We start from the raw sequence: 48,798 nt of genomic DNA, 5'->3' as shown, positions 1-48,798 counted from the left end.
ACCGATCTCCCCCCTGGAGGGGGGAGATGTCCGGCAGGCCAGAGGGGGCGCTGTCCAGGGCGCTGTCCCGCCGGCGTTTCCTACCGGTCCTTCACCGTCTCCATCGCGACAAACGTCGAGGTCTGGGCTACGTGCGGCAGGGCGGAGATGCGCTCGCCAAGCACGCGGCGGTAGGCGGCGATGTCCGTGGTGCGGACCTTCAGCAGATAGTCGAAGCTCGATGCCATCATGTGGCACTGCTCGATCTCCGGCACCGCCTGCACGGCGCGGTTGAAGGCGTCGAGCGCGGCCGAGCGGGTGTCGGACAGTTTCACCTGGACGAAGGCGACATGGCCTTCGCCCATGCGCTCACGGTCGATGATCGCCTGGTAGCCCCTGATGAAGCCGTCCTTCTCCAGCCGTTTGACTCGTGCCTGCACCGGCGTCTTCGACAGGCCGACTTTCGCCGCCAGTTCCGACATGGAAAGCCGGCCATTGCTGCCCAGAGCCGACAGGATGTTCCTGTCGATCCGGTCCAATTGGTCTTCTGTCACTGGATTCCTGGTCGAATTGGAGGTGATCAGTCCTAATGATAGATCGATCGATCTGTTCTGTCGACTTCTTTGGACCGACTGCAATCCCTACTTATGTTAGCTTGCGCCGTTCGGTCCGGTGACCGCTGGCCCGCTCCCTTATGCTCGCTCTACAGGACCGCCATGCCAGCGCTCGACACCATCCGCCAGCAAATCCGTGCCAATTATTTGCCCGACGAAGACCAGGCGGTGAAGCGGCTGGCCGAGGCGGCCGGGCTGTCCGTGCAAGACCGCAAGGCGATTTCGGCGCGTGCCGCCGATCTGGTGCGGGCGGTGCGCGGCTCGTCCGATCCGCGGTTGATGGAAGTGTTCCTGTCCGCCTATGGCCTCTCGACCAAGGAGGGCGTGGCGCTGATGTGCCTGGCCGAGGCGCTGCTGCGCGTGCCCGACACCGAGACGATGGACGACCTCATCGCCGATAAGATCGCGCCGCACGACTGGTCGGCACATTCGGGCGGCTCGAGCTCGATCTTCATCAATGCGTCGACCTGGGCGCTGATGCTGACCGGCCGCGTGCTCGACGAAGGCGAGGGCGGCATCGAAGGCACGCTGCGCGCCATGGTGCGCCGGCTCGGCGAGCCGGTCATCCGCAAGGCGGTTGCGGCGGCGATGCGCGAGATGGGCGAGCAGTTCGTGCTCGGCCGCGCCATTGCCGAGGCGGTCAGGCGCGGCCGGCCGATGACGCAGAAGGGCTATCTCTATTCTTTCGACATGCTGGGCGAGGCGGCCCGCACCGAGGCCGACGCGCTGCGCTACCTCAAGGCCTATGCCGATGCCATCTCTTCGCTCGATGCCGGCGCCAACGGCCCCGACATCCGCCAGAACCACGGCATCTCGGTCAAGCTTTCGGCGCTGCATCCGCGCTATGAAGTCACGCAGAAGGAAAAGATGCTGCCCGTCATGGCCGAGCGGCTGCTGTCGCTGGCGCTGGCGGCGCGCCATTCGCGCATGGGCCTCAACATCGACGCCGAGGAGGCCGACCGGCTCGACCTGTCGCTCGACGTCATCGAACGGGTACTGGCCGAGCCGGAGCTTGCCGGCTGGAACGGCTTTGGCGTCGTCGTCCAGGCCTACGGTCCGCGCGCGGCCTTCACCATCGACTGGCTCTATGCGCTGGCGAAGAAATACGATCGCACCATCATGGTGCGGCTGGTCAAGGGCGCTTATTGGGACACCGAGATCAAGCGGGCTCAGACGCTCGGGCTCGACGGCTATCCGGTTTTTACCCGCAAAGCCAACACCGACGTCTCCTACCTGGCCTGCGCCAAGAAGCTGTTGGCGATGACCGATCGCATCTATCCACAATTTGCCACCCACAACGCCCACACCGTCGCCGCCATCCTGTCGATGACGACGGACCGCGATACGTTCGAGTTCCAGCGGCTGCACGGCATGGGCGAGGCGCTGCATGAGACGGTGCGGCGGGCCGAAGGCACGCGCTGCCGCATCTATGCGCCGGTCGGTGCTCATTCCGACCTGCTCGCCTATCTGGTCCGCCGGCTGCTCGAAAACGGCGCCAATTCCTCCTTTGTCCACCAGCTCACCGACGAGGAAGTCGAGCCCGAGGTCATTGCCCGCGATCCGCTCGAAACGGTGGAGAAACAAGGTCCCGCCGCCAATCCGGCGATCGTGCCGCCGTCGGCGATCTTCGGTCCAGGCCGGCGCAATTCCAAGGGCTTCGATATCACCGACACGCTGACGCTGGCTGCGATCGACAAGGCGAGGGCCGAGTTCGCCGGGCCGGAACGCTGGCACGCCAAGCCGGTCAGCCGCGCCGCCGGCTACGGCAAGCAGCGTCCGGTCGTCAATCCGGCAAAACCTTCCGAAGTGGTCGGCACGGTCAGCGAGGCCGGTGCCAAGCAGGTCGAGACCGCGGTACGCATAGCGGTGGAGGCACAACCGGCATGGGCAAGACGCCCGGTCGCCGTGCGCGCTGCCATCCTCAACCGGGCGGCCGATCTCTACGAGGCGAACGCCGTCGAGTTCTTTGCGCTCGCCGCCCGCGAGGCCGGCAAGTCGCTCGCCGACGGCGTTGCCGAGGTGCGCGAGGCCGTCGATTTCCTGCGCTACTATGCTGCCGAGGCGGCCAATGCCGAAGCGGACACCGAGGCGCGCGGCACCATCGCCTGCATCTCGCCGTGGAATTTTCCGCTCGCCATCTTCACCGGGCAGATCGCGGCGGCACTCGTCACCGGTAATTCGGTGATCGCCAAGCCGGCCGAACAGACGCCGCTGATCGCCTTCCGCGCTGTCCAGCTGCTGCGCGAGGCCGGCGTGCCGGAAGACATCATCCAGCTTCTGCCCGGCGACGGCCCCACGGTCGGCGGCCCGCTGACCGCCGATCCGCGCATTGCCGGCGTCTGCTTCACCGGCTCGACCGAGGTCGCCAAGCTGATCGAAAAGCAGCTCGCCGACACCGCCGCGCCTGACGCCATGCTGATTGCCGAGACCGGCGGCCTCAACGCCATGATCGTCGATTCCACCGCACTTCCCGAACAGGCGGTGCGCGATATCCTCGCCTCCGCCTTCCAGAGCGCCGGCCAGCGCTGCTCGGCATTGCGCATTCTCTACGTGCAGAAGGACGTCGAGAAGAAGATGCTTGAGATGCTGAAAGGCGCGATGGAAGCGCTCAGCCTCGGCGACCCGTGGCGGATATCGACCGATGTCGGCCCGGTCATCGATGACGAGGCGCAAGCGTCGATCCGTGACTATTGCACCAAAATGGGCCTGCAGGGCCGGCTGATCGCCAAGCTCGAAGCGCCGAAGGACGGCCGCTTCGTTGCGCCGCACGTCTTTCGGGTCAAGGGCATCGAGGAGTTGGAGCGCGAGGTGTTCGGCCCCGTGCTGCATGTCGCCACCTTCGATGCCGACGAGATCGATGCGGTGATCGCTGCGATCAACCGCAAAGGCTATGGCCTGACCTTTGGCCTGCACACCCGCATCGAAGGCCGCGCCCAGCATTTCGTCGATGGCATCCATGCCGGCAACATCTACGTCAACCGCAACCAGATCGGCGCCGTCGTCGGCGCGCAGCCGTTCGGCGGCGGGGGCCTTTCCGGCACCGGGCCGAAGGCCGGCGGCCCACATTATCTCCGGCGCTTCCGCAAGGGGCCGGAAGCCGGCACCCATCTTGCCGAAGGCCGCAAGGTGACGGCGACCGAGCTCGCCGACAATCTGCCGGACCCGGCCTTTGGCGGCTGGTCGACGCGGCCGGATCGCGTCGCCATCCTGAGGAAACATCTGCGCGGCAAGGGTGCCGCGGCTATCGGCACTGCCGCCGGCATCGATTTCGGCCAGGTCGACCTGCCCGGGCCGACCGGCGAGGCCAACACGCTGTCGCTGTCGCCGCGCGGGCGCGTGCTGTGTCTGGGTCCCGACGCGGATACGCTGCTTGCGCAGGCGATCCAGGCGCTGGCCGCCGGCAATGCCGTGCTCGCCGTCGCACCCGGCGCGCCGGCAGCGCTGTCGGCGCTGACCGGCAAGGGCCTGCCGCTGGCGGCCATCGACGGCCGGCCGGACCCGGTCGAAGCGCGCTCGCTGCGGGTCGATGTCGTTGCCTTTTCCGGCACGCCCGAGGCCGCGCGCATCGTGCGCAAGGTCATCGCCGAGCGCGCCGGCCCGATCGTGCCGCTGATCAGCGAAGTCTATTATCCGGCCGCCTACGCCCACGAGCGCGCCGTCTGCGTCGACACCACGGCGGCGGGCGGCAATGCCAGCCTGCTGGCCGCTGCGTAGGTTCGCCAGGGCTCGCGTATCGCGGGCAGGGGCGGCGCCGACTTTGGTATCCGCATGAGGACGATCGTTACCTGATACCGAGCGGCACTTCGAACTGCCAAGCCGAGCGACCGGCTCCTTCCGGAATGGGAGGAAACGGAGAAGCCCGGCGGACTGCGTCGAGCGCGGCCTTATCCAACGCGGCGATACCTGAACTGCCCGTCAGCCTGGCCGACCGGACGCTGCCGTTCGAACCGACAGTAAAGGCAACCGTGGCTGTGCCCGTGGCGCGCGTCCGCGTCGAATTGAAGGCCCGCACCAGTTTTGATCGGATCTTGCCGGGATAGTTCGTGACGGCTGCATTGCCGATGCCTGATTTGCCGCCCCTGCTGGCGGTCAGGATCTTGCCGTCCTTCTTGCCGTCGGCCATGCCGCGCGCGACATCCGTTTCGTCACGGCCGCCGGAGCCGGTCTTTTTCTTCTTGGAATCGGCTTTCGCAAGTGCCTTGCTCGCCTTCCTGCGCAGGGCCGGCTTTTCAGGCTCGTTTGGTTCGGCCTTCCTGGCCGGCTTGTTCTTTGCGGTTGCCTTCTTCGGCTGCTTGGGCTCCGGCCTGTCCGGCTTCGGTTCTTCCGCCGCGCCGACTGTCTCGGTCGTCTGAACTGTTTCGGCTGGCTTCGGATCGGCTGGTGCCGGTGCGCTTGTCTCGGCAGGCTCGGCCGTTTCGGCCGCGCTGACTGGCGGCGGCACGGCATTGTCGTCGGCAGGCACCAGCCTGTCGGTCGCAAGAACGTCGGGCGATGGGTCCTGGCGCGCCGGCTGGACAGGTTGCGCAGGCTCGGTCCGGTCGGCAACGGCAGCGGTTTCCGTGGCGGCCTCGTTGACCGGCTCAACCACTTCTTTGTCCGATGTCTCCGCCGCATCGGTGACCGGCTGGAGCGTCTCTTCCGCCGCGGCCGCCTGCGCCTCGACCGTTTCGACCGGCTTGGCGTCGAGCATGGTCACCATCGTCACGTTGGCGACGTCCGGATCGTCTCCGACATCGCCGGCCGCCTGCTGCGGGTCGGCGCCGAGCAGCATTTCGCCTTGCTGGTCGGCACCTTCGATGCTTGGCCGGTCGTCCGGCAGCGTGAGAAAGGCCAGCGCCACGGCTACGTGGAATGCGCAAGAGCAGGCGATCGCCACCGTCCAGTTGCGGCGCCGCTGCATCTGTCGCGTCTGCCGCAATGGCTCCGCAGGCACCGTCGGCAAGTCGCCGTCGGCATCGGCGATGTAACTGTCTTCCGGCCTGTCGCGCAGCGAAACACGCAGCGCCCCGCGCGGGATGGCGAAATCCGGATCGTCCGGTTCCGGCGGCAGGAAACCGGCCAATGGCCACGCCACGGGGTTTCGCGCGAATGCGGGTTCCGGTCCCAAAATTCAGACCCCGAAGGCGATGCCGGTCCTGGTCTGCGTCTTCAGCCCGCGCATGCAGGCATTCGGCTCGGCGCCGGCGCATTCCGTGGCGCTGTTGATCAATACGCGGCTGACCTTGCCGCAATCCGTGCCGGCAAGATCGAAACGCGTCACCTTGGTCTTGCCTGCCGGCAGCTCCTTGAAGTCGAGCACGGTCAGCCGGTCGACGACGCCGGCCTCGTTGAACAGCGCGATCTCGAACGCCGCCTTGGAGAGGTCGGCGCCGAGATTGTTGGTGACCACGAAGGTCAGGCGGCAGCCCTTGTCGGAAGGCTGCGCGCTGTTGAGCTCGAGGAGAAGCGCCGGCGCTTGCTGCTGTGTCCATGCTGGAGCCGCAACAAGCGACATTGCCAGCACCGCGGCGAACAGACGAAGGGATGCCGTCATGCCTGTCATTGTCGTCAGCCTCCAAACCTCATCGTCGCCGCCAGCTTCAGGGTGACGCCGGGCTCGTAGACGACGCTCGTCGTCGATGCGTTCAGCGGGTTGGCGTATTTGACGTCGAACAGATTGTCGGCGCGGAAATCGACCTTGAAATTGTCGGTCGCCTGGTAGCTGGCGAAGGCATTGACCAGCGTATAGTCCTTGGCCACCGGGTTGCCCTGCGGCTTGCCGTTGTACTGCACCTCGCCGCCGATGGTCAGCCTGTCCTCGAGGAAGCGAAAGCCGAGTTGCCCGGTGATCTGGGAGGAGGGGACGGTGACAAGGTCTGCCCGTTCGCCTTCATAGGAAATCGTGTGGCCATCGGTGAACGACGCCGAAAGCCCGGCAAAGCCCCAGGCGGCATCATAGACGCCCTCCATCTCGAAGCCGTGGATCTTGGCCTTGGCGAAATTCTGATACTGGAAGCAGATCGGTATGCCCGGACCGAACGGGCAGCCGCTGGTCGGGTCGAACGCCGATAGCGTTACGCCATCGATGTAGTCGTCGACATTGTTGTTGAAATAGGCCGCCTTCAGCCGCAGCGCGTCGTCGGCCTGGATGACGCCGTTGGTGCTGTAATTGACGCCGAATTCCACGGTCTTGCCGGTTTCGGGCTTGAGATCGGGATTGGGGAGGAACGGTAAGCTGACGCCGGCCGGATGATTGCCGCTGATCAGGGTCTCCGACAGCGACGGAGAACGGTAGCCTTCCGCATAGGTGCCGTAGAATTGCAGGCCGGAAAGGCTGGCGGTTTCGAAGGGCGAAATGCCCACTGTGATGCGTGGCGACAGCCGGTCGCCAGAGGTTTCGCCGACATCACTGTCGAGCTTGTAGCTGTCGTAACGCAGCCCGGCGATGACCTCGAGCCAGTCCCAGGTGAGCTTGTCCTGAACGTAAGCGCCGGAGACGTTCCTGTTGCCCGAGGGCGTATAGAAGCTGTCGCCGCCCGCCGTGCCGCCTGTCTCGACATCGTCGCCAACCCAGTCGCCGCCATAGGTCAGCTCATGCGCGATTCCAACGGTCTCGAATCTCGACGTGTTCCAAATGTCGATGCCGGAGGTGCCGATGTCGAACGTCGATTTCGAACCCGCCGGCAAAACCACGGGCAGACCGGTGACCGGATCAAACCGGTTTTGCGCCACAAGGGTCGTCAGATCGAGCTTGGTCTTGTTGTAGGACGCGTTGATGTGGAGGTCGAGCCAGCTCTTGTCTTCGTCGGTGATGTTGTAGCGGGCCGTGAAGGTATTCGCCTTCAGGTCGGCGTCGTTCACCGGCGCGCTGCCGCTGGTCTCGGTCCATCCGTCGTTCGAGCCGATCCAGCCCAGCTTCAGCTCGCTGTTTTCGCTGGGGCGGATGGTCGTCTTGAGGAGGCCGCTCAAGACGTCGAAGCCGGTGCCCGCTACAGTGTCGCCGCCGCCATGCTTGTAGTCGTCATAGTCGCGGTAGACGATATTGCCGAGCACGTCCCAGTTCTCGTTGATCCGATAGGCGCCGGTGGCGCTGGTGGTCCAGCCTTTGCCGTTGGTTTCGTAGCGCCCAGTTGCGGATACCGCCCAGGTCTCGTCCGGCTTGAGGAAATCCTGCGCATCCTTGGTGTCGAAAAATACGACGCCGCCGATCGCCCCGGAGCCATAGGTGTTGGCGACCGGGCCGCGGATCACATCGACGGATTTGATCAATTCGGGATCGATGTAGAAGGTCGATTGCGTACCGTGATCCGAGCGCTGGAAATTCTGGCGGGCACCGTCGACGATGACGGAGACGCGGCCGAAATCCTGCAGGCCGCGGATGTTGATGCTGGAACTGACACGCCTTGCGTCGGCCTGGACGGCGACACCCGGCACACCGAACAGCATTTCGTTGGGCGTCGTCGCCATGCGGCGCTCGAGCTGTTCCTCGTCGACATGGCTGGCTGAAGCAAGCGACTCGATCGCCGTCTCGCCGGTACGGCTGAGGATCAGGATCTTGTCGAGCAGTGTGGTACCCGCCGGGGCCGGCTTTACCTTTTCGGGCTGTTGAGACGGGTCAGTCTGCTGCTGGTCGGCTGCCGGTTGGGCGGCCTGCTGGGCGCCGGCCGGTGTTGCGAGCAGCGGGATCGCCGCCGCGCCGGCCAGCAACGCGGCCATTTTGCTTGTCATAGAACAATGTGTCAGGCCGCTGCCCGCCAGCCGTCCCCAATTCGCCAACCCCATGCTGCAACTCCAAGAATCCATGTTCGATGCTGGCTGGCTTGGGGCTCGCTGGCATTTTTCATCGCGTCCGGCGTCTTAAATGTTGACTCATTTACTCCGGTATTGCACCTGCTAGATAACATGATTATTCGAGTCAAGAATTGAATCGGCATTTCACGCAGGCGCCGAGCCAGATGCCCGGCACAGGAAAAGGGATCGAACCAATGAACACGTACAATCCCAGCGACTTTCGCTATCGCGTCCGCCGTTCCGACGAAAATTCCGTCCGTTTCGACCGGATCCAATCGGCCGTGAGAACGCTGTCCAGCAACACGCTGTTCCAGGGCGAGCACGAGATCGGCATCGAGCATCATGGTGCGCTGTACCGGCTGAAGATCACCCGGCAGGGCAAGCTCATCCTCAACAAGTAGGTGGTAGAAATGGACCAGCGCGTAAAACCCGCCCCACACGAGATCCGGCGGGCACGGGCAGACAATCCGAAAATGCGCGAGCGCGACCTCGCCGCCCAGCTCGGTATTTCGGAGGCCGAACTGGTCGCCGCGCATTGCGGCGACGGCGTCGTGCGCGTCGAGCCGCGTGTCAACGACCTTTTGACTGGCCTCGAAGCTGTCGGTGAGGTGATGGCGCTGACCCGCAACGAAAGCGCGGTGCACGAGAAGATCGGCGTCTACGACAAGGTCGTCACCGGCAATCACAATGCCATGGTGCTCGGTGAGAATATCGACCTGCGCATTTTCCCAAAAGTCTGGGCGCACGGCTTTGCCGTGGAAAAGCGCGATGGCGCCGACATCCGCCGCAGCCTGCAGTTCTTCGATACCGCAGGCGAGGCGGTACACAAGGTGCATCTCAGGCCAGCCCCCAACCTTTACGCCTATCAGAAACTGGTGGCCGGGCTGGAATCGCCGAACCAGGAGCCGACGGTGGCGATTTCAGCGGGCACGGCCGACGAGACCGAGACTGCGGACAACCCGGCGAGCATCGACGATCTGCGCGACCGCTGGAGCCAGCTGACCGACGTGCATCAGTTCTTCGGCATGCTGAAGACACTGAAGATCAGCCGCCGACAGGCGGTGCGCATGGTCGGCCAGGACTACGCCTGGCTGGTCGACAAGGATGCGGTGAACGCCATGCTCAACCACGCCGCTGCTGGCGCCATGCCGATCATGTGCTTTGTTGGCAATCGCGGCTGCATCCAGATCCATTCCGGCCCCGTCGCCTCGATCAAGCCGATGGGACCATGGCTCAACGTGCTCGACGAGACCTTCCATCTGCACCTGCGGACCGACCACATCGATGAGGTCTGGGCCGTGCGCAAGCCGACCAAGGACGGCTATGTCACGTCGCTCGAAGTCTATGGCGCCGACGGCAAGATGATCATCCAGTTCTTCGGTAAGCGGCATGAAGGCGAAAGCGAGCGCGAAGACTGGCGCTTTCTGGCCGAAAACCTGCCGCGTATCCCAAGCCCGACCGCAGCTTGAGGAAAACGACGATGGTTCTTTTCTCCAGGCTGGCATCGGTCTCCAGGTCGGCGCTTGGTCCTGTGGCCGCTGTTTTCCTGGCCTTCGCCGCGCTGATGACGGCTCAAGCCGCCGAGGGCATCGCGACTTTCGCCGATCGCTCGAGGATCGTGGCTATTGGCGGCTCGATCACCGAGATCGTCTACGCGCTCGGTGAACAGGATCGTCTTGTCGCGCGCGATTCGACCAGCCGCTATCCGCAAGCGGCGGCGGAACTGCCTGATGTCGGCTACATGCGCCAGCTGTCGCCGGAGGGTGTGCTGTCGGTCAATCCGTCGGGCATATTGGCCCTGCACGGCAGCGGACCGAAGGAAGCCGTCGACGTCTTGAAGAAATCAAGCATCCCGTTCATCGAGGTGACCGAGCGCTATGATAATCAAGGCATTCTCGAAAAGATCCACATCGTCGGCAAGGCGCTCGGCACCGAGGCCAAGGCCGATGCGCTGGCGGTCCAGATCGATGCCAGGCTGAAGGCAGCCGAAAAGCAGACCGCCTCGATCAAGGATCGCAAGCGCATCCTGTTCGTGCTGTCGATGCAGGGCGGCAAGCTGCTTGCCGCCGGCAGCGACACCGCCGCCGACGGCATCATCAAGCTTTCGGGCGGCATCAACGCCGTCGACGGCATTGCCGGCTACAAGCAATTGTCGGACGAGGCAGTCATCACCGCCAGGCCCGACGTGATCCTGATGATGAACAATGCCGGACCGGCCACCGCGGATGACGAATTGTTTTCGAACCCTGCCGTGGCTTCGACGCCGGCGGGTGCCGCCCGCAAGCTGATCCGCATGGACGGCGGCTATCTGCTCGGCTTCGGCCCGCGCACGGCCGACGCCATCCACGACCTCGCCGTCTCGCTCTATGGCGGCCAGGTCACGGATTGAGCGCGATGGCCGATCATTCGATCGCCGGTGCGGCGGGCATCATGGCGACGGCAGCCGAGGGTGACCGTTCGCGGCGCGCCCGCCTCGTCGTCGTGCTGCTCTGCGTCGGGCTGGCTATCGCCGTGCTGTTGTCGCTGACCTCCGGCGCATCCGATGCCTCGGCCATCGGCGTCATGCATGACTGGCTGTTCGGCGCGTTGCCCGGCGACGCGGCGTTGAGCGCCCGCGACCACCTGATCATCCATGACATCCGTCTGCCGCGCATCATTATGGGCGTGCTGATCGGCGCATCGCTTGCCGTCTCCGGTGCCGTCATGCAGGGGCTGTTCCGCAATCCGCTGGCCGACCCCGGCCTGATCGGCGTTTCGGCCGGATCGAGCCTCGGTGCGGTCGCCGTCATCGTGCTTGGCTCGACCATGCTGGCGCCGCTGACTTCGGCGCTCGGCACGATGGCTTTGCCGCTGGCTGCGTTCTGCGGCGGGCTGGCGACGACATTGCTGCTCTATAAGGTCGCGACACGGCAAGGCCGGACCTCGGTCGCCACCATGCTGCTCGCCGGCATCGCGCTGGCGGCGCTTGCCATGGCGCTGACCGGCATCCTGATCTTCATGGCCGACGACCGGCAATTGCGCGACCTGACCTTTTGGCAGCTCGGCTCGCTGGGCGGCGCAACCTGGCAGAAGATCGGCTCGGTCGGGCCGGTCATCGTGCTGGCGCTGGCGGCAATGCCGTTCCTGGCGCGCGGCCTCAACGCGCTGGCGCTCGGCGAGGCCACGGCCGGCCATCTCGGCATTCCGGTGCAGCGGCTGAAATACACCGCGATTGTCGGCGTCTCGGCAGCGGTCGGCGCATCGGTCGCCGTCAGCGGCGGCATCGGTTTCGTCGGCATCGTCGTGCCGCATCTGCTGCGTCTGCTGATCGGCCCCGATAACCGTTATTTGCTGCCGGCATCGGCGCTGCTTGGTGCGGCGCTGCTGCTGTTGGCCGACGCCGTCGCCCGCACCATCGTCGCCCCAGCCGAATTGCCGATCGGCATCGTCACCGCGGTCGCCGGCGCACCGTTCTTCCTGTGGATCCTGCTGCGCAAGCGCGGCGTCATCGACCTGTGAAAGTTTGCCTATGATCGAAGCGCGGGATGTCTCGGTGGCGATCGGCGGCAAGGGCATTGTCGCCAATGTCGATTTCGAGGCGCGGCCCGGCGAAATCGCGGCCATCGTCGGCCCCAACGGTTCGGGCAAGACGACCTTCCTCCGAGCACTGTCCGGCGATCTTGGCTATTCGGGAGAGGTCACCGTCAACGGCCGCAATCTATCGGCGATGAAGCCGGTCGAGGCGGCGACGGTGCGCGCGGTGCTGCCGCAGGCGACGACGCTGTCGTTTCCGTTCACCGTGCGCGAGATCGTCAGGCTGGGCCTGGTCGGCGGGCGCTCCGGCGCGCTGTCCGGCGAGGACCAGCGCCTGCCCGAACGGGCGCTGGCTCGCGTCGACCTCGACGGTTTTGCCGGCCGCTTCTACCAGGAGCTGTCCGGCGGCGAACAGCAGCGCGTACAGCTTGCCCGCGTGCTCTGCCAGGTGTGGGCGCCGGTGCTCGACGGCAAGCCGCGCTATCTGTTCCTCGACGAGCCTGTGTCCAGCCTCGACATCAAGCACCAGCTGATCATCATGGACATCGCCCGCGATTTCGCCAGACGCGGCGGCGGCGTGGTCGCCATCCTGCACGACCTCAATTTGACGGCGATGTATGCCGACTGGATTTTCGTCATGCATCACGGCAGGCTTGCCGCTAAAGGTTCGCCGCAACAGGTGCTCAGCGACGAGCTGATCGAAAAGGTCTTCGATTGCCGGCTGAAGGTCGGCGTGTTGCCGGCGGCAAACATGCCGTTCGTATTGCCGCAGTCGGTCTGTTGATATTCAGGTGATGCCGGCCTGCAAATGGCGGTTTCCTGCGCTTCCGGTACTCACGTACCCAAACGTACGCTCCGTTCCGGTTCTCGGAACCCACCATTTTCGGCTCGGCCTGACCTGAATCTCGACAGACCTCACCAATTGAGATGCGACCAAAAATCAGGCGGCCGGCGCCCTTTGCACCAGCATGTCGATGCCGAGCAGGTGTCGCACATTCGGGCGCGCCGCCACCAGATCGGCGATCGTGTAGCGCGACAGCACGGCGAAGAAGGCGTTGAGCGCTTCGCGCAATGCCGAATTCAGCGCGCAGCTGTCGACCAGCGGACATTCGGCGGCGTCGTTCTCGAAGCACTCGGCCATGGCAAAGCTTTCCTCCGTCACCCGCACGACATCGAACAGGCTGATTGATTCGGCCGCGCGGCCGAGCCTGACGCCGCCGTTCCTGCCGCGCACCGTTTCGATCAGGCCGTTTTCGACCAGCGGCTGCAGGATCTTGAACAGGAAAAGTTCCGATACCGAATAGGCGGCGGCAATCTCGGGGATGCGGCTCAACCGCTCGGTGTTGGCGGCGCAATACATCAGAATGCGCATGGCGTAGTTGGTCTGACGGGTAAGCCGCATTGTATCCTCACATAACAGTGGTTGGCGTCAATATGGCCTATAGTTTGGAACAATTCCAGACTGGCGCTGCATAATAGATGAATTCCGGCGTCAAGTTTGCGTGCACGATTGCGCGCACCGGAACCAGCGGCGCGCTTTCTGGGGCAGGCGACACTAGATAAGTTCGCATACACGATCAGGAGCGGCCCATCATGTCACGACCAGCCCCGGCATTTGCATCCGTCGCGTCCGTCCGGTTCGACGCCGATGCCGACGCCAAGCTTTCGGCGCTCAGGCGCACCAAGTTCGTCGCCGCCGCAGCACTTGCGTTTTGCGTGCTGGTCTTTGCGGTGGCGAAATCGCTCGAGAGCCGGCATGCGTGGTTGGGCTTCGTCGCCGCTTTCGCCGAGGCGGCGACGATCGGCGGGCTGGCGGACTGGTATGCGGTGGTGGCGCTGTTTCGGCGGCCACTTGGCCTGCCGATCCCGCATACGGCCATCATCCCGGAAAACCAGAATCGCATCGCCGACAATCTCGGCCGCTTCATCGAGGTGAATTTCCTGGCGCCGGAACCGGTGCGCGAAAAGCTCGCCGAGGTCGACTTTTCGGCGCTGGTCGCGGACTGGCTGGCCGACCCGAACCGCGCCGCCGATTTATCGCGCTTCGTCGGCCGGCTGGTGCCGCAGGCGCTGGCGGCGGTCGAGCAATCCGGACTGCGCGGCTTCGTCACCAGCCGTATGCTGGAGCAGATCGAAAAGGTGCCGCTGGCGCCGCTCGCCGCCGAGCTGCTGTCGGCGCTGACTGACGATCGCCGCCACCAGAAATTATTCGACGAGTTCACCAAGGTGGTCGGCCGCTTCCTGAGCGACGAGCAGGCGCTGGCGACGATGCGCGAGAAGATCCGCGAGGAACTGCCGTCGCTGTTCAACCTGTTTCGCGCCGACGCCTATCTGTTGAAGAAGATCATTGCGTCGGCCGGCTCGCTGCTCGATGAGGTGCGGACCGATCCGCACCATCCGATGCGAGTCGAATTCGACCTTTTCGTCGAAACCTTCGTCGAGCGGCTGAGGACATCCAAACAATATGCCAGGCGCGCCGAAAAGCTGAAGCGCGATTTCCTTGCCCGGCCAGAGCTCAGCGCGCTGGCCGGCGATATGTGGGACAGCCTGCGGCTGTTCATCGAACAGGACGCCAAGGCGCCGAATTCGATGATCCGCGACCATCTCGCCACCATGTTCGTCGAGGTCGGCCGCCATCTTGCCGACGACGCGCAGATCAGGGCCGACATGAATCAGGGGTTTATAGTGGCGCTGGCGTCCTTCGTCGAAAGCCAGAAGAGCGGCGTGTCGAAGTTCATCGCCGACCAGGTCAAGCGCTGGGACCTCGCGCAACTGACAAAGCTGATCGAGATGAACATCGGCAAGGACCTGCAATATATCCGCTTCAACGGCATGATCATCGGTGGCCTTGCCGGGCTCGTGCTCTACACTGCCGAACGGCTGTTTCTTGTCGGCTGACTCGTCCGAATGGACCGCTGAGCTTCGCTGCACTATCTTCCGTGCAGTGGCGGCGCTCACGGCAACAAGGGGGAGAGAACCAGCATGGCAAAACGACCGGAGTCCGAGTCCTTCATCGACATGTTCGGCAAGTTCGGCCGCGACCTGAAGCTGCCGAATGTCGACGTCGAGGCGATCCTCGCCCACCACGCCAAGAACCTGGAAGCGCTGGAGAAGTCGGCACGGGCGAGCGCCGCTGGAGCCTCGGCGCTGTTGTCAAGGCAACGCGAGATGCTGCAGGACACGCTGCGCGAAATCACCGACATGGCACAAAGCTACAGAGCGCCCGGCAATCCGCAGGAAATGATGCAGAAGCAGGCGGCGTTCGCCAGAAAATCCTTCGAGACCGCGCTGAAGAATGCCGGCGAGATGGCCGAACTGGCGAGGGCGTCCGGCACCGAATCGATCGAAATCCTGCGCAGCCGCATCAAGGAGGCGATGGAGGAGATCCGCGCCGGCCACGACAAGAAATAAGCTGTTCCCCAGCAGCACGCTTGCCGGCGGCGAAGACTGGCGGTTCGCGGCCGAAGATTATGGGCTGGAATCGCACTGGCGAATTGACAGGGGCGGCCCGTCGTGGTCCGGAACAGGCAAGCGATCGGGAAAGCAGGAATGACGCAGATACGGCCGAGGACGCCGCCGACCTTCGAGCAACTCAGGGCGATGGCCGGGCAGGAATTAGGCGTCTCGGACTGGACGCTGGTCGATCAGCACCGCATCGACCAGTTTGCCGAATGCACGGGCGATCATCAATGGATCCATGTCGATCCCGAGCGGGCGAAGCGGCAAAGCCCGTTCCGCACCACGATCGCGCATGGCTATCTGACCCTGTCGATCATCGGCGCGCTGGCGCTCGAGATGGGTATCGTCCCCGAAAACACGCAGGCCGCGTTCAACTACGGTTTTGACAAAGTGCGTTTCGTGGCACCGGTCAGAGTCGGCTCGCGAATCAGGCTGCGCACCACGCTGTTGTCGATGGAAGACAAAGGTCCGGGGCAGTATCTGATGAAGGCCGCCAATACGGTCGAGATCGAAGGCGAGCAGAGGCCGGCGCTGACCGCCGAGACGCTCGTCATGCTTTACGCACGCCGCAAGCGGGCCGGCACCTGAGAGTTCAGCCTCAGTTTTGCGGCAGCGCAATCAACGCGACATCGCCTCTTCAAGCGCCCTGAAAATCCGGTCATCTCCGGACTGCGCGACGTTGAAGCGCATGAAACGGCTGGCCGACCGGGACAGGCTGAACGCATTGCCGGGCGCAAGCACGACATTGGCCGACAGGGCATGGCGGGCGACATCCGCGGCATCTATCCCCTCCGGCAGCCTGCACCATAGAAACATGCCGGCGGGCTGATCTATCCATGGCACGATGCCGATCGCCCTGAGGCGGGTGCCGGTTTCTTCCATGGCGCGCGAGAGCCGCGCGCGCAGCAGATCGACGTGCTTGCGATAGAGGCCGTCCTTCAGCAGCGTCAGTACCAGTTCGGATGCAAGCCGACCGCTGCCAAACGACGTGGCGATCTTGAGATCGGTCAATCCTTCCATCCAGTCGCGAGGAGCGGCGATGAAGCCGCAGCGCACCGATGCCGACAACGTCTTGGAAAAGCTTCCGATATGAATGACCCGGCTGAGGCCGTCGAAGGCCGCCAGCCTGGGCGCCGGCGTGTGTTCGAAATCGGCGAAGATATCGTCCTCGATGATCGTCAGCCCCGACTGGTCGGCGAGCTTCAGCACCCGATGGGCAACGACCGGGGACAATATAGCGCCGGTCGGATTGTGGAGCGCCGAATTGGTGATGTAGAGGCGCGGCCGATGCTCGTTCAGTGCCTGCGCGAACAGCTCGATGTCCGGACCCGAGCGCGTGTAGGGGACGCTGATCACCTTGGCCCGATGGGCGCGCAACAGGGCATGGAAGTTGAAGTAGCAGGGATCGTCGACCAACACCGTGTCACCCGGTTCGAGCAGGAACCGGCACAGCAGGTCGATCGCCTGAGTGCCCGATTCCGTCAGCATGATCTGGTCCGGAGAGGCTTCGATGCCGTGCTCGGCCATGCGCCGCGCCAGCAGATGGCGTAGCGCCGGCAAGCCGAGCGGCGTGCCGTAGTCGGTCAGCGCGGCGTCGTCGGCGCGGGCCGTCGTCCGCAGTGCCCGGCGCAATCCAGCATCGGGCATCCATGTTGCCGGCAGCCAGCCGCAACCCGGTTTCAGGACGCCGTCGCCGGCTTCCAGCGATTGGCGCGAGACCCAGAGCGGGTCGACGGCACGGTCAAGCCTGGGGCCGATCTCGGCCAGCGACAACGGAGCCAACGGTCCGGCGGCATAGAAACCCGAGCCCGGCCGCGAGCGGATCATGCCTTCCGCCGCAAGACGCTCATAGGCTTCGACCACGGTGGATTTGGAAACCTGCATGGCTTTGGCGAACGCCCGGATCGAAGGCAGCCGCGTTCCCGGTGTCAGGCTGCGCGCGGCGATCCTGTGCCTGATCGTCGCCATGACGCTTTCGACAAGCGTCCGGCTGCCCTCATCTGTTGTCGTCTGCTCATCCATCCGTACTGCTCGCCCTACCATGACGGTTTTGTCAAACTGTACCTGATTGTCTCTGGCGGAGCCAGACGCCCGGCCCGATAGAGGGCGAAATCAGCGGGGCATCGATGGACAAGGCGGCGAGTAGTTGGGCGGCGAGTGGTTGGGCGGCGAGTGGCTGGGTCAACGGGTTCATAGGCGTGCTGATCTTCAGCGGTTCGCTTCCGGCGACGCGCGTGGCGGTGATGGATTTCGATCCGGTGTTCGTAACGGTCGCCCGTGCGGCTTCGGCGGGCATCCTCGGCCTGGCGCTGCTGCTCGTTTTTCGTCAGAAGCGCCCGGAGCGGCGAGATCTGTTCCCGCTGGCGATCGTGGCGCTTGGCGTCGTGGTCGGCTTTCCCCTGCTGACGGCGCTGGCGCTCAAGCACGTCACGTCGGCTCACTCCATCATCTTCGTCGGCCTGTTGCCGTTGGCGACCGCGATCTTCGGCGTGGTTCGAGGCGGCGATCGCCCGAAGCCGGCGTTCTGGCTGTTCTCGTGCCTCGGTAGCGCCCTTGTCGCCAGTTTTGCAGTCACGCAAGGCCTGTCGGTCTCGCCGTTCGGCGACATCTTGATGCTGGCCGCCATCATCATGTGCGGATTGGGCTATGCCGAAGGAGCGGCACTGTCGCGCAAGCTCGGCGGTTGGCAGGTAATATCGTGGGCGCTGGTGCTGTCGCTGCCGGTCATGCTGGCGCTGACGTTCATCACCATGCCGCCGTCGCTCGAAAGTGCCGGCAGGGGCGCGTGGATCGGCCTGGCCTATGTGTCGCTGTTCAGCATGCTGATCGGCTTCGTGTTCTGGTATCGCGGCCTGGCGCAAGGCGGCATCGCCGCGGTCGGGCAGTTGCAACTGCTGCAGCCCTTCTTCGGCCTGGGGCTGGCGGCAGCGCTGCTGCATGAGCAGGTCAGTCCCGCCATGATCGCCGTCACCGCCGCCGTCGTGCTTTGCGTTGTCGGTGCCAAGAGATATGCGAGATAGGTGCGCCGGCTGCCGGAGTTGCATGCGAACCGGGTGGAATCCTCAAGGATGCTTGGCAACGATATCTGTTCGCCCGGCAGTGGCGCGGGCTGAAAATACCGCAAGGATCAGCGCCATCAGCACCAGGCCCGTCGCCACCTGGAAAGTGACCTGCATCCCTCGTGCCGCTGCCGCAGGTGCCAACACTGCCAAGCCAGTGCCTTCCCCAGCCGATGCGAAGGCGAACACCGCGCCCATCACCGACGCACCGGTGATCAGGCCGAGATTGCGCGACAGATTGAGCAGGCCGGAGACGACGCCACGCTGGTCGGGTGCGACGCCCGTCATCACGGCCGAATTGTTGGAGGTCTGAAACAGGCTGTAGCCGGTGCAGACGATGATGATTGGTACGACATAGCCGGCAATACCGAATTCCGCCCGCGACAGAGCAAAGGTGCCAATAGCGAGATCGAACAGGCCGACGATCATGATCCGGTTCGCCCCGAAACGATCGACCAGGCGTCCGGCCGGCAGCGCCGCCAATGCGGTAATCAGAGGGCCGGTCGACAGAACCAGCCCGACCATGGCTGCGTCTAGCCCAAGCGCGCGCGACAGATAGAATGGTGCGACCACCAGCGTCGCCATCATCACCGTGGCGACGATCAGGTTCATGGCGAGGCTTGCGTTCAACGCCTGGTCGCGGAACCTCGCAGGCTGGATCAAAGGGTTCTGGACCCTTGTCTGCGCAATGACAAACAGCAGGCCAGCCACGGTGGCGGCAATCAGCAAGCCGACATTGAGAGAACCAAAACTGCCACGCCCAAGGGTCATGGCGAGCGCATAGGCGGCTAGCGTCAGCGCGAGCAAAGCCGTGCCGATCCCGTCGAAACCGCGCCGACCTGGCGTCTTTTTTCCGGCCGGCAGGAAGCGCCAGGCAAGCGCAAAGGCCAGCACCCCCAACGGCAGATTGATGAGGAAGATCGCGCGCCAGCCGAGGCCGGCGATCAACAGTCCGCCAAGCGAGGGGCCAAGCGTGGTGCCGATCGCCGACATGGCGCCGAGCAGGCCCATGGCGCTGCCGGTTTTATCCCGGGGAACCGTGTCGGCGACAAAGGCCAGCGTCAGAGCCATCATAATGGCCGCGCCGAGCCCCTGTGCCGCCCGTGCAGCGATCAGCAGCCAGAGCGTCGGCGCGAGCCCGCAAAGCACCGATGCGAAGGTGAACAGGGCAATGCCGCCGAGCAATAGCGGTCGGCGGCCGAATATGTCGGCGAGCCGCCCGACGCTGACGATCAAGGTGGTGATGGCGAGCAGATAGGCCAGGACGACCCATTGCACGAGCTGGAACGATGCGTCGAACGCCTGCATCAGCGATGGCAGCCCGACGCTGGCGATGCTGGTGGCGAGCGACGACAGCAGCGTTGAAAGCGACAGGCTTGCCAATGCCCATCGGGTCGAGCGTGCGCTCACCGGGGCAACTTCGTCCCAGGTCTTTTCAGCGGTCGACGCCAAGGTGAACTCCTTTGCCGGCAGCCCCCAATCGGAGCTGTCGGACGCTATTCCCTCGCATGATGTGGCGGAAGGCGCAGTATTTGCATCTTATTCGTGCACGGAACGCCACATCACGGCTGAGCTGTGCTATGGTCCTTCCATGTCGTCACCCGATCTCAATCTGCTTGTCGCCCTCGATGTGCTGCTGAGCGAGGGCAGTGTGGCGCGTGCTGCCGCGCGGCTGCGCCTCAGTCCCTCGGCGATGAGCCGGACCTTGGCGCGGTTGCGCCAGGCGACAGGCGACCCATTGTTGGTCCGGGCCGGCCGTGGCCTGGTTGCGACGCCGCGCGCGCTCGAATTGCAGCAACGGGTAGGTCGAGTCGTTCAGGATGCGGAAGCGCTGCTGCGCCCGGCCAAGCTCCTCGACCTCTCTGCTCTCGACAACGTCTTCACGCTGCGCGCCAACGAAAGTTTCGTCGAGGAGTTCGCACCGCGTCTTCTGACCCGTGTCGAAGCGGATGCACCTGGCGTGCGGCTGCGGTTTGCGCCGAAATCCGACAAGAACGACATGTCGTTGCGTGACGCGGCGGTTGATCTCGAAATCGGGGTTGCCAATGAAACGAGCCCTGAAATGCGCATTCAGGCGCTGTTTCGCGACCGCTTCATCGGTGCGGTGCGAACGGGTCACAGGCTGGGCGAGGGCCCAATGACGCCGGAACGCTATGCGGCCGGCCGCCACATCAGCGTTTCGCGGCGTGGCCGCGAAAAGGGCCCGATCGACGAGGCCTTGAAACTGCTCGGTCTCCAGCGGACGATCGTGTGCATGGTTTCCAGCTTCTCGGCCACGCTCGCCATGGCGCGCGCCTCCGATCTGATCGCCAGCGTCCCCGAGCGGCACACGCTGGGCGCGCGCACGGGCATGTACAGCTTCCCGTTGCCGGTCGATATCGAGGAGGTCACCATTTCGATGCTGTGGCATCCGCGACTCGATGCCGATCCGGCACAACGCTGGCTGCGAGCCTGCGTGCGCGAGGTCTGCGCGTCGTTTCGCTGATCCAGACTCAGGGCGTGATCTAGAATCTGGTCACCACGCCGATGCCGATGCCTTCGAAGCCGCCCATCGCCATCAAAGCGGCCGGCGCTTCCTCGAGGCTGATCTTTTTGCCGACCAGCAGTTCGGGTTTGAGCTTGCCGGTGCGGATCATCTCCATCATCGCCTGGTAGCGAAACGCCTGCATACCGTGGCTGCCGCGGATTTCGAGCTCGAATGCGATCACCTTGTCCATCGGAATCTGCGACCTGGCATGGTCGCCGAGCATCAGGCCGACCTGCACGTGGCGCCCGCGGCGGCGCAGGTTTGCGATCGAGTTGAACGAGGTACTGGGGTGGCCGAGCGCGTCCATCGACATGTGCGCGCCGCCATTGGTGATTTGCTTGACCGCCTTGACCACGTTCGGCGTCTTTGCCGCGTTGATCGTCGCCACCGCGCCGATCTTTTTGGCAAAGTCCAGCTTCTCGTCGGTGAGGTCGATGGCGACGACATTGGCGCCCATGGCGCTGGCGATCATGATCGCCGACAGGCCGACGCCGCCGCAGCCGTGCACCGCCACCCATTCGCCGGGCGTCACCCGGCCCTGGTCGACGATGGCGCGGAACGAGGTGACGAACCGGCAGCCGAGGCTGGCGGCGGTGGCGAATTCCATCTCGTCGGTCAAGCGCACGAGATTGGTGTCGGCATGGTCGATGGCGACATATTCGGCGAACGACCCCCAGGCGCTGAAGCCTGGCTGGAACTGGTGCTCGCAGACCTGGTGGTTGCCCGAGGTGCATTCGAAACAGCGGCCGCAGCCGACGGCGAAAGGCACAGTGACACGCTCACCGGTCTTCCAGCGGGTCACCTGCTTGCCCACCGCGGCGACGACGCCGGCAAGCTCGTGGCCGGGCACATGCGGCAGGCGGATGCCGTCGTCGTGGCCCATCCAGCCATGCCAGTCGCTGCGGCAAAGCCCGGTCGCCTCGACCTTGATGACGACGCCTTCTGGCGCCGGCGTCGGATCCGGCACGGTCTGGATCGTCGGCGCCTCGCCGAATTTTTCGAAGACGACGGCTTTCATCGGCAGTTCCTCATCACTTCATGCAATTTGCGGTCTACTCGGCATCGATCTGGTTCTCAGGCGCGGCCTTCTGGAACGCCGGCAGCGCCATGCAGGCGGCATTGATGCGCGAGATCGTCGGGTAGGGCGTCATGTCGACGCCGAAGCGGGCATTGCTGGTGACCTGTGCGACCAGGCAGATGTCGGCCAGCCCCGGCGTGTCGCCATGGCAGAATGTCTTGGTCTCAGGCGAGGAAGCCAGAATCTTTTCAAGCGGCTGGAAGCCTTCGTTGACCCAGTGCCGGAACCAGTTGACGACATCCTGGTCGCCGGCGCCGAACAGTGTGCGCAGCGAGGTCAGCACGCGCAGATTGTTCACCGGATGGATGTCGCAGGCGATCATCTGCGCCAGCATCCTGACGCGGGCGCGGCCAGGCGCATCCTTGGGCAGCAGCGGCGGCTCAGGCGTGGTCTCGTCGAAATATTCGATGATCGCCAGCGATTGCGTCAGCAGCGTGCCGTCGTCCAGGACCAGTGCCGGCACCAGCCCTTGCGGATTGACCGCGAGGTAGGCGGGTTCGAGATGCTCGCCGTGGCGCAAATGATGCGGCACGTAGTCGTAGGACAGGCCCTTCATCTCCAGCGCGATCCGCACCCGGTAAGAGGTCGAGGAGCGGTAGTAGTTATGGAGGACGATGTCGCTCATCGGATCGGTTGGCCGATGGTCAGTTCGATTTCGCCGATGCCGTCGACGCCACCGGTGATCTTTTCGCCCGGCCCGACGGCGCCGACGCCAGCCGGTGTTCCGGTGAAGATCAGGTCGCCGGGCTTAAGCTCTAGCGCCTCGCTGCAAATCGAGACGATGTCGGGAACCGGCCAGATCAGTTCGGCGAGGTCGCCGTCCTGCCTGATCTCGCCGTCGACCGCGAGCCAGATGCAGCCCTTGTCGGGATGACCGGATTTTTGCGCCGGAACCAGCGGGCCGCAGGGCGCTGAACGGTCGAAGGCTTTCGACCAGTCCCACGGCCTTGCCGCCTTTTTCGCCTCGTCCTGAAGGTCGCGGCGAGTCAGGTCGACGCCGACGCCGTAGCCCCAGACATGGTCCAGCGCCCGCTCGCGCGGTATGCGAAAGCCGGCTCTGCCGATCGCGACGACCAGCTCGATTTCGTGATGCAGGTTTTGGGTCAGCGGCGGGTAGGGGATCGTGGTGCCCGAACCGACTGCCGCGTCGACCACTGCGTCGCCTGGTTTGGTGAAGAAGAAGGGAGGGTCGCGCTCGTCATTGCCGAGCTCGCGGGCATGGGCTGCGTAGTTGCGGCCGACGCAGAAGATCCGGCGCACGGCAAAACGCTCCGGCGAGCCGGCGACGGCCACCGACGGGGTTGCGGGCAGGGGAAGGACGAAGCCGGTCATGCTCTGTCTCTGTTTCAGTGGATCTGTCGCCGGCACATTCGGCCGATTTGGGCAAACGGGCAAGGCATTGGATGGCGGAAGAGCAGGCCTGCCGCACGGTGCCGCGGAAATCGCCGGTACATTTTGCTCTGCCGGCCAGATGGCAATGTACCATTTGGGAATAAGCCGGCCACGGCGCGAAGCGCCTGCCGCCAACGCCTGAGACTGTCGACCGTTGGTTTCGGGGAACGGACGTGACAGCCCCTTTCGGTCCGTCCTGTGCTTCGGGCGTGTCGTTATCTCGCACTTGCACAAAGTTCTGGTGCGCTGCAATATAGCTGGAGGAATGCGGCCTCCAGCCCGCCTTTCGCAGGTTCAATGAAGGGACCGGCATGACGGACATTTCCGCGACGCGTCTTGTCGTATCCAGGCCTGTGGCCGACAGCTCGGCAAGAACCAGGCTTGCCTATCTCGACGGCTGGCGCGGCCTGTCGATCGCGCTGGTGCTGATCGGCCATTTCTTCCCCGTTCCCGGCATCAATCTCGGCGTCCTGGGCGTCGAATTCTTCTTCGTGCTCAGCGGCCGGCTGATGGCCGAGATCCTGTTTGTCGAATACTATCCGCTGAAGAAATTCTTCAAGCGCCGGTTCTCCCGCATCTACCCGGCACTACTCATCTTCGTCGTCGCCGCGATGGTTGCCTTGTCCGGCACATTCATCGCCTTCAAATGGAAGGCGGCGCTGACGGCGCTGACGTTCACCTACAACTATGCCGGAATTCTCGTCACCCGCGCCGGCGCGCTCGACCATATCTGGTCGCTCTGCGTCGAAGAGCACGCCTATATCATCCTGGCGCTGATCAGCGTCGTCGTCTCGGGGCGGTCCCGGGTCATCATGTTGCTCGGTGCATTGTCGGTGCTGGCCATGGCAAACGGCGCCATCTCCTACTGGGTGCTCGCAATAGGCTACGAGGGCACCTATTGGCGCACCGACGTGCACATCGCCTCGATCCTGCTGTCGGCGGTGATATGCCTGCTCAAGGCCGACGACAGGCTGCCGGCGCTGCTCAAGGGGCCGCATGTCGCCCCGGCGGCCTCAGTAGTGGCTGTGCTCCTTTTCATGGCTGCCGTGCCAACCCCGATCCACTATCTGGTCGCGGTGCCGCTGTTGGCACTCGCCGTCAATTTGCTCGACTTCAGCAGCCGGTATCTGACCGGGTTTCTATCGTCCCTGCCGATGACGATGCTGGGGCTGTGGTCGTATTCGCTCTATCTTTGGCAGCAGCCCTTTTATCAAATCGTCGACATAAAAGGCAGTTCGCCGTGGTTGATGCTTGCGGCGGCGTTCGCTTGCGCGCTGTGCAGCTACTACATCATCGAAAAGCCGGCCCGCTCCTGGCTGAACCGCAATTGGTAGGGCGAACGGCGCCCGCCGTTCAGCCGGCGATCCGTCTTGCATAGTACCGCACGGCTTTCCTGCCGCCGTGGATTACCGCGTCGCCCACTTCCGCAAAGCCGAGTGCGGCATGGAAGGCGTCCGAAGCCGGATTGGGTGGCTCGGCATTGACTTCGCAGGTGACGATCGCCTGGCCCGCGCGTGACGCCTGCTCGAACAGATCCTCATACAGCCGGCGGGCATGGCCGCGGCCGCGCGCTTTGGCGCCGACCACGACGCGGTCGACGTAGACGAACCGCGGATAGCGCTCGCGAAACCACAGGAAGTTGGGGCTGTCGTAGCTCGCGTCCTGGTCGAAGGTCATGATGAAGGCTTCGAGTGCACCGATGCGGCGCGTGTAAAACGCTTCGCCGAGCAGGAAGGACAGGCGCTCAGGTTCGAGCCATGATAATTCCGCAGCGTGCTCGTTGTTGAGCGCGAGGATGGCGGGCTCATCCTGCGGCGAAACCCGTTCGATCGGCAAACGCATTTCGATCATGTTTTTTCTTCGATCTTCCAGGATCATGTCCGGGCAGCGGCGATGGTCGCCGCCACCAGCGCCTCGTCGGTCACGGTGTTGCGGTATTCGCGGTCGAGGTCGGTGCCGCCCATGCCGACTTTCGGGTTGCGGTAGCGCATGGCACTCGGCACGTCCTTGAGCGCGGCGAAGTGCATTTCGCTCAACCCGGTTTTCCTCCGCACCTTGCTGATGTTCTCGGGATCAAGCCCGCCGCAGCCGAGGATGATGATGCGGTCGCCGGCCTGCCTGACAAGCTCGGCGAGCAGGTCCGCGCCTTCCAGTGCCGTGTCGCGCTGGCCGCTGGTCAGCACGCGGCCGACCTTGCAGCGGATCAGCGCTTCCAGCGCCTCGGTCGGGTCGCGGGTCATGTCGAAGGCGCGGTGGCAGGTGACGTTCAAGCGTCCCGCCGCCTTAACCAATTCGCTCATGCGCTGTTCGTCGATAGTGCCGTCGGCAGCGAGGCAACCGACGACGACACCGGCGACGCCGAGCTCGGCAAGCGCGCCGACATCGGCGAGCATCGAACGATATTCGGCTTCGCCATACAGAAAATCGCCGCCGCGCGGCCGCACGATGACGTGGAACGGGATCGTCGCCAGCTCGAGCGCGGCGCGCACCGTGCCGAAGCTCGGCGTGATGCCGCCCTCGATCAGGCTGGCACAGAGCTCGACACGGTCGGCGCCTGCGGCTTGCGCGGCCAGCAGGCCGTCTATGCCTTCGACGCAGACCTCGATCAACGGGAGGCGAGGGCGTTCGGTCTCGGTCATGGGCGATCCGTCGATGATTTCAGCTGGCCAGCGGTAGCATCGGGCATGGTGCGATGAAAGCCGGAAGTGTTGGCTCAATGTGCTTGCGGGCGCGCCTGCCATTCCGCCGCTTGACACATTCATAACTTAAGCGTTATACGTAACTCATAGCTGGTGGGTTATTGGTTCTCATGGAGAGCGCGTTGTTGATAGCCCAGCCAAACCGCAAACAACGGGTCCGAAGTCATGACTGAAGCAACCACAATCGAAACCAAATCCATTGTCGTCGAGCGTCTGATCCCGCATGCGGCTGAAAAGATATGGCGCGCACTGACCGTGCCGCATCTAGTTGCCGAATGGCTGATGGAGAACGACTTTGCGCCTGAGCAAGGCCATCGCTTTACCTTTCGCGCGACGCCGGTGCCTGGCTGGTCCGGCGTGACGAACTGCGAGGTGCTGAAGATCGAGCCGCCACGCCTGCTAGCCTACAGCTGGGGCGACGGCACCGAATCCGACAGCGGTCTGAAGACCGTGGTGACATGGTCGTTGACGCCCGAAGGTACAGCGACGCGGGTGCGCATGGAGCATTCCGGGTTCCGGTCCGAGGACGAGCGCGGCTACATCGGCATGGGAAGCGGTTGGCCGCGCATTCTCGAGCGGCTTGAGCGGGTGACTGCCTCGCAAAGCTGAAGATCCCGGCGCTCGCCTTGCCGCAACGCGGCGGCCGGCGAACTGACAGAACCAAGACATATCGAGACCCCGGATGTTCGTCGTCCGGGCTTGAAAAAACACGCCGAAGGAGACCACTATGCAAGCACGATTGAAAAACCCGGTGGTGCTCATTCCCGGCGCCTTGCAGGCGCTGCTCGCGCTGGACAAGTCTACGGAAACGGCTGACCTGTCCTATGTGACGCGCAAGCTCGTCCATTTGCGCGCCAGCCAGATCAACGGATGCAGCCTCTGCGTCGATATGCATGCGCGCGAATTGAAGAAGGCCGGCGAAAAGGACGAACGCATCTTTGCCGTGTCCGCATGGCGGGAGACACCCTACTTCACCGACGCCGAACGCGCCGCGCTGGCACTGACCGAGGCGGCAACCCGGTTGGCCGACCGGCCGGATCCGGTGCCGGATGCAGTCTGGGACGAGGCCGCCCGGCACTATGACGAAAAGGCGCTTGCCGCCCTGGTCGTCCAGATTGCCCTGATCAACGCATTCAACCGGCTCAACGCAACCACCAGGCAGATGGTCGGCGCCTGGGGCTGAACGGGGCCGGATTCTCGAAAAGCCACATCAGATCCGCAGCTTGTGCGAATTCGCGCGGACGAAGTCGATGAAGGCCCGCAGCTTCGGTGGCACGAGGCGGCGGCTGGGATAATAGAGGTGGAGCGGCTCGTAAGCGGGACAGAAAGGCTCCAGCACCTTGACCAGCGCGCCTGAGGCGAGAAGCGGCGCGGCGAGGCCCTCGACCGCGAAGGCGAGGCCAAGCCCTTGCGCGGCGGCGGTAATGCACAGCGGAAGCGTGTTCACGACCAGGCATGCGTCCGGCGTGAATGCGACTTCGCGTCCCTCCACAATGAACTCCCAGGGCGAAATCGCGCGCGTGCGGGTCAGGGCGAATGCGATGCAGCGATGGGCGGCGAGGTCGGCCGGCCGCTTCGGTGTGCCGTTGCGCGCCAGATAATCGGGGCTACCCACCGCGACCATCTGCAGTGGCCCGCCCAGACGCGCGCCGATCATGTCTTTCTCGAGAAGTTCGCCGATGCGCAGGCCGGCGTCGAAGCCATCGGCGGCGATATCGACGAAGCTGTCGTCGAAAATCAGACTAAGCCGCACTTCGGGATAAGCATCCATGAACGGCCGCATCAGCGGCTCGATCAGCAGCGGAGCGGCGATCCACGGCAGGCTGAGCCGCAGCGTGCCGGCGGGACGATCGCGGCTGTCGCGCAGAGCCGCACCAGCCGCCCAGATATCTTCGGCTGCCGGACGCACATGGTCGAGGTATTGGGCGCCAGCTTCGGTCAAGCCAACGCTGCGGGTCGTCCGGTTGAGCAGCCGCACCCCCAGGCGCTCCTCGAGCCCCTTGACCGCCTCGCTCAACGAGGCCGGAGCGACGCCGAGCTCGGCGCCGGCGCGGGTGAAGCTTTTGGCCTCCGCAACCTTGACGAAGGCGACGATGCCGCTGAATTGGTCGAGGCGCATTGTAAGGATTTTCCAAATAGCCCTATCGAACTCTACTGGTTTTTCCGGCGAACGAAAGGCGTCATGTTGGGTCCGACGAACGGGCCTCGGTGTTGGGAACGGCTCGAACGGGCAAGGAGACAGGACCGATGACCAGGCTTGCTTTACTCGCCGCCGGCACTCTTCTGGCGGTGTCTGCCGCCCCGGCGCACAGCGGGCCACTGGAAGACCGCAATATCCAGCTCATCAAAGACTACTACGCAGCTTACGCGACCGGCAATCCCGAGGCCGTGCGGCCCTTCCTCGCGCCCGACATCGTGTGGCGCATTCCCGGTCATCATCCGCTCGCCGGCGACAAGCGCGGGCCGGACGAGGTGGTCGCCTTCTTCCGCGGCCTGGCCGATGGCAAGTTCAAGGCCGAGCCGATCTTCTTCCAGGCGCAAGGCGACCTCGTGGTCGACGTCCATCGCGGCTGGTCGAATGTCGGCTCAGGTCCCGAGATCGACCAGTTCTACGCGCTGATGTTCCGCATCACGGACGGCAAGATCGCCGAGGCACAGAATTTTTTGACCGACATGTACCAGTCGGACGCTTTCTACTGGGCGCATTACCCGCTGAAGCCACTGCCCAGCCGACTGGCTGGCGAGCGCTGAGACGGCGGTCTTTCTCGCAACGCGCCGCGCTTCTCATTCCAAGCCAAAGGAGACTTGCGATGCTTAAAACCCTGACACTTGCCGTAGCAACCACCGCCGCGCTCGCCGCCTCCAATGCCTTCGCCGCACCGCGCGTCGAGCGCGTCGCTTTTGCCTCGTACGGTGAGCAGATCATCGGCGAGCTCTATCTCCCGGAGGATCTGGATGCGGCGAAACCTCGGCCGGCGCTGGTCGTGACCGGCGCCTGGATGACGGTGAAGGAACAGATGCCGGCCCGCTACGCCCGCGAGATGGCCGATCGCGGCTTCGTCGCCTTGACCTTCGATTTTCGCGGCTGGGGCGAAAGCGGCGGCGTGCGACGCCAGTACGAGGATCCTTACGCCAAGATCGCCGACATCGAAGCGGCGGTTGCCTATCTCGCGAGCCGGCCCGAAGCCGATCAGGACCGCATCGGCGGGCTCGGCATTTGCGCCAGCTCCGGCTACATGGTCACCGCCGCCGCCGAAAACGCCGCGATCAAATCGGTCGCCCTCGTTGCGCCCTGGTTGCAGGATGCCGAAGTGGTCGAGCAGGCCTATGGCGGCCGGAATGGCGTCTTCAGGCTTGAGGCCGTGGGCGATGCGGCCAAGGCTGAGTATCGCCGCACCGGCAAGCAAGCGTTCTTGCCGGCCGCGAGCCTGACCGACGAGCGCGCGATCATGTTCAAGGTGCCTTACTACACCGAACCCGATCGCGGCATGATCCCGGCGTGGCGCAACGAGGCCGATCCGGCGTTCTGGCGCGGCTGGCTGACGTTCGACGCCATCCAGGCTGCTCCGCGCCTGCACCAGCCTTTTTTGATGGTGCACAGCGAGGCGGCTGCCATTCCGAAGGGGGCGCACAAATTCTACACGCGGCTGACCAGTTCCAAGCGGGAGCTGTGGCTCGACAATGTCACCCAATTCGATTTCTACGATCGTGCCGCGCCGGTGAAGGCGGCGAGCGATGCCGCCGCCGCGCACTTCCGCGCGACGCTCGGCAGTGCGGGGGAGGCGGGACAATGAGCCTCGTCACGCGCCGGCATGTCCTGGTCTCGGCGATTTCCGCTGCGATGATTTCCGCCGTCTCGGCGCCCGCCTCGAGCGCGCCGGGAGATGCGCTGACGGTCAAAGACAGGATCGCAATCACCGAGGCAGTGGCCGGGATCGGCCTCTATGCCGACCTGCGTGAATGGAACCGGGTCAGATCCTATTTCGCGGCCCGTGTCACGACCGACTATACCAGCCTCTTCGGCGGCGAGGTCACGACCAGCGGCCGCGACGCGCTGATCGCCCAATGGCAAGGGCTGCTGCCGGGCTTCGACGCCACCCAGCACCTCATCACCAACATCATTGTCGAAGGCGCGGACAACGGTGCGGTTGCACGCAGCCATGTCCGCGCAACCCATTGGATCGGTTCCCGGTTCTGGACGGTTGGCGGCAGCTATCTCCACCGGATGGTGCGGACGCCTGAAGGCTGGCGCGTCAAGGCAATCTCCATCCGCCGCTTATACGAAGAGGGGGATCGCGCGGTGCTGGCCGCCGCCGCCGACCGGGTGAAAGCTGCGGAGTGAATCCGGTGTTCCTTGCTGGAGTGCCCGACGACCGCAGTTACTGGCGCAACACCGTGTTCTTGGTACCTTCTTCGACCTGGTCGATGACCAGCAGCTTGACCGGATCGGCGCCGACATTGGTCGCCTGATGCCATTGCCCGATCATCTCGATGATGAAATCACCTGTTTGATAGGTGTTGCTCTTGCCGGTCTCGACGTTGGTGACCTGAAGCGTGCCGGCCTCGACATAGGCATAGCGCGGAAACGGATGCTTGTGGACCGGCAAGGTCGCGCCCGGCGCGATCTGATAGGCCGAGACCAGGACCTGGACGTTCTTCTGCGGCAGCGTGATCGGCTGGCCGGACGCGGTCTCGGTGTGAGAGGCAAGCGGGGTCACGATGACCGGCGTGCCGCTGGCATCCAGCGCCTGGGCGCTGTTTGCAAACAGTGGAGCCGCGAGCAGCAGCATCGATGCCAAGATTTTTCGCATGATTCCCCCCGAGCTGCGTCAGCATTGCGCAGCAAGCATTGGCGCGCAAGCTTGTCTGTTCAGGAGCGCCTTATCCCGCTCTTCTGAACATGCCCGGCGTCATGCCATGCATAGCCCGGAATGTACGGGAAAGATGGCTCTGGTCGGCGAAACCCGCCGCGATGGCGGCGTCGGCGAGGCCAAATCCCTGTTCGATCAGCGCACTCGCCCGGCGCAATCGCCGGTCGCGGATATAGGCCGCCGGCGTCAGGCCGATCGCCTTGTTGAAGTCGCGGATGACCTGGAATCGGGTCACGCCAGCCGCGCCGGCTAGCCGCTTGAGGTCGAGCTGCGAGCCAAGCTCGCTTTCGACAAGATCGCGGTAGAGCGAGAACCGCCGCTGCGATCCGGAGCTTTCGATCTCTTCGGCCTGTCCGCTCGAGTCGCCATGCCGAACGATCAGCCGTCGCAGCGCCACGAGCAGGGACGTCTCGGCCGTCATTGTGTCCGGGGATGTCGAGCCCTGGTGTGCTGCCATCAATGCTGCGGCGAGACTGCTGTCTTCGATAGTCGCGCGCGAAAATACTGGAGCGCCGTCGCGGCCGAGTTCGCGGGTAAGCGCGGTCATCATCGGCACCGAAGGATAAAACGTCCGGTAGGCCCAGCCTTCATCCGCCCCGCGTTCGCCGTCATGCCACTCCTCGGGATTGACGACGGCAATGGTGCCTGCCGGAGCGAGAACGCTTTTGCGGCCGATGCGAATGCGCTCGCAGCCAGAGGTGATCAGGGCGATCACATAGGTCGGGTGCGTGTGCAAGTCATAGCGGTGCCGGGTGAAGCGCGCCTCGAACAGGCCCAGGTCGGGGAAGCACGGATGGCGCCAGTATTTCCCGGTCTCTGCCGCTTCGTTTGTCCTTGCCATGGTCAATCCGGTTCAAGACGCCTCTCGCCGGGCCTTCTATGGCAGGCAAACCAAGCCGCTTTTTGTCGGCGGAAAGGAGGCATCATGTTGCATAATGACCCCGTCGCCGCGCTGACACCAGAGGTTATAGGCTGGCGGCACCATATCCATGCCAATCCGGAACTCGCATTCAATGAATACGAAACGGCGCGTTTCGTTGCAGAGAAGCTGCGCTCCTTCGGCGTCGACGAGGTGCATGAAGGGATCGGCGGCACCGGCGTCGTCGGTGTCCTGCGCAGCGGCGCTGGAACGTGCGCTATCGGCCTTCGCGCCGAGCTCGACGCGCTTCCGGTGCTGGAGAAAACCGGCCTGTCCTATGCTTCGAGGCAAGAGGGCGTGATGCACGCCTGCGGCCATGACGGCCACGCCGCCATGCTGCTCGGCGCCGCCAAACTGCTCAGTCAATCGCGCGCCTTCGACGGAGCCGTCACTTTCATCTTTCAGCCGGCCGAGGAAAACGAGGGCGGCAGCATGCGCATGATCGAGGACGGCCTGTTCAAGCGCTTTCCGGTCGAAGCGGTCTATGCGGTTCACAACTGGCCGGGCATCAGGCTGGGGACGATCGCCGCCCGCGTCGGGCCGCAAATGGCGGCCGTCGATAATTTCGAACTGACCTTTGAGGGTCTTGGCGCTCATGCCGCCATGCCGCAGCTCGGGGATGACCCGATCCTGGCCGCGGGCGCCTTCGTGCAAGCCGTCCAGCGCATCGTCAGCCGCTCGGTCGACCCTCAGAGCGCGCTTGTCGTCAGCATCACGCAGATTCATGGCGGCAATGTCGGCAATATCGTGCCGGGCAAGGTCTGGCTGCAAGGCACCTGCCGCTTCTTCGAGCACGGCCTTTCCGACCATTGCGAGAGGCTGATCGGCGAGATCGCACAAGGTATTGCCGCCGCGCATTCGCTCAAGGCCAGGCTCGACTACAGGAAGGGCTATCCGCCGCTGATCAATACGGCCGATGCGACGGCCCGCGCCGTCGAGGCCGCCGCCTCCGTCGTCGGCCGGGAGAATGTCTTGACCGAGTTCAGCCCCAGTCTCGGCTGCGAGGATTTCGCTTTCATGATCCGCGCCGCCGGCGGCTGCTATGCGTGGATCGGCGCCGGCGAGGTCGGCCCGGGCGAAGGCCTGCACGGCGACCGCTACGTTTTCAACGACGAGATCGTGCCGACGGTGATGCGCTATTACGTCAACCTCGTCGAGCAGACGCTTCCGCGGGCCGATCCTTCCACAGCAGTTTTTCCGGCGTGATCGGCAACTCCCGGATCCGCTTGCCTGTGGCGTCGAAGACGGCGTTGGCAACAGCAGCGGCAACGCCGGTGGCGCCGAGTTCGCCGATGCCTTTGCCGCCGATCGGGCTGGCATGCTCGTCCACCTCATCGACGAAGTGGATTATGATGTCGCCGGGAATGTCGGCGTTGACCGGAATGGCGACTCCGGAAAGGTTCTTCGACAGGAACCGGCCAAGCACCGGTTCGTGCCTGCTCTGCTCCATTGCCGCCATGCCCCAGCCCCAGATGATGCCGCCCGTCATCTGGCTGCGTGCGGTGCGGGGATTGACGATGCGGCCGGCGCTGTAGCTGCCCACGGCGCGACGAAGCCTGAGCAGGCCGAGCCCCGGATCGACGCCGACCTCCATGAAAATCGCGCCGAAAGTGCGCATCGCGAGGCCTTTGCCATGCTGCGCCGGATCGAACGAGCCGGAGCCGGTGATCTCGCCGATGTCGGTATGGCTCATCACGTCGGCGATCGTCTGACCGCCGGCAGCGCCTCTGCGGCGAATCTTGCCGTCCTGCATCTCGACCTCGTCCGGCAGCAGATTGGCAAGACGGGCAAGCTGCGAACGCGCATCTTCGGCAGCGGCAAGCACCGCCGCGCCCACCCCCATGGTCGATGACGAGCCATAGGTCGGTCCCGCCTCCGGCAGCTGTGTATCGCCCATTTCCATCTCAATCCTCTCCATCGGCAGGCCCAGCACGTCGGCCGCGATCTGCGGAAAGATGGTGAGTGTTCCGGTCCCTATGTCCTGGGTGCCGGTGCGGATGAGCACCGTGCCATCTCGGTGCAACCTGACCTCGGCTGCAGGCGTCGGGTTGCGGAAACAGCCCATGCTGCAGGTCGCCATGCCGTAGCCGATCAGCCAATCGCCGTCGCGTTGCGGCTTGCGCGGGCGCTCGCGCCAGCCGAACAGGCGGGCGCCTTCCTCATAAGCCTCGCGCAGCTTCTTCGACGACCAGGGCTGGCCGGTGGCCGGATCCGTGTCCGCATGGTTGACCAGACGCAGATCGAGCGGATCGATGCCGAGGCGGTGGGCGAGCTCGTCCATCGCGCTTTCGAGCGCCCAGGTGCCCGGACCCTCGACCGGCGCGCGCAGCGGCGTCGGCATGGCGACGTTTGCGCGCTCCACGCGCTGGCTGAGACGCATGGCCGGCGTGGCGTAGAGACCCTTCGACGCCGTTCTCGGCGAGCGCGTCGTCGACCATGATCGACGTCACGCGGCCGGCCGGAACGGGCGCGGTCACGAGTACCGCATAGAGCAGGTCGGGGGCGAAATAGTCGGCCGCATAGCGGGCGCGGCCGGTGACCTTGACGCCGCCGTCAGGGCGGGCAACAGGCTGGCTGATCATCATGACGGCATCCTCGCTGCTCTTTCGATCGCCCGCAAAGCGGCGGTCTTGGCCAGTTCGATCTTGTAGGCGTTCTGCGACAAGGGACGCGCTTCGGCGAAGGATTGCTCGATAGCGGTGCTCAACGCCTCGCGATCGCCGATTTCGGCACCGGCGAGCTGCTGGTCGGCGGCGCTCAGCCGCCACGGCCGCAGCGCGACGGACCCCAGCGCCAGGGCCGCCCGACGGATGGTTTGGCCGTCCATCTCCAGCACAGCGGCGGCAGAGACGATGGCGTACTCGTAGGATTCGCGCTCGCGCACCTTGAGGTAAGCCGATCGCGGCGCCGGCGCCGGCAGCTCGATTGCCGTGATCAGTTCGCCTTGCTGCAACACATTGTCTGCCTCGGGCCGCGTGTCGGGAAGCAGGTGGAATTCCGCTGCCGGAATGCGCCGGCCGCCGCTGCGGTGCGCGGTGACGATGACCGCATCAAGTGCTGCCAGCGCCACCGCCGGGTCGGATGGCTGGGTGGCGACGCAATCCTCGGTCCAGCCGAATATCGCGTGATTGTCGTTGATGCCATGCAATGCCGAGCAGCCGGAGCCGAGCTGACGCTTGTTGCATGGCAACTGCTCTTCGGCACGGAAATAGGCACAGCGCGTCTTCTGCAGAAGATTGCCGCCTATCGTTGCTAGGTTTCTCAGCTGCGGCGATGCGGCGTTGAGGATCGCCTGGCTCAACACCGGATAATCGCGCATCACCAGCGCATGCTGCGCGACATCGTTGAGATGCGTCAGCGCGCCGATCGTCAAGCCGCCGCCGGGCAGTGCCTCGATCTGATCCAGCCCGTCGAGGCGGGAGATATCGATGATCCGCGCCGGCCCGGCAATTCCAAGGCGCAGCCAGTTGAGCAATTCGGTGCCGCCGGCGAGAAAGGCGCTGTCGGGCGCGGCACCGGCTGCGATCGTGTCGCCCAGGCTGTCGGCGCGCGCATAGACGAATGGGGTCATTGGCTCGCCCTCCCGGCCGCTGAGCGCACCGCCTCGACGATTTGCGGATAGGCCGAGCAGCGGCACAGATTACCGCTCATCCATTCGCGGATCTCGGCATCGGAGCCGGTATGTCCCTCCTCGATCAGTGCCGCCGCCGACATCACCTGTCCGGGCGTGCAGAATCCGCACTGGAACCCATCATGATCGATGAACGCCTGCTGCACGGGATGAAGCGCATCGCCGTTTGCCAAGCCTTCGATCGTCGTGACCTCGCGTCCCTCGCAGGACACGGCAAGTATCATGCAGGCATTCACACGCCGTTCGTCGAGATGCACGGTGCAGGCGCCGCACTCGCCGAAATTGCATCCCTTTTTCGTTCCGGTCAGATGAAGCCGCTCGCGCAGCAGGTCGAGCAGCGTGACGCGGGGATCGAGATCGGAAAGGCTGTGATCCTCTCCGTTCACCCGCAACCGCAATAGGTGCCGATCGTGGAAGTCCATTGGGGGTTACCTCGAAGCACATGCCGTACTCGTCGCAGGGACTCGTCCAGCAAGCAGCCACCCACCTGTCGAGGCGAAATAGGGCGGTCGATTCCGGTGAAAAGGCGCTGCCGGTCAGGGAAGGCTAAAAAACGCGCATTTGAGATTTGCGGCGGAGCGGAAAGGCCCTGCATAACTGTGGTTCACGGCCGTCCCAACATGAGCCGAATGCAGACGGTCCCCTTTAGGGACGATTACCATGAGCTGAAGTCACCTGGTGAGGTCTAAGACTATCTTTCCGGGAGCGTGGCCGGTGCGATTGCGCTCGATCGCGGATGCCAGATCGTCGAAGCCGACCACTTCTGCAATCGTGGACCGCAGCGAGCCGTCAGCGATCTCTTGAGCGATTGTGGCTAGGCGCGCGGTGTCAGGTTTGACTGACAACCAGATGCCACGACGGCCTGCCGGGGCGCGCGAAACCACATCAGTTGCAGCGATGCTGGCCAGGACGCCGCCAGGCGATAGGACCGACCAAGATTTGTCCAAGACCTGGCCCCCGACAAGATCGACGATAAGGTCAATGTCGCTCGCAAGAAGCTCGAAGTTCTGTTTCTGGTAATCGATCACTTCGTCAGCGCCCAAGGCTTGGACATGGGCCACGCTCTTGGTTGAGGCTGTAGCATAGACGGTCGCTCCAGCCGTCTTGGCGAACTGGACAGCGAAGCTGCCCACCCCACCAGCCGCGCCGTGGATCAACACCCGCCGCCCCCGAAGGTTGAAATCGGCGACCTGAAGGACTTGCCATGCCGTCATCGCCGCCACCGGTACTGCCGCCGCGTCAATGTCTGACAGGACCGCAGGCGTCTTGACGAGTTTTTCGGCATTTATCAGCAAGTGGTCAGCATAAGCGCCCAGGCCACCCAGCGCGGCCATGACCCGGTCTCCGACCCTCACGCCTTCGACGTTGGAGCCGGTCCGCAGCACGACCCCCGCCATTTCGATGCCAAGCGTCGCGGGCAAAGATAACTTGAACTTGTCGCGGACGTAGCCTTCACGGATTTTCCAGTCGATTCCGTTTACTCCGGCAGCCTTGACCTGGACGAGCACTTGGTCGGGACCAGGCTCGGGGGCGGATAGCCAATCGACTTTCAAGCTCTCAGTGCCGCCATATGCTTGAAGACGTAGGGCCCGGCCGGAGCCAAGCGGTTCAGCCCGGCCGGGGGCGCTTTGGAAGTCATTGTGTTGGTTCATCAGGCTTCTCCTTCCTGTTGGACGATATAGTTTGAAGTCTCTCAAGAAGAACTTCGAATTATGCAGTCCACCTCGGGTGAGAAATGTTATTAGACTGCCGGCGCTTGGGGATTTACTTGCTTGCGCTTTACGCGCTCAAAGCGGGATAGTCGGTGTAGCCCAGGGCGGTGCCACCATAGAAAGTGGCTTGGACTGCCGCATTCAGCGCCGCATTGGTCTTCAACCGTTCCACAAAGTCCGGATTGGCCAGGACCATCTGGCCGTAGGACTCCTGATCGGCCAGCCCCGAAGCTACGTCGGCGCCGATCTGGTCACGCGGACGACTTGGCCGATTGAGGGTCAGCGATTGGTGCCAGAGCTTGCGGATATCGGCCAGCAGCGCCTCGTCGCCCTGGTGCATGATGTGCACGTAAGCGAGCCCGAGCTTGTCGAGTTCGGCGACCAGATAGCGGTAGAGGTCCGGCCCTTCGGCGCCTTCGTCGATCCCCCATATCGTCGTCCCGGGTGACAGGCGGATCGCGGTGCGGTCCGCGCCGATCTCCTCGGCGATCGCCGTGGCGACTTCGATGGCGAAGCGCGCTCGGTTCTCGATCGACCCGCCATATTCGTCCGTGCGCGTGTTGGCGCTGGGCGCGAAGAACTGCTGGACCAGGTAGGCGTTCGCGCCGTGAATCTCGATGCCGTCGGCGCCCGCCTCGATCGCCGAGCGGGCCGCATGGCGGAAATCGGCGACCGTCTGGCGCACCTCTTCGGTCGTAAGCGCGCGTGGCGCAGGAATATCCTGCATCCCGGTCATCGTGAACATACCCGCCGCCGGCGCGATTGCGGAAGGCGCGACGGCTTGGCGGTGATGCAGCGTATTGTCGGGATGCGACATGCGCCCGGCGTGCATCAGCTGGATGAAGATGCGGCCGCCCTTGTCGTGCACGGCGGAAGTGATCTTCCGCCAGCCGGCGACATGGGCAGGCGTGTAGATGCCCGGTGTGGTGAGATAGCCCTGGCCGTCATCCGAGGGCTGGGTGCCTTCGGTGACGATCAGGCCGACGCCGGCGCGCTGGGAATAATATTCGGTGGCCAGCTCGCCCGGCGTACCGTCGAAGCCGGCGCGGCTACGGGTCATCGGGGCCATGACGAGGCGGTTCGGCAGAGTGTAGCGACCGACGCGGACAGAGGTGAATAAGGGACTCATTGGGATCTCCATTCTTTTGCTGGAGCCGAGCCCTTGTCCACTATTCCAATGTCGGGATAAATCCGGCAAAAGTGAAATCAATATTCCAAATATGGAGCAATAGCGTGAGCCACTTGAACGACATGGCGCTGTTCGTGGAGGTGGCGAGAGCGAGGAGCTTCCGGAAGGCGGCTGAGGCTCTGGGCATGCCCAACTCGACTCTGTCGCGACGTATCAGCGCGCTGGAGAAGGCGATCGGCCTGAGGCTTCTGCATCGAACGACGCGCAAGATCGAGCTCACCGAGGCCGGCCAGCTCTATTACGAACGAAGCAAGCGCATCGTCGACGAGGCACGGCTCGCACACGAGCAGCTCGGCGCCATGCTGGAGCAGCCGAGCGGTGTCCTGCGGGTCTCGCTCCCGGTCGACTTCGCCACGCTTTACCTGACGCCGATCATCGTCGATTTCGTGCGGCACTATCCCGGCATCACCTTCGAGTTCGACCTGACCCCGCGCCGCGTCGATTTGGTGGCCGAGCCGTTCGATGTAGCGATCCGCATCGGCGAGCTGGAAGACTCCAGCCTGATCGCTCGCCTGATCGGGCGCCACGCGCGCCACCTCTATGCATCTCCTGGCTACATCGAAGCGTCCGACGAGCCGGCGACACCGGCGGATCTGGCGGAGCATGAATGCATCTGCATGCCGAAGATCTGGGCCCTGCATCAGGGGATGAACAAGGTCGAAGTCGAGGTTGGAGGCCGCTTCACAGTCAACAGCGTCGGGATGATCCGCGCCCTGGCGGTCAACCACCAGGGCATCGCCCTGCTTGCCGAGAAGATCGTCGCCGAAGATTTGGCCTCGGGCAGGCTCCGGCGTGTCCTGCCCGAATGGCAGGGATCGTCGGTCAGCATTCACGCCGTCACCGAAACTCGCCTCATTCCAGCCAAGACCCAGCGCTTCATCGAATTCCTGTCCGCCAGGCTGGTGGAAACTTGACCCAGATCGTTACGCGGAGAAAAGTCGGACGGCGGCGCGCTGCATCGCGCCTCAGCGTAGAAAAGACGTTGGCTCGCCGGAGTCGATGAAGCTGAGAAATACGAATTTGCCATACCCCTACACCAGAATGCACCAGAGTCGCCAAAAATGCGCAAACGTGACCGGACGGCGCAGAAGCCCTACGCCTCGCCGGCGGGCCGACACCGACGCTCAGGGAGCGGGCCATCGCTCTACCGCGAGGGCGGGGCGAGGTGCGCACGGCTGAACTCACGGCCATCGGCATCCCCGATGCTATCTATCCAGGATGTGCGACGAGCGACTGCTCGTGAAGGTGGGTTCGGCATCACAAGGCTTCCCTGTGAGGTGAGATGGCGAGGGCCGGCAAACGGATCGATTCCGACCCTCACCGAAATGCTCGCCATCCCGGCCCGAATCAGCCTTCGCTCGGCACAGGCGTCTTGAGGAGTTGTTGCTCCCACAGGAAGGCGATGCCGCTGCCGCCGAAGTGCTGGATGAGAATCTCGGTCAGCTCTTCGACATGCTCGGTGCGCGCCCAGTCGCGCTGCCACTCGCCAGCGAGCGCCATCACGGTCATCATGTTTGCGCCAGCCGCGATCATCCGCTGGATGGCGATCTGGTGGGACTCGGTCGAAACGCCGCCCGACGCATCGGTGATCACGGACACGTCCCAGCCTTCGCCGAGGGCTTGGATGACAGGCATCGCGACGCAGACTTCGGTCCAAAGGCCTGCGATAATCAGTTGTTTGCGGCCGGTCGCCTTGACCACGTCCACCACCTTCTCGTCCTGCCAGGTGTTCACCCAAGTCCGGTCGATCACTTCCTGCCCCGGGAAGACGTCAGTGATCTGCTTGAAGAGGATGCCGCCACGACCCGCGATCACGCTGGTGAGAATGGTCGGAACATTGAAGGCTTTTGCTAGCTTCGCCAGCGCGGTCGCGTTGTTGACCACAGCTTGCGGATCGTGGCTGTTCAGGTTCGCGAGTTGGTAAGGCTGGTGGTCGATCAGAACGAGTACCGAGTCTTCAGGACGAAGAAGCGAATCAAGGCCGTTGCGAGGGGTCATCAAGACTTCCTTTCTCTGCCGCCATGGACGGCAATCTTTCTCTGCCGCTATGGACGGCAATGGGTTCACGGGAGACATGCGCCAGCGGGCGACGTTGCCTGGACGCAATTTGCCGTTCCTTTTGGTGATGCAGTAGTGCCATAATCAGGCAAGCTGTGTCGCGAAATGAGGAACGCTGAATTGGACATCGAAGATCTACAGACATTCGTCGCAGTGGCCGATGCAGGGGGCGTATCGGCCGCCGCGCGCCGGCTCGGCGTCTCCAAGTCAATCGTCAGTCGGCGGCTCTTTCGGGTTGAAGCGGAACTTGGCGTCCAGCTTCTTGCACGAACGACCCGCGGCGCCGCGCTCACCGAAGCGGGAATCGCGTTCAGAGACCATGCGGCCCGGGCCAGCGCAGAGATCGATACGGCTCGGGAAACGATCCTCCCCACCGGTGAGCTGCGCGGCCGCCTGAGGGTTGCCATGCCGCTTACTTTCGGCGCGACCCACTTCGCCCCCGTGCTCGCGGAAATGGCGCGTCTGCACCCGAAGCTTCACATCCATACTTCCTACAGCGATCGCTTCGTCGATCTCATCGCAGAAGGTTTCGATTGCGCGATCCGGGGCGCCTACCTTCAAGACTCCAACCTGATCGCGAAGCGCGTCGGGCCGATCCATGGAAAGCTTGTCGCAAGCCCGGATTATATCGAGGTGCACGGGTCACCCGAGACTCTGGACGAACTCGTCACCCATCAGGCCCTCATGCAGGGAACGGAAGCCTGGCAGTTCATAAATGGCAGCAAGATTGTTACGATCCAGCCGCAGGGCAGGTTCAAGGCCGATAGCGCCACGGCGCTTGCCGCCGCGGCGGCGGCAGGTCTCGGCATCGCCTGGCTCCCCGATTGCATCACACATGAATATGTGGCCTCCGGCGCGCTGGTCCCGATCATGACACGCTATCCGGTACCTCCGGGGGCCGCGTATGTCGTCCGACCGCCGGGTCAGCATCCCACGCGGAAAGTGCGGGTGCTCACCGAGATGCTGATTGAGTACTTCAAACGGAACACGGATCTTTGGGGTCTTGACAACTAGGACACGAACGGTGCGAAGCCTCCCCACCGGCAGGAGGCACGGGGGTAAATTCTCCAGGCAACGCCGCAGGCGCCGTCCACGCGGATCATGTTCAACCGAGTAGGCGTTGAGATCTTGCCTGTGCAGATCTGGCGCGAGGCCTCTCCGCTTTGTCCCAGCGACGCCTCGCGCGCGCAGGCTCAAAGCTATGCAATCCGCCGTCCACGAACACCTCGCGCCCGTCTGTAAGCTGCTGTCGTTGAGGCAGCGACGGCAAGTAATAACGGGCGGCAACGTTCGGACGCCGCCGCGGCGAACTGAACGGCGCACTCGGGCGCGAAGCCGCCGGTCATCAGTATTTCCGCGCGGTAGCCGCCGAATAGGCGTGGGCGGGTGACTGCGGCCAAGGATAAGATGACTATCCAGGACCTGGAGCCGCTGATCTGCGACTCCGACAACATGGTCGACGTGCTGTTGAACCTCTTGGAGCAGCATTTCAGCTGTCCCCCTTCCCGAAAATGGCAACTACGTCATCACCGAGACGGAAGGTAGCCGCCTATTCTTTGTAGCCAGCGTCGCGGAGTCGATGTCCAACAAGGCCAAGAGGCCTATTACGAAGCGCTCGGGTGGGACGCGTCATGACCGCGACCTCCAACTCGCTAGACGACCTGCAATCCGATATCGGGAACCTGCATCACCTGCTTTCGGTCCTCTACGCGCAAACGACAGAGCAACAATTCGTTCGCGCGGACGGCTCTCGCAACACCCAGGCTGACGAGATTTCCGCGCTGGCGATGATCGCGAGCGACCTCGCGGAACGCATGGCCGAAGCGGCGGACGCCTGTCTTAGCAAGGTGCTCGCCGATGCTCGCGAAGGGGCATCAGGCCGGAACTGATCAAGTCGCCAAGTTGGCGACATGGCCCGCTGCCTCACGGTGGCGGGCCTATTTCTGTGAGCATGGCCACGCCGCGAGAAGCGCATTGTGGACAATCCCAGGACCGGGCAGCTGACGGACTTCTGGATGATCAGCAAGATAGTTGCACGTAACGTCCTCTACTTGCTTTGAAGAAGCGCCGACGGGCACGCAAACGAACTTCCGGGGCATGACCGCTGAGCCTGTGGCGTCGTCAACAATGCCCATACTGACGCCTTGGACATCCGCTATCGCCATTGCGTAGCCCCGCAACAACACACGGCTGGCTGCCGATCCATTGGTGCAGAGTTCGTTCAAGGCATTGCCGTCTTCGAAGTATTCAGCAAGCGCCGGAGGTGCGTATGCGCTTATCGCGACAAGCACCAATCCCAGCGTTGCTGAATAATCTACCATCGTTTTCATACTGGCACCGGTGTAAGACCGGCTGGGTATTCATTGTAGCCGTCTGTGTTGAACTCGAACCCTGTGAGGGCTTCGTACCCTTCCGCTGCGTCTTCAACGTGCTCAAAGCCACGGCCCAACTCTTTCCACATGTCGCGGCCGAGTTGCCTTAAATCTGGATTGTTTGCCGACCGAACAGAGTGCAGCCATACGAAAAACCCAACGGCTAGCTCGGGTCGATTCTTGGCCTGTAGATCCTTGATCAGTTGCCCGATTTTCAGCGCAAGCGCAGGCTCCTGCATTTCGCACAGAGCGGGCTCAAGCAGGTTCCACCCTCGCTTCTGCGCAACGAAATTCCTGTGGTTAGTTGCGCAAGCCACGATCATGCCGACCTCAGAACCATCTAAAGATCGAAGTCGGCCGAGAAACTCCTCCAGCTCGCGCTTCTGAACGTTTGTCGACCAACCAAGAACCTTGTTGCCGAGCCAGCCCATGATCCCCTCCCATGTCACGTGAACCTGCCGATAGTCGCAGGAAGGCGCAGGAATGCAAGGAAGACTGCCCCTAGGAGATTGCCTCACGGTGGTGGGCTTTTCAGTTCGCTGGCGGACTACGATGTCGTTTCCGAAATGTGTTCCAAGACCAATCGACCCTTTGGGGTCACACTTGCGTAGCTGGGCAGGTTTTTGGACGCGTCTTTTGACCATTCGTAAATGGAAGGCACGGGCGCCAGGCGCTCTTCGATGAGCCCGAGGCTAACCATGTCGGCCAGCAAAAACTCGTTCGTCTGAATATCACGCTCATCTAGGAAGCTCTCTCCTCCGTCGACTGGCAATACTCTCCTCGGTGATTTCATCCCATCTGGCGATGACTTGAAATGGACGCCAATCATTTTCGCACCGTCCCATGGAAGGTGATGGTCTGCCGCCGCTTCTCGTGCGCTGATCTCCTTCAACATTGAAATATGGCCGTCAGTAATTCTGTCGAGGATCGCGAACACCACGGCTGTCAGGTTTACATTCTGGGGCGAATAAAAAACGCCATTGATTGTAGCGTTCCGTAAGGCCTCAATTTTCTCTCGTCCGAATGAGCGAGATGCGATGTTCATCGCATAGGAAAGTAGGGCGGGGCCTGGCTCCTGTTGCAAAGCTTTTTCGATCTGCTCCCGTTCGAGTAGTCCATCCACTTTTTCTGCTAGCCCGATCATAAAACGCTGTAGTGCCGCCTGACCCGGGTCCGGAATGACGCCCCCTGCGCCCCATGCGATCGCTGGCCCTACGACAGGAACAGAATTCAGCAGCATCATCATCACGTCGTAGACCGGCTGATGGATGCTGGTAATTTGTTCCGAGTGGTCAGGCTTTTCGTCTTTCGCCATGCCGATGTCCCTCGCGAATGTAGCCCGCCATGTAGCCCTGCTGAAACTTCCCCCCAAATGCGGGAAAGTGGATGTGGCGCTAAGTGTTTGAAATTGTTGGCTCCCCGGGCCGGATTCGAACCAGCGACCAACCGGTTAACAGAGGCTTTCACTCGCATCGTGCTGCAATACGTTGCGACAGCATGAAACGCCTGAAACCCTTGATCCATATGGGATAGAGGCGTGCTTATCGTTGCGAGTTGTCGCAACGTGTATCGACAAAGCGCGCGTACTGGCGTACATAAAGCCGTACATAATGGAAAACCGGTTGGTCGCGGGGTGCGTATGCCAAAGATCGAACTCTCTGACCGTTTCTGTCAGACGGCGAAGCCGACGAGCGGCTTGCAGGTGGAGTTTTTCGACACTGTGGTAAAGGGTCTTTCGCTCCTGGCATCAGCCGGTGGCGCGAAGACCTTCTATTTCAACTATACGAGGCCGACGGACGGAAAGCGGGCCCGTATGAAGATCGGCCGCTATCCCGAAATGAAGCTCGGCAAAGCGCGGGAGAAGGCCAGGGCCGGCCGCGGCGGCATCGGCGAGGGCCAGGACCCGCTTGTGGAGAAGCGTGCGTTGGCGGCTTCGCAGACCGTTGCCGACATGGTGGACAACTATATCGCCCGCCATGCCTCGACGAAGCGCAGCGGCGACGAGATAGCCCGTCGACTGCGTAAGAACGTCAAGGACGTGATCGGCGAAATCAAGCTGTCCGAACTGCACCGTCGCGACATCACCAAGTGCATCGACACGGTGAAGGACCGCGGCGCGCATATCGAGGCAAACCGTCTGTTTGAAGACGTTCGCGCAATGGTGCGGTGGGCGAGGGGACGTGGCGACCTCGATAGCAACCTTGTCGAAGGTATGCGCCGGCCGACCGAAACGACAGAGCGCGACCGCGTTCTGTCTGACGATGAAATCCGAACCATGTGGGCCGCCCTGGCCAAGGCCGACGCGCGCGAATCGACGCGGCGCATCATTCGTCTGTGTCTCGTCACGGCGCAGCGCGTTGGCGAGGTTTCCGGCATGACCCGCGATGAGATCGACCTGGACGAAAAGGTTTGGAAGATCCCGGCGGCCCGCTCCAAGAATAAACGCGACCACGTAGTTCCGCTCTCGAACTGGGCGATCGACATCATTAATGCGCAGCTCGCGGACGCCGAGGCGCTCGCCGACCGCAAGGGCAGGGAAGTTTCACCCTTCGTCTTCCCCGGACCAGGTGCCCGCGCAGCCGTGACCGGCGCCGCAATTGCAAAGGCTGTGAAGCGCGAAGAGACGACGAAGCGCAACGTGTCCACCATCATGGGCGTTGCATCTTGGACGCCGCACGATCTGCGGCGCACCGCTGCGACGCACATGGAAGAGATCGGCATTTCCCCTTTTGTCATCGGCCACGTGCTCAATCACATTTCTGCTACGAAGGCGTCGATCACCAGTCGCGTGTATGCCCGATACGACTATGCCCGCGAAAAGCGAGAGGCGATGGAGCTTTGGGCCGCGCGCCTTGCCGGAATACTCGCGCCAGCTTCGGCCAAGGTGGTCGCTATTCGTGGCGGGAGGCGATGATGCCGGAATTCCGCCTTTCACCCACCGAGCGATTGACGATCGCAAACGCGGTGCCTGAGCCGACTTGGCTGGACGCGCTTCCTAGCGATTGGGCGCGCCTCGTCTGGTTTCCCGATGCGAATCGGTTTCGAGCGGACAAGGAAAGCTATATCGCGAGCATGATAGAATGGGCGGCTAGTGAAGCCCTGAAAGAACAGGTGGCAAGGGCGGTTGCGCCGGCCGCCGAGCTTAGCGACGTTGCCCAGATCGCGAACTTGGCTCGGAAGCTGCAGAGGCTGCTCCGGTCGCCCAACAGCTATCGACAGGACTTTGCCACTGCCTACTTCGGCCGCGAACTGCTCGGTACGCGCCACGTCTCGGGCGATGCAATCTACAAGCACGCTGTCCTTGACGAGCTGCTTAGCGAGATTGTCGCCGAGGAGGATTTCGTCCGTGACTGCATGCAAGCCTGGCAGGCAAACGATCATCTACGGAGGCCCAAGCACGTCGCGCTTTCGGCCTTTGTGTCGCAGGTGATGTGCTTCTGGACCGTCTGGACCGGGAAACCGTCGGGAAAGGGAACCGAAGGCGGGCCGGCGGCTAGGTTCGTGCGCGATGCCACAAATCCGCTACTGATTTTCGCAGATAAAGAGTTGGGGATAACCCTAAACAGCCGGGGACTGCTCGACGAAACTGCAGCCGCTCAACTGGTCAAAAGCCTTGCCTGACTTCGTGTAGCGGATGGCAAGGGGATAATGCGAACAAAATTCGCGCTCTAAATATCTTTATATTCTTCCCTACGCCACACGCCGCGACTGTCTGAACTTCCGCGCATCGTTGTGATGTGAGGAAGATGAGATGATTGACCTGGTTGACGAACAGACAGCGTGCCGGATCATCGGCGGCGAGAATAGTCCCATTCACCGCTCGACGTTGTGGCGGGGCATCAATGCAGGCCGGTATCCGCGCCCGCTGAAGATGAACGCTAGCACGAACCGCTGGCGTCGTGATGAACTTGTCGCTGTGATTGAGAAAGCGGTTGCCGAACGCGACCAGGTAGCTGCGTAAGACCGGCTCGATGTCATCAGGTCCGCGCTATTCGATCATCCCGGCTGATGCGGTTTTCGATAACCGACTGTCGCGCTTGGCACTGCATGTGTTGACGGCACTTGGAACCCATTCCGATAGCAATGGCTGGTGCATCGTTAAGCAGAACACGCTGGCGAACGAAATCGGCTCGACGCCGGGCAGTGTGCAAAACGCCGTTCGGCAGTTGGCGAAGCTTGGGTACCTCCGAAAGCGCGACCGTTTCGCGCCGAACGGGGCGAAATTGGCGAGCCAGTACCAAGTCGCGATGGATCGCGACCCGCCGGCCGAAATGGTTGACGAGGCAGCGGAAACCGCCACCCCCACCCCACTCCCAGATGGGGTGGTACCCCACTCCCACGTGGGGAGGCACCCCACTCCCACGTGGGGACATAAGAACGACCCTTACTTAGAACGGTCCTCTAGCGAGGATATAGAGAAACAGGCGTGCCTGCCGGTGCGGGCTTGCCGCTTGCCCGACAACTTCGCTCTCGACGTTTCATGGGCCACGGGACAGGGCATGTCGCCTGCCGACGTGAGCCGAGAGCGAGAACGGTTCTTCGATCATTGGAGGGCGGCGCCTGGGCAGCGTGGCGTTAAGCGCGACTGGCAAGCCACATGGCGCAATTGGGTGCGCAACGCCCTCGATCGGCACCAGGCACCGCAGCGCCGAGCCCTGCCAGCACCCCGCGCGCCAGACGGCCTGTTTGCCCTGTGCCAGGGCGAACTTTCCCCGACCATCGCTGGAGACGGCCATGTCATCGAACATTGATGGTCAGCGCGCCGTGACAAAGCAGGATCTCGCCGGGGCACTGGTGGCCCTGTCCTGCCTGCCCAAGAGGCTGTCGAGCAACCCCGAGATTGAGTTCGCCGCCTACGAAACCGCCATAGAAGGCGTGATGTTCGATGATTTGGCGATGGCCGTTAAGGCGATCCTGAAGGACGCACTTGGGCACGCGTTCTTCCCGGCACCGCCAGAGCTCCGTCGCCAATGCAACGCTGCTTTGGACGTTCGGGCAACCGAGATGGCCAGGGCGGCACAGCGGCAACGCGAACGGGAACAACGGCTCCCCGACGTCGTGCACTCGCCAGAGCAACGCGCCCGCGTGGCTGCTCTGCATCGCGCATTCCACGAGAGCCTGAAGCCGATGTCCGAGGCCGAGGAGATCGAGGAGATTCGGAAGAAATACGATCCGGGCGCGCTCGCCGCCATTCCGGACCGCACCTGAAAGGGGGGGCGGGTCAAATCTCTACAGCGCCGAGGGGCCCGTAACCGCTTGGGGGTCATTCAGAGGTTTTTTCCTTCGAATGGCGCGTTTTTGGATGAGTGTGGCCAAGGAGCCGAACATGGGTATCGACAAGCTATTGAAAAGGTTGATTAAAAGGCAGTCACACATGACACAGCCAGGCTCAACTGATCATTTAATTCCCACCGTCCCTCGACGGCTTGTTTTGATCACTTGCGCCGTCTGCGGCAATGACTTCCAAGCGGTTCAGGTTGGGCGGCGGAAGCCTTCGACGCGATGCAGCCAGGCATGCCGAGCGGAGGGCCGGCGCCGCTACTCGAACAGCTACAACGCCGCAGCCCGGCAGGAACTCGACGAGCTGAGGGCACGGGCCGCCGCAGACGAGCTCGAGCGATTCGGCGTCGGCCGCGACGGGCGACCCTTGCCGAAGGCTGCGCCGCAGACGGAGTTATCCACACCTGCGGTTGACGTGGAGACGGACGATGCGTAGTTTCCGTTCTGCGCGCTGTTGGCGAAACCGCCAAGGTCGCACCTCACAGCGCCGGCGTCACGCCGGGCCACAGGTCGAAACCCCTTGTTTCAACCCCCGCCTGAGGTGCGCCTGATGCGCGACTTCCAACTTTACCTGAAGGAATCGACGGAACAGTTCATTGCCGCACCCGTCGAGGTCAAGTTTGCGTCCGATCGAGGCGCGATCGACGGCTACGGGAGCGTATTCGGCGTCCGTGAT

The 48,798-nt window shown here is 63.5% G+C and carries 51 protein-coding genes and 1 pseudogene; 27 read left to right on the top strand and 25 right to left on the bottom strand.

Features of this window, described 5'->3' with window-relative positions:
- Nucleotides 1-80: 80 nt before the first annotated feature.
- Complete coding sequence (locus NKI58_RS30045) at nucleotides 81-533, bottom strand: Lrp/AsnC family transcriptional regulator (RefSeq protein WP_023676441.1); 453 nt, start codon at nucleotides 531-533, stop codon at nucleotides 81-83.
- Between the two features lie 162 nt (nucleotides 534-695).
- Between NKI58_RS30045 and putA the strand changes: the two genes are divergently transcribed.
- Nucleotides 696-4,307 (top strand): bifunctional proline dehydrogenase/L-glutamate gamma-semialdehyde dehydrogenase PutA, encoded by a 3,612-nt coding sequence (putA, locus tag NKI58_RS30040; RefSeq protein WP_352824390.1) that lies wholly within the window; start codon nucleotides 696-698, stop codon nucleotides 4,305-4,307.
- 67 nt (nucleotides 4,308-4,374) lie between these two features.
- On the opposite strand, the gene tolA is transcribed toward putA, so the two are convergent.
- The 3 genes from tolA to NKI58_RS30025 are packed head-to-tail and all read right to left on the bottom strand — an operon-like array spanning nucleotide 4,375 to nucleotide 8,354.
- Nucleotides 4,375-5,667 carry a TonB family protein gene (tolA, locus tag NKI58_RS30035; protein ID WP_352824392.1) on the bottom strand — a complete coding sequence of 431 codons (1,293 nt, stop codon included), beginning with the start codon at nucleotides 5,665-5,667 and terminating at the stop codon, nucleotides 4,375-4,377.
- Between the two features lie 36 nt (nucleotides 5,668-5,703).
- Nucleotides 5,704-6,135 (bottom strand): hypothetical protein, encoded by a 432-nt coding sequence (locus NKI58_RS30030; RefSeq protein ID WP_352786457.1) that lies wholly within the window; start codon nucleotides 6,133-6,135, stop codon nucleotides 5,704-5,706.
- A gap of 5 nt (nucleotides 6,136-6,140) precedes the next feature.
- Nucleotides 6,141-8,354, bottom strand: a complete 2,214-nt coding sequence (locus NKI58_RS30025) for a TonB-dependent hemoglobin/transferrin/lactoferrin family receptor (RefSeq protein WP_502896953.1) — start codon at nucleotides 8,352-8,354, stop codon at nucleotides 6,141-6,143.
- 203 nt (nucleotides 8,355-8,557) lie between these two features.
- Between NKI58_RS30025 and hemP the strand changes: the two genes are divergently transcribed.
- Genes hemP through NKI58_RS30000 form a run of 5 tightly spaced genes read left to right on the top strand, consistent with a single transcriptional unit; the run spans nucleotide 8,558 to nucleotide 12,660 of the window.
- Nucleotides 8,558-8,764 (top strand): hemin uptake protein HemP, encoded by a 207-nt coding sequence (hemP, locus tag NKI58_RS30020; RefSeq protein ID WP_352786459.1) that lies wholly within the window; start codon nucleotides 8,558-8,560, stop codon nucleotides 8,762-8,764.
- Between the two features lie 9 nt (nucleotides 8,765-8,773).
- Complete coding sequence (locus tag NKI58_RS30015; RefSeq protein ID WP_352826712.1) at nucleotides 8,774-9,832, top strand: hemin-degrading factor; 1,059 nt, start codon at nucleotides 8,774-8,776, stop codon at nucleotides 9,830-9,832.
- An 11-nt stretch (nucleotides 9,833-9,843) separates the two neighbouring features.
- Nucleotides 9,844-10,752 carry a heme/hemin ABC transporter substrate-binding protein gene (locus NKI58_RS30010; protein WP_352587793.1) on the top strand — a complete coding sequence of 303 codons (909 nt, stop codon included), beginning with the start codon at nucleotides 9,844-9,846 and terminating at the stop codon, nucleotides 10,750-10,752.
- A 5-nt stretch (nucleotides 10,753-10,757) separates the two neighbouring features.
- Nucleotides 10,758-11,861 carry a FecCD family ABC transporter permease gene (locus tag NKI58_RS30005; protein ID WP_352635557.1) on the top strand — a complete coding sequence of 368 codons (1,104 nt, stop codon included), beginning with the start codon at nucleotides 10,758-10,760 and terminating at the stop codon, nucleotides 11,859-11,861.
- 10 nt (nucleotides 11,862-11,871) lie between these two features.
- Nucleotides 11,872-12,660, top strand: coding sequence for a heme ABC transporter ATP-binding protein (locus tag NKI58_RS30000; RefSeq protein WP_352644729.1), 789 nt, complete (start codon nucleotides 11,872-11,874; stop codon nucleotides 12,658-12,660).
- A 156-nt stretch (nucleotides 12,661-12,816) separates the two neighbouring features.
- Here the strand turns inward: NKI58_RS30000 and rirA are convergent, their stop codons facing one another.
- Nucleotides 12,817-13,278, bottom strand: coding sequence for an iron-responsive transcriptional regulator RirA (gene rirA / locus NKI58_RS29995; RefSeq protein WP_023676431.1), 462 nt, complete (start codon nucleotides 13,276-13,278; stop codon nucleotides 12,817-12,819).
- A gap of 191 nt (nucleotides 13,279-13,469) precedes the next feature.
- On the opposite strand from rirA, the gene NKI58_RS29990 reads away from it, so the two are divergent.
- The 3 genes from NKI58_RS29990 (at nucleotide 13,470) to NKI58_RS29980 (ending at nucleotide 15,923) form a co-directional block, all read left to right on the top strand.
- Nucleotides 13,470-14,774: a DUF445 domain-containing protein gene (locus tag NKI58_RS29990; RefSeq protein WP_352644727.1), complete on the top strand. Its 1,305-nt coding sequence runs from the start codon at nucleotides 13,470-13,472 to the stop codon at nucleotides 14,772-14,774.
- 84 nt (nucleotides 14,775-14,858) lie between these two features.
- Nucleotides 14,859-15,287 carry a phasin family protein gene (locus NKI58_RS29985; protein WP_352454553.1) on the top strand — a complete coding sequence of 143 codons (429 nt, stop codon included), beginning with the start codon at nucleotides 14,859-14,861 and terminating at the stop codon, nucleotides 15,285-15,287.
- A 138-nt stretch (nucleotides 15,288-15,425) separates the two neighbouring features.
- Nucleotides 15,426-15,923, top strand: a complete 498-nt coding sequence (locus NKI58_RS29980; protein ID WP_292664992.1) for a MaoC family dehydratase — start codon at nucleotides 15,426-15,428, stop codon at nucleotides 15,921-15,923.
- A 30-nt stretch (nucleotides 15,924-15,953) separates the two neighbouring features.
- Here the strand turns inward: NKI58_RS29980 and NKI58_RS29975 are convergent, their stop codons facing one another.
- Complete coding sequence (locus tag NKI58_RS29975) at nucleotides 15,954-17,357, bottom strand: aminotransferase-like domain-containing protein (protein ID WP_352644723.1); 1,404 nt, start codon at nucleotides 17,355-17,357, stop codon at nucleotides 15,954-15,956.
- Between the two features lie 104 nt (nucleotides 17,358-17,461).
- On the opposite strand from NKI58_RS29975, the gene NKI58_RS29970 reads away from it, so the two are divergent.
- A complete protein-coding gene (locus tag NKI58_RS29970) occupies nucleotides 17,462-18,355 on the top strand; it encodes a DMT family transporter (RefSeq protein ID WP_352786462.1) in 894 nt (297 codons plus the stop codon).
- Between the two features lie 42 nt (nucleotides 18,356-18,397).
- Here the strand turns inward: NKI58_RS29970 and NKI58_RS29965 are convergent, their stop codons facing one another.
- Nucleotides 18,398-19,846: an MFS transporter gene (locus tag NKI58_RS29965; protein WP_502894569.1), complete on the bottom strand. Its 1,449-nt coding sequence runs from the start codon at nucleotides 19,844-19,846 to the stop codon at nucleotides 18,398-18,400.
- A 139-nt stretch (nucleotides 19,847-19,985) separates the two neighbouring features.
- Here NKI58_RS29965 and NKI58_RS29960 point away from each other — a divergent pair, with 139 nt between their 5' ends.
- The gene (locus NKI58_RS29960; RefSeq protein ID WP_352568889.1) at nucleotides 19,986-20,879 is read left to right on the top strand and encodes a LysR family transcriptional regulator; all 894 of its coding nucleotides are present in this window, start codon (nucleotides 19,986-19,988) and stop codon (nucleotides 20,877-20,879) included.
- Nucleotides 20,880-20,898: 19 nt separating this feature from the next.
- Here NKI58_RS29960 and NKI58_RS29955 read toward each other — a convergent pair whose 3' ends face one another.
- The 3 genes from NKI58_RS29955 to NKI58_RS29945 are packed head-to-tail and all read right to left on the bottom strand — an operon-like array spanning nucleotide 20,899 to nucleotide 23,331.
- Nucleotides 20,899-21,939, bottom strand: coding sequence for a zinc-dependent alcohol dehydrogenase family protein (locus NKI58_RS29955; protein ID WP_352568888.1), 1,041 nt, complete (start codon nucleotides 21,937-21,939; stop codon nucleotides 20,899-20,901).
- A gap of 34 nt (nucleotides 21,940-21,973) precedes the next feature.
- Nucleotides 21,974-22,624 (bottom strand): maleylacetoacetate isomerase, encoded by a 651-nt coding sequence (gene maiA, locus NKI58_RS29950; protein ID WP_023676422.1) that lies wholly within the window; start codon nucleotides 22,622-22,624, stop codon nucleotides 21,974-21,976.
- Complete coding sequence (locus NKI58_RS29945; protein ID WP_352568887.1) at nucleotides 22,621-23,331, bottom strand: fumarylacetoacetate hydrolase family protein; 711 nt, start codon at nucleotides 23,329-23,331, stop codon at nucleotides 22,621-22,623. The genes maiA and NKI58_RS29945 overlap by 4 nt, the downstream gene beginning before the upstream one ends.
- A gap of 371 nt (nucleotides 23,332-23,702) precedes the next feature.
- Here NKI58_RS29945 and NKI58_RS29940 point away from each other — a divergent pair, with 371 nt between their 5' ends.
- On the top strand, nucleotides 23,703-24,725 hold the full coding sequence (locus NKI58_RS29940; protein ID WP_352644719.1) for an acyltransferase family protein: 1,023 nt from the start codon (nucleotides 23,703-23,705) through the stop codon (nucleotides 24,723-24,725).
- Nucleotides 24,726-24,744: 19 nt separating this feature from the next.
- On the opposite strand, the gene NKI58_RS29935 is transcribed toward NKI58_RS29940, so the two are convergent.
- A complete protein-coding gene (locus NKI58_RS29935) occupies nucleotides 24,745-25,233 on the bottom strand; it encodes a GNAT family N-acetyltransferase (RefSeq protein ID WP_023676419.1) in 489 nt (162 codons plus the stop codon).
- A gap of 32 nt (nucleotides 25,234-25,265) precedes the next feature.
- Nucleotides 25,266-26,030 (bottom strand): copper homeostasis protein CutC, encoded by a 765-nt coding sequence (locus tag NKI58_RS29930; protein ID WP_352786464.1) that lies wholly within the window; start codon nucleotides 26,028-26,030, stop codon nucleotides 25,266-25,268.
- 225 nt (nucleotides 26,031-26,255) lie between these two features.
- Between NKI58_RS29930 and NKI58_RS29925 the strand changes: the two genes are divergently transcribed.
- On the top strand, nucleotides 26,256-26,699 hold the full coding sequence (locus tag NKI58_RS29925; RefSeq protein ID WP_023676417.1) for an SRPBCC family protein: 444 nt from the start codon (nucleotides 26,256-26,258) through the stop codon (nucleotides 26,697-26,699).
- 118 nt (nucleotides 26,700-26,817) lie between these two features.
- Nucleotides 26,818-27,273 (top strand): carboxymuconolactone decarboxylase family protein, encoded by a 456-nt coding sequence (locus NKI58_RS29920; protein ID WP_023676416.1) that lies wholly within the window; start codon nucleotides 26,818-26,820, stop codon nucleotides 27,271-27,273.
- A 27-nt stretch (nucleotides 27,274-27,300) separates the two neighbouring features.
- Here the strand turns inward: NKI58_RS29920 and NKI58_RS29915 are convergent, their stop codons facing one another.
- The gene (locus tag NKI58_RS29915; RefSeq protein ID WP_023676415.1) at nucleotides 27,301-28,209 is read right to left on the bottom strand and encodes a LysR family transcriptional regulator; all 909 of its coding nucleotides are present in this window, start codon (nucleotides 28,207-28,209) and stop codon (nucleotides 27,301-27,303) included.
- Between the two features lie 128 nt (nucleotides 28,210-28,337).
- Here NKI58_RS29915 and NKI58_RS29910 point away from each other — a divergent pair, with 128 nt between their 5' ends.
- From NKI58_RS29910 to NKI58_RS29900, 3 genes are read left to right on the top strand one after another with little or no spacing between them, the layout of a single operon-like run.
- Nucleotides 28,338-28,841 (top strand): nuclear transport factor 2 family protein, encoded by a 504-nt coding sequence (locus NKI58_RS29910; RefSeq protein ID WP_051406120.1) that lies wholly within the window; start codon nucleotides 28,338-28,340, stop codon nucleotides 28,839-28,841.
- A gap of 59 nt (nucleotides 28,842-28,900) precedes the next feature.
- Nucleotides 28,901-29,884: an alpha/beta hydrolase gene (locus tag NKI58_RS29905; protein ID WP_352697817.1), complete on the top strand. Its 984-nt coding sequence runs from the start codon at nucleotides 28,901-28,903 to the stop codon at nucleotides 29,882-29,884.
- Complete coding sequence (locus tag NKI58_RS29900) at nucleotides 29,881-30,432, top strand: nuclear transport factor 2 family protein (protein ID WP_352568879.1); 552 nt, start codon at nucleotides 29,881-29,883, stop codon at nucleotides 30,430-30,432. The genes NKI58_RS29905 and NKI58_RS29900 overlap by 4 nt, the downstream gene beginning before the upstream one ends.
- 37 nt (nucleotides 30,433-30,469) lie before the next feature.
- Here the strand turns inward: NKI58_RS29900 and NKI58_RS29895 are convergent, their stop codons facing one another.
- The gene (locus tag NKI58_RS29895) at nucleotides 30,470-30,901 is read right to left on the bottom strand and encodes a cupin domain-containing protein (protein ID WP_352635535.1); all 432 of its coding nucleotides are present in this window, start codon (nucleotides 30,899-30,901) and stop codon (nucleotides 30,470-30,472) included.
- 70 nt (nucleotides 30,902-30,971) lie between these two features.
- A complete protein-coding gene (locus NKI58_RS29890; protein WP_352635533.1) occupies nucleotides 30,972-31,802 on the bottom strand; it encodes an AraC family transcriptional regulator in 831 nt (276 codons plus the stop codon).
- Nucleotides 31,803-31,886: 84 nt separating this feature from the next.
- Between NKI58_RS29890 and NKI58_RS29885 the strand changes: the two genes are divergently transcribed.
- Nucleotides 31,887-33,086 (top strand): amidohydrolase, encoded by a 1,200-nt coding sequence (locus tag NKI58_RS29885; RefSeq protein WP_352635531.1) that lies wholly within the window; start codon nucleotides 31,887-31,889, stop codon nucleotides 33,084-33,086.
- Here the strand turns inward: NKI58_RS29885 and NKI58_RS29880 are convergent.
- The 6 genes and pseudogenes from NKI58_RS29880 to NKI58_RS29855 form a co-directional block, all read right to left on the bottom strand.
- Entirely contained in the window at nucleotides 33,025-34,026 is a 1,002-nt protein-coding gene (locus NKI58_RS29880; RefSeq protein ID WP_352854152.1) for a xanthine dehydrogenase family protein molybdopterin-binding subunit, read from the bottom strand. The two genes, NKI58_RS29885 and NKI58_RS29880, sit on opposite strands and share 62 nt — an antisense overlap.
- A 90-nt stretch (nucleotides 34,027-34,116) precedes the next feature.
- Nucleotides 34,117-34,278, bottom strand: a pseudogene (locus tag NKI58_RS29875) (molybdopterin cofactor-binding domain-containing protein); the annotation flags it as partial.
- Nucleotides 34,279-34,461: 183 nt separating this feature from the next.
- A complete protein-coding gene (locus NKI58_RS29870; RefSeq protein WP_352451925.1) occupies nucleotides 34,462-35,451 on the bottom strand; it encodes an FAD binding domain-containing protein in 990 nt (329 codons plus the stop codon).
- Nucleotides 35,448-35,933: a (2Fe-2S)-binding protein gene (locus tag NKI58_RS29865; protein WP_352587828.1), complete on the bottom strand. Its 486-nt coding sequence runs from the start codon at nucleotides 35,931-35,933 to the stop codon at nucleotides 35,448-35,450. Before NKI58_RS29865 ends, NKI58_RS29870 begins: the two co-directional genes overlap by 4 nt.
- A gap of 249 nt (nucleotides 35,934-36,182) precedes the next feature.
- Nucleotides 36,183-37,163, bottom strand: a complete 981-nt coding sequence (locus NKI58_RS29860) for an NADP-dependent oxidoreductase (protein WP_352587831.1) — start codon at nucleotides 37,161-37,163, stop codon at nucleotides 36,183-36,185.
- Between the two features lie 127 nt (nucleotides 37,164-37,290).
- Nucleotides 37,291-38,364, bottom strand: coding sequence for an alkene reductase (locus NKI58_RS29855; RefSeq protein WP_352587834.1), 1,074 nt, complete (start codon nucleotides 38,362-38,364; stop codon nucleotides 37,291-37,293).
- Nucleotides 38,365-38,456: 92 nt separating this feature from the next.
- On the opposite strand from NKI58_RS29855, the gene NKI58_RS29850 reads away from it, so the two are divergent.
- Entirely contained in the window at nucleotides 38,457-39,326 is an 870-nt protein-coding gene (locus tag NKI58_RS29850) for a LysR family transcriptional regulator (RefSeq protein WP_352587837.1), read from the top strand.
- A 433-nt stretch (nucleotides 39,327-39,759) separates the two neighbouring features.
- Here NKI58_RS29850 and NKI58_RS29845 read toward each other — a convergent pair whose 3' ends face one another.
- The gene (locus NKI58_RS29845; RefSeq protein WP_352451920.1) at nucleotides 39,760-40,410 is read right to left on the bottom strand and encodes a hydrolase; all 651 of its coding nucleotides are present in this window, start codon (nucleotides 40,408-40,410) and stop codon (nucleotides 39,760-39,762) included.
- A gap of 180 nt (nucleotides 40,411-40,590) precedes the next feature.
- Here NKI58_RS29845 and NKI58_RS29840 point away from each other — a divergent pair, with 180 nt between their 5' ends.
- Nucleotides 40,591-41,484, top strand: coding sequence for a LysR family transcriptional regulator (locus NKI58_RS29840; protein ID WP_352786467.1), 894 nt, complete (start codon nucleotides 40,591-40,593; stop codon nucleotides 41,482-41,484).
- Between the two features lie 617 nt (nucleotides 41,485-42,101).
- On the top strand, nucleotides 42,102-42,359 hold the full coding sequence (locus NKI58_RS29835; RefSeq protein WP_352786468.1) for a hypothetical protein: 258 nt from the start codon (nucleotides 42,102-42,104) through the stop codon (nucleotides 42,357-42,359).
- 48 nt (nucleotides 42,360-42,407) lie between these two features.
- Here the strand turns inward: NKI58_RS29835 and NKI58_RS29830 are convergent, their stop codons facing one another.
- The 3 genes from NKI58_RS29830 to NKI58_RS29820 all read right to left on the bottom strand — a co-directional run bounded on the left by NKI58_RS29830 (nucleotide 42,408) and on the right by NKI58_RS29820 (nucleotide 44,157).
- Nucleotides 42,408-42,800, bottom strand: coding sequence for a Rap1a/Tai family immunity protein (locus NKI58_RS29830; protein WP_352786469.1), 393 nt, complete (start codon nucleotides 42,798-42,800; stop codon nucleotides 42,408-42,410).
- Entirely contained in the window at nucleotides 42,797-43,273 is a 477-nt protein-coding gene (locus NKI58_RS29825; protein ID WP_352786470.1) for a hypothetical protein, read from the bottom strand. The genes NKI58_RS29830 and NKI58_RS29825 overlap by 4 nt, the downstream gene beginning before the upstream one ends.
- Nucleotides 43,274-43,389: 116 nt before the next feature.
- Nucleotides 43,390-44,157 carry a hypothetical protein gene (locus NKI58_RS29820; RefSeq protein ID WP_352786471.1) on the bottom strand — a complete coding sequence of 256 codons (768 nt, stop codon included), beginning with the start codon at nucleotides 44,155-44,157 and terminating at the stop codon, nucleotides 43,390-43,392.
- Between the two features lie 222 nt (nucleotides 44,158-44,379).
- Here NKI58_RS29820 and NKI58_RS29815 point away from each other — a divergent pair, with 222 nt between their 5' ends.
- The 6 genes from NKI58_RS29815 (at nucleotide 44,380) to NKI58_RS29790 (ending at nucleotide 48,558) form a co-directional block, all read left to right on the top strand.
- Nucleotides 44,380-45,756 (top strand): tyrosine-type recombinase/integrase, encoded by a 1,377-nt coding sequence (locus NKI58_RS29815; protein ID WP_352854149.1) that lies wholly within the window; start codon nucleotides 44,380-44,382, stop codon nucleotides 45,754-45,756.
- The gene (locus NKI58_RS29810) at nucleotides 45,756-46,463 is read left to right on the top strand and encodes a hypothetical protein (RefSeq protein WP_352854146.1); all 708 of its coding nucleotides are present in this window, start codon (nucleotides 45,756-45,758) and stop codon (nucleotides 46,461-46,463) included. The genes NKI58_RS29815 and NKI58_RS29810 overlap by 1 nt, the downstream gene beginning before the upstream one ends.
- Nucleotides 46,464-46,593: 130 nt before the next feature.
- The gene (locus NKI58_RS29805) at nucleotides 46,594-46,803 is read left to right on the top strand and encodes a helix-turn-helix transcriptional regulator (protein WP_352795339.1); all 210 of its coding nucleotides are present in this window, start codon (nucleotides 46,594-46,596) and stop codon (nucleotides 46,801-46,803) included.
- Nucleotides 46,804-46,813: 10 nt separating this feature from the next.
- Complete coding sequence (locus tag NKI58_RS29800; RefSeq protein ID WP_352854144.1) at nucleotides 46,814-47,593, top strand: helix-turn-helix domain-containing protein; 780 nt, start codon at nucleotides 46,814-46,816, stop codon at nucleotides 47,591-47,593.
- Entirely contained in the window at nucleotides 47,577-48,050 is a 474-nt protein-coding gene (locus NKI58_RS29795; RefSeq protein WP_352854142.1) for a hypothetical protein, read from the top strand. Before NKI58_RS29800 ends, NKI58_RS29795 begins: the two co-directional genes overlap by 17 nt.
- A gap of 118 nt (nucleotides 48,051-48,168) precedes the next feature.
- Nucleotides 48,169-48,558 carry a hypothetical protein gene (locus NKI58_RS29790; protein WP_352854139.1) on the top strand — a complete coding sequence of 130 codons (390 nt, stop codon included), beginning with the start codon at nucleotides 48,169-48,171 and terminating at the stop codon, nucleotides 48,556-48,558.
- Nucleotides 48,559-48,798: the final 240 nt, after the last annotated feature.

The sequence above is a fragment of the Mesorhizobium sp. M0522 genome (assembly GCF_040321085.1).
Lineage (GTDB): Bacteria > Pseudomonadota > Alphaproteobacteria > Rhizobiales > Rhizobiaceae > Mesorhizobium.
The sequence above is the reverse complement of the archived record's forward strand: the minus strand, read 5'-3'. Positions and strand labels throughout refer to the sequence as shown.

What these genes read in the sequence shown, in the direction of transcription:
- putA (WP_352824390.1), top strand. Translation starts at nt 696, where the DNA reads ATGCCAGCGCTCGACACCATCCGCCAGCAAATCCGTGCCAATTATTTG.
- NKI58_RS30030 (WP_352786457.1), bottom strand. Translation starts at nt 6,135, where the DNA reads ATGACAGGCATGACGGCATCCCTTCGTCTGTTCGCCGCGGTGCTGGCA.
- NKI58_RS30025 (WP_502896953.1), bottom strand. Translation starts at nt 8,354, where the DNA reads ATGGGGTTGGCGAATTGGGGACGGCTGGCGGGCAGCGGCCTGACACAT.
- hemP (WP_352786459.1), top strand. Translation starts at nt 8,558, where the DNA reads ATGAACACGTACAATCCCAGCGACTTTCGCTATCGCGTCCGCCGTTCC.
- NKI58_RS30015 (WP_352826712.1), top strand. Translation starts at nt 8,774, where the DNA reads ATGGACCAGCGCGTAAAACCCGCCCCACACGAGATCCGGCGGGCACGG.
- NKI58_RS30010 (WP_352587793.1), top strand. Translation starts at nt 9,844, where the DNA reads ATGGTTCTTTTCTCCAGGCTGGCATCGGTCTCCAGGTCGGCGCTTGGT.
- NKI58_RS30005 (WP_352635557.1), top strand. Translation starts at nt 10,758, where the DNA reads ATGGCCGATCATTCGATCGCCGGTGCGGCGGGCATCATGGCGACGGCA.
- NKI58_RS30000 (WP_352644729.1), top strand. Translation starts at nt 11,872, where the DNA reads ATGATCGAAGCGCGGGATGTCTCGGTGGCGATCGGCGGCAAGGGCATT.
- rirA (WP_023676431.1), bottom strand. Translation starts at nt 13,278, where the DNA reads ATGCGGCTTACCCGTCAGACCAACTACGCCATGCGCATTCTGATGTAT.
- NKI58_RS29990 (WP_352644727.1), top strand. Translation starts at nt 13,470, where the DNA reads ATGTCACGACCAGCCCCGGCATTTGCATCCGTCGCGTCCGTCCGGTTC.
- NKI58_RS29985 (WP_352454553.1), top strand. Translation starts at nt 14,859, where the DNA reads ATGGCAAAACGACCGGAGTCCGAGTCCTTCATCGACATGTTCGGCAAG.
- NKI58_RS29980 (WP_292664992.1), top strand. Translation starts at nt 15,426, where the DNA reads ATGACGCAGATACGGCCGAGGACGCCGCCGACCTTCGAGCAACTCAGG.
- NKI58_RS29975 (WP_352644723.1), bottom strand. Translation starts at nt 17,357, where the DNA reads ATGGATGAGCAGACGACAACAGATGAGGGCAGCCGGACGCTTGTCGAA.
- NKI58_RS29970 (WP_352786462.1), top strand. Translation starts at nt 17,462, where the DNA reads ATGGACAAGGCGGCGAGTAGTTGGGCGGCGAGTGGTTGGGCGGCGAGT.
- NKI58_RS29960 (WP_352568889.1), top strand. Translation starts at nt 19,986, where the DNA reads ATGTCGTCACCCGATCTCAATCTGCTTGTCGCCCTCGATGTGCTGCTG.
- NKI58_RS29955 (WP_352568888.1), bottom strand. Translation starts at nt 21,939, where the DNA reads ATGAAAGCCGTCGTCTTCGAAAAATTCGGCGAGGCGCCGACGATCCAG.
- maiA (WP_023676422.1), bottom strand. Translation starts at nt 22,624, where the DNA reads ATGAGCGACATCGTCCTCCATAACTACTACCGCTCCTCGACCTCTTAC.
- NKI58_RS29945 (WP_352568887.1), bottom strand. Translation starts at nt 23,331, where the DNA reads ATGACCGGCTTCGTCCTTCCCCTGCCCGCAACCCCGTCGGTGGCCGTC.
- NKI58_RS29940 (WP_352644719.1), top strand. Translation starts at nt 23,703, where the DNA reads ATGACGGACATTTCCGCGACGCGTCTTGTCGTATCCAGGCCTGTGGCC.
- NKI58_RS29935 (WP_023676419.1), bottom strand. Translation starts at nt 25,233, where the DNA reads ATGCGTTTGCCGATCGAACGGGTTTCGCCGCAGGATGAGCCCGCCATC.
- NKI58_RS29930 (WP_352786464.1), bottom strand. Translation starts at nt 26,030, where the DNA reads ATGACCGAGACCGAACGCCCTCGCCTCCCGTTGATCGAGGTCTGCGTC.
- NKI58_RS29925 (WP_023676417.1), top strand. Translation starts at nt 26,256, where the DNA reads ATGACTGAAGCAACCACAATCGAAACCAAATCCATTGTCGTCGAGCGT.
- NKI58_RS29920 (WP_023676416.1), top strand. Translation starts at nt 26,818, where the DNA reads ATGCAAGCACGATTGAAAAACCCGGTGGTGCTCATTCCCGGCGCCTTG.
- NKI58_RS29915 (WP_023676415.1), bottom strand. Translation starts at nt 28,209, where the DNA reads ATGCGCCTCGACCAATTCAGCGGCATCGTCGCCTTCGTCAAGGTTGCG.
- NKI58_RS29910 (WP_051406120.1), top strand. Translation starts at nt 28,338, where the DNA reads ATGACCAGGCTTGCTTTACTCGCCGCCGGCACTCTTCTGGCGGTGTCT.
- NKI58_RS29905 (WP_352697817.1), top strand. Translation starts at nt 28,901, where the DNA reads ATGCTTAAAACCCTGACACTTGCCGTAGCAACCACCGCCGCGCTCGCC.
- NKI58_RS29900 (WP_352568879.1), top strand. Translation starts at nt 29,881, where the DNA reads ATGAGCCTCGTCACGCGCCGGCATGTCCTGGTCTCGGCGATTTCCGCT.
- NKI58_RS29895 (WP_352635535.1), bottom strand. Translation starts at nt 30,901, where the DNA reads ATGCGAAAAATCTTGGCATCGATGCTGCTGCTCGCGGCTCCACTGTTT.
- NKI58_RS29890 (WP_352635533.1), bottom strand. Translation starts at nt 31,802, where the DNA reads ATGGCAAGGACAAACGAAGCGGCAGAGACCGGGAAATACTGGCGCCAT.
- NKI58_RS29885 (WP_352635531.1), top strand. Translation starts at nt 31,887, where the DNA reads ATGTTGCATAATGACCCCGTCGCCGCGCTGACACCAGAGGTTATAGGC.
- NKI58_RS29870 (WP_352451925.1), bottom strand. Translation starts at nt 35,451, where the DNA reads ATGACCCCATTCGTCTATGCGCGCGCCGACAGCCTGGGCGACACGATC.
- NKI58_RS29865 (WP_352587828.1), bottom strand. Translation starts at nt 35,933, where the DNA reads ATGGACTTCCACGATCGGCACCTATTGCGGTTGCGGGTGAACGGAGAG.
- NKI58_RS29860 (WP_352587831.1), bottom strand. Translation starts at nt 37,163, where the DNA reads ATGAACCAACACAATGACTTCCAAAGCGCCCCCGGCCGGGCTGAACCG.
- NKI58_RS29855 (WP_352587834.1), bottom strand. Translation starts at nt 38,364, where the DNA reads ATGGAGATCCCAATGAGTCCCTTATTCACCTCTGTCCGCGTCGGTCGC.
- NKI58_RS29845 (WP_352451920.1), bottom strand. Translation starts at nt 40,410, where the DNA reads ATGACCCCTCGCAACGGCCTTGATTCGCTTCTTCGTCCTGAAGACTCG.
- NKI58_RS29835 (WP_352786468.1), top strand. Translation starts at nt 42,102, where the DNA reads ATGACCGCGACCTCCAACTCGCTAGACGACCTGCAATCCGATATCGGG.
- NKI58_RS29830 (WP_352786469.1), bottom strand. Translation starts at nt 42,800, where the DNA reads ATGAAAACGATGGTAGATTATTCAGCAACGCTGGGATTGGTGCTTGTC.
- NKI58_RS29825 (WP_352786470.1), bottom strand. Translation starts at nt 43,273, where the DNA reads ATGGGCTGGCTCGGCAACAAGGTTCTTGGTTGGTCGACAAACGTTCAG.
- NKI58_RS29820 (WP_352786471.1), bottom strand. Translation starts at nt 44,157, where the DNA reads ATGGCGAAAGACGAAAAGCCTGACCACTCGGAACAAATTACCAGCATC.
- NKI58_RS29810 (WP_352854146.1), top strand. Translation starts at nt 45,756, where the DNA reads ATGCCGGAATTCCGCCTTTCACCCACCGAGCGATTGACGATCGCAAAC.
- NKI58_RS29805 (WP_352795339.1), top strand. Translation starts at nt 46,594, where the DNA reads ATGATTGACCTGGTTGACGAACAGACAGCGTGCCGGATCATCGGCGGC.
- NKI58_RS29800 (WP_352854144.1), top strand. Translation starts at nt 46,814, where the DNA reads ATGTCATCAGGTCCGCGCTATTCGATCATCCCGGCTGATGCGGTTTTC.
- NKI58_RS29795 (WP_352854142.1), top strand. Translation starts at nt 47,577, where the DNA reads ATGTCATCGAACATTGATGGTCAGCGCGCCGTGACAAAGCAGGATCTC.
- NKI58_RS29790 (WP_352854139.1), top strand. Translation starts at nt 48,169, where the DNA reads ATGGGTATCGACAAGCTATTGAAAAGGTTGATTAAAAGGCAGTCACAC.